At 61.1% G+C, this 56263-nt stretch carries 54 protein-coding genes (1 of these 54 cut by a window edge); 32 read left to right on the top strand and 22 right to left on the bottom strand.

What is annotated here, in order from left to right; genetic code table 11:
• Positions 1-882: the 5' portion of a mannitol dehydrogenase family protein gene (locus tag ACP7B9_RS16670; RefSeq protein WP_425865090.1), read on the bottom strand. The gene continues 615 nt to the left of window position 1, outside the view; only the first 882 of its 1497 coding nucleotides appear in the window; the start codon lies at positions 880-882; its stop codon lies beyond the left edge, outside the window.
• A 189-nt stretch (positions 883-1071) separates the two neighbouring features.
• Between ACP7B9_RS16670 and ACP7B9_RS16665 the strand changes: the two genes are divergently transcribed.
• The 3 genes from ACP7B9_RS16665 to ACP7B9_RS16655 are packed head-to-tail and all read left to right on the top strand — an operon-like array spanning position 1072 to position 3483.
• Positions 1072-2820, top strand: a complete 1749-nt coding sequence (locus ACP7B9_RS16665; protein WP_425865122.1) for a pyruvate dehydrogenase — start codon at positions 1072-1074, stop codon at positions 2818-2820.
• A 32-nt stretch (positions 2821-2852) separates the two neighbouring features.
• A complete protein-coding gene (locus tag ACP7B9_RS16660) occupies positions 2853-3239 on the top strand; it encodes a DUF1304 domain-containing protein (protein WP_425865089.1) in 387 nt (128 codons plus the stop codon).
• A 52-nt stretch (positions 3240-3291) separates the two neighbouring features.
• Positions 3292-3483 carry a hypothetical protein gene (locus ACP7B9_RS16655; RefSeq protein WP_425865088.1) on the top strand — a complete coding sequence of 64 codons (192 nt, stop codon included), beginning with the start codon at positions 3292-3294 and terminating at the stop codon, positions 3481-3483.
• Positions 3484-3515: 32 nt separating this feature from the next.
• Here ACP7B9_RS16655 and ACP7B9_RS16650 read toward each other — a convergent pair whose 3' ends face one another.
• Positions 3516-4526 carry a YdcF family protein gene (locus tag ACP7B9_RS16650; RefSeq protein WP_425865087.1) on the bottom strand — a complete coding sequence of 337 codons (1011 nt, stop codon included), beginning with the start codon at positions 4524-4526 and terminating at the stop codon, positions 3516-3518.
• A 306-nt stretch (positions 4527-4832) separates the two neighbouring features.
• Here ACP7B9_RS16650 and rlmN point away from each other — a divergent pair, with 306 nt between their 5' ends.
• Positions 4833-5999, top strand: coding sequence for a 23S rRNA (adenine(2503)-C(2))-methyltransferase RlmN (rlmN, locus tag ACP7B9_RS16645; protein WP_425865121.1), 1167 nt, complete (start codon positions 4833-4835; stop codon positions 5997-5999).
• A gap of 95 nt (positions 6000-6094) precedes the next feature.
• Here rlmN and ACP7B9_RS16640 read toward each other — a convergent pair whose 3' ends face one another.
• On the bottom strand, positions 6095-6742 hold the full coding sequence (locus ACP7B9_RS16640; protein ID WP_425865086.1) for a peptidyl-tRNA hydrolase: 648 nt from the start codon (positions 6740-6742) through the stop codon (positions 6095-6097).
• An 87-nt stretch (positions 6743-6829) separates the two neighbouring features.
• Between ACP7B9_RS16640 and ACP7B9_RS16635 the strand changes: the two genes are divergently transcribed.
• On the top strand, positions 6830-8047 hold the full coding sequence (locus ACP7B9_RS16635) for an aminotransferase class I/II-fold pyridoxal phosphate-dependent enzyme (RefSeq protein WP_425865085.1): 1218 nt from the start codon (positions 6830-6832) through the stop codon (positions 8045-8047).
• A gap of 4 nt (positions 8048-8051) precedes the next feature.
• Here the strand turns inward: ACP7B9_RS16635 and ACP7B9_RS16630 are convergent, their stop codons facing one another.
• Positions 8052-8477, bottom strand: coding sequence for an acyl-CoA thioesterase (locus ACP7B9_RS16630; protein ID WP_425865084.1), 426 nt, complete (start codon positions 8475-8477; stop codon positions 8052-8054).
• A gap of 204 nt (positions 8478-8681) precedes the next feature.
• Here ACP7B9_RS16630 and ACP7B9_RS16625 point away from each other — a divergent pair, with 204 nt between their 5' ends.
• From ACP7B9_RS16625 to ACP7B9_RS16615, 3 genes are all read left to right on the top strand, one after another.
• A complete protein-coding gene (locus tag ACP7B9_RS16625) occupies positions 8682-9155 on the top strand; it encodes a hypothetical protein (RefSeq protein ID WP_425865083.1) in 474 nt (157 codons plus the stop codon).
• Between the two features lie 106 nt (positions 9156-9261).
• Positions 9262-10107 (top strand): hypothetical protein, encoded by an 846-nt coding sequence (locus ACP7B9_RS16620; RefSeq protein WP_425865082.1) that lies wholly within the window; start codon positions 9262-9264, stop codon positions 10105-10107.
• The gene (locus tag ACP7B9_RS16615; protein WP_425865081.1) at positions 10082-10810 is read left to right on the top strand and encodes an HIRAN domain-containing protein; all 729 of its coding nucleotides are present in this window, start codon (positions 10082-10084) and stop codon (positions 10808-10810) included. Before ACP7B9_RS16620 ends, ACP7B9_RS16615 begins: the two co-directional genes overlap by 26 nt.
• Positions 10811-10974: 164 nt before the next feature.
• On the opposite strand, the gene purB is transcribed toward ACP7B9_RS16615, so the two are convergent.
• A complete protein-coding gene (gene purB / locus ACP7B9_RS16610) occupies positions 10975-12417 on the bottom strand; it encodes an adenylosuccinate lyase (RefSeq protein ID WP_425865080.1) in 1443 nt (480 codons plus the stop codon).
• 138 nt (positions 12418-12555) lie between these two features.
• On the opposite strand from purB, the gene ACP7B9_RS16605 reads away from it, so the two are divergent.
• Entirely contained in the window at positions 12556-12948 is a 393-nt protein-coding gene (locus ACP7B9_RS16605) for a hypothetical protein (RefSeq protein WP_425865079.1), read from the top strand.
• 115 nt (positions 12949-13063) lie between these two features.
• A complete protein-coding gene (locus ACP7B9_RS16600; RefSeq protein ID WP_425865078.1) occupies positions 13064-14647 on the top strand; it encodes a hypothetical protein in 1584 nt (527 codons plus the stop codon).
• Between the two features lie 81 nt (positions 14648-14728).
• On the opposite strand, the gene ACP7B9_RS16595 is transcribed toward ACP7B9_RS16600, so the two are convergent.
• Positions 14729-15157 carry a phage holin family protein gene (locus ACP7B9_RS16595; RefSeq protein ID WP_425865077.1) on the bottom strand — a complete coding sequence of 143 codons (429 nt, stop codon included), beginning with the start codon at positions 15155-15157 and terminating at the stop codon, positions 14729-14731.
• A 65-nt stretch (positions 15158-15222) separates the two neighbouring features.
• On the opposite strand from ACP7B9_RS16595, the gene ACP7B9_RS16590 reads away from it, so the two are divergent.
• The 4 genes from ACP7B9_RS16590 (at position 15223) to ACP7B9_RS16575 (ending at position 20138) form a co-directional block, all read left to right on the top strand.
• Complete coding sequence (locus ACP7B9_RS16590; RefSeq protein WP_425865076.1) at positions 15223-16344, top strand: histidinol-phosphate transaminase; 1122 nt, start codon at positions 15223-15225, stop codon at positions 16342-16344.
• A gap of 164 nt (positions 16345-16508) precedes the next feature.
• On the top strand, positions 16509-17774 hold the full coding sequence (gene pdhA, locus ACP7B9_RS16585; RefSeq protein WP_425865075.1) for a pyruvate dehydrogenase (acetyl-transferring) E1 component subunit alpha: 1266 nt from the start codon (positions 16509-16511) through the stop codon (positions 17772-17774).
• Positions 17771-18745: an alpha-ketoacid dehydrogenase subunit beta gene (locus ACP7B9_RS16580; protein ID WP_425865074.1), complete on the top strand. Its 975-nt coding sequence runs from the start codon at positions 17771-17773 to the stop codon at positions 18743-18745. The genes pdhA and ACP7B9_RS16580 overlap by 4 nt, the downstream gene beginning before the upstream one ends.
• 13 nt (positions 18746-18758) lie before the next feature.
• Entirely contained in the window at positions 18759-20138 is a 1380-nt protein-coding gene (locus tag ACP7B9_RS16575; RefSeq protein ID WP_425865073.1) for a dihydrolipoamide acetyltransferase family protein, read from the top strand.
• Positions 20139-20230: 92 nt separating this feature from the next.
• Here the strand turns inward: ACP7B9_RS16575 and ACP7B9_RS16570 are convergent, their stop codons facing one another.
• The 5 genes from ACP7B9_RS16570 to ACP7B9_RS16550 form a co-directional block, all read right to left on the bottom strand.
• Positions 20231-21544 carry a PLP-dependent aminotransferase family protein gene (locus ACP7B9_RS16570; RefSeq protein WP_425865072.1) on the bottom strand — a complete coding sequence of 438 codons (1314 nt, stop codon included), beginning with the start codon at positions 21542-21544 and terminating at the stop codon, positions 20231-20233.
• 59 nt (positions 21545-21603) lie between these two features.
• Positions 21604-22206, bottom strand: coding sequence for a GerMN domain-containing protein (locus ACP7B9_RS16565; protein ID WP_425865071.1), 603 nt, complete (start codon positions 22204-22206; stop codon positions 21604-21606).
• A gap of 147 nt (positions 22207-22353) precedes the next feature.
• Positions 22354-23145, bottom strand: a complete 792-nt coding sequence (locus ACP7B9_RS16560; protein ID WP_425865070.1) for an alpha/beta fold hydrolase — start codon at positions 23143-23145, stop codon at positions 22354-22356.
• Positions 23146-23245: 100 nt separating this feature from the next.
• Positions 23246-24004, bottom strand: a complete 759-nt coding sequence (locus tag ACP7B9_RS16555; protein WP_425865069.1) for a sulfite exporter TauE/SafE family protein — start codon at positions 24002-24004, stop codon at positions 23246-23248.
• Between the two features lie 33 nt (positions 24005-24037).
• Positions 24038-24424, bottom strand: coding sequence for a helix-turn-helix domain-containing protein (locus tag ACP7B9_RS16550; RefSeq protein WP_425865068.1), 387 nt, complete (start codon positions 24422-24424; stop codon positions 24038-24040).
• A 36-nt stretch (positions 24425-24460) separates the two neighbouring features.
• Here ACP7B9_RS16550 and ACP7B9_RS16545 point away from each other — a divergent pair, with 36 nt between their 5' ends.
• The 3 genes from ACP7B9_RS16545 to ACP7B9_RS16535 all read left to right on the top strand — a co-directional run bounded on the left by ACP7B9_RS16545 (position 24461) and on the right by ACP7B9_RS16535 (position 27655).
• Positions 24461-25486, top strand: coding sequence for a Gfo/Idh/MocA family protein (locus ACP7B9_RS16545; RefSeq protein WP_425865067.1), 1026 nt, complete (start codon positions 24461-24463; stop codon positions 25484-25486).
• Positions 25487-25570: 84 nt separating this feature from the next.
• Positions 25571-26845 (top strand): MFS transporter, encoded by a 1275-nt coding sequence (locus ACP7B9_RS16540; RefSeq protein WP_425865066.1) that lies wholly within the window; start codon positions 25571-25573, stop codon positions 26843-26845.
• Between the two features lie 108 nt (positions 26846-26953).
• The gene (locus ACP7B9_RS16535; protein WP_425865065.1) at positions 26954-27655 is read left to right on the top strand and encodes a heme oxygenase (biliverdin-producing); all 702 of its coding nucleotides are present in this window, start codon (positions 26954-26956) and stop codon (positions 27653-27655) included.
• Positions 27656-27740: 85 nt separating this feature from the next.
• On the opposite strand, the gene ACP7B9_RS16530 is transcribed toward ACP7B9_RS16535, so the two are convergent.
• Positions 27741-29162, bottom strand: a complete 1422-nt coding sequence (locus tag ACP7B9_RS16530) for a DUF2079 domain-containing protein (RefSeq protein WP_425865064.1) — start codon at positions 29160-29162, stop codon at positions 27741-27743.
• 100 nt (positions 29163-29262) lie between these two features.
• Between ACP7B9_RS16530 and ACP7B9_RS16525 the strand changes: the two genes are divergently transcribed.
• Complete coding sequence (locus ACP7B9_RS16525; RefSeq protein ID WP_425865063.1) at positions 29263-29763, top strand: DUF456 domain-containing protein; 501 nt, start codon at positions 29263-29265, stop codon at positions 29761-29763.
• A 10-nt stretch (positions 29764-29773) separates the two neighbouring features.
• Here ACP7B9_RS16525 and ACP7B9_RS16520 read toward each other — a convergent pair whose 3' ends face one another.
• Positions 29774-30244, bottom strand: coding sequence for a hypothetical protein (locus ACP7B9_RS16520; RefSeq protein WP_425865062.1), 471 nt, complete (start codon positions 30242-30244; stop codon positions 29774-29776).
• Between the two features lie 100 nt (positions 30245-30344).
• On the opposite strand from ACP7B9_RS16520, the gene ACP7B9_RS16515 reads away from it, so the two are divergent.
• From ACP7B9_RS16515 to ACP7B9_RS16505, 3 genes are read left to right on the top strand one after another with little or no spacing between them, the layout of a single operon-like run.
• On the top strand, positions 30345-30941 hold the full coding sequence (locus ACP7B9_RS16515; protein ID WP_425865061.1) for a GNAT family N-acetyltransferase: 597 nt from the start codon (positions 30345-30347) through the stop codon (positions 30939-30941).
• Complete coding sequence (locus ACP7B9_RS16510) at positions 30928-31638, top strand: GntR family transcriptional regulator (protein ID WP_425865060.1); 711 nt, start codon at positions 30928-30930, stop codon at positions 31636-31638. Before ACP7B9_RS16515 ends, ACP7B9_RS16510 begins: the two co-directional genes overlap by 14 nt.
• On the top strand, positions 31635-32126 hold the full coding sequence (locus tag ACP7B9_RS16505; RefSeq protein ID WP_425865059.1) for an acyl-CoA thioesterase: 492 nt from the start codon (positions 31635-31637) through the stop codon (positions 32124-32126). Before ACP7B9_RS16510 ends, ACP7B9_RS16505 begins: the two co-directional genes overlap by 4 nt.
• Here the strand turns inward: ACP7B9_RS16505 and rraA are convergent.
• Positions 32116-32589 (bottom strand): ribonuclease E activity regulator RraA, encoded by a 474-nt coding sequence (rraA, locus tag ACP7B9_RS16500; RefSeq protein WP_425865058.1) that lies wholly within the window; start codon positions 32587-32589, stop codon positions 32116-32118. The two genes, ACP7B9_RS16505 and rraA, sit on opposite strands and share 11 nt — an antisense overlap.
• Before the next feature lie 134 nt (positions 32590-32723).
• Between rraA and ACP7B9_RS16495 the strand changes: the two genes are divergently transcribed.
• Positions 32724-35594, top strand: coding sequence for an FAD-binding and (Fe-S)-binding domain-containing protein (locus tag ACP7B9_RS16495; protein ID WP_425865057.1), 2871 nt, complete (start codon positions 32724-32726; stop codon positions 35592-35594).
• 121 nt (positions 35595-35715) lie between these two features.
• Positions 35716-36141, top strand: a complete 426-nt coding sequence (locus ACP7B9_RS16490; RefSeq protein ID WP_425865056.1) for a universal stress protein — start codon at positions 35716-35718, stop codon at positions 36139-36141.
• Positions 36142-36238: 97 nt separating this feature from the next.
• Here ACP7B9_RS16490 and ACP7B9_RS16485 read toward each other — a convergent pair whose 3' ends face one another.
• Both ACP7B9_RS16485 and ACP7B9_RS16480 read right to left on the bottom strand, forming a co-directional pair.
• Positions 36239-38176 (bottom strand): acyl-CoA dehydrogenase family protein, encoded by a 1938-nt coding sequence (locus ACP7B9_RS16485; RefSeq protein WP_425865055.1) that lies wholly within the window; start codon positions 38174-38176, stop codon positions 36239-36241.
• 141 nt (positions 38177-38317) lie between these two features.
• Positions 38318-41458, bottom strand: a complete 3141-nt coding sequence (locus tag ACP7B9_RS16480; RefSeq protein ID WP_425865054.1) for an alpha-mannosidase — start codon at positions 41456-41458, stop codon at positions 38318-38320.
• A gap of 121 nt (positions 41459-41579) precedes the next feature.
• Between ACP7B9_RS16480 and ACP7B9_RS16475 the strand changes: the two genes are divergently transcribed.
• Positions 41580-42716 carry a serine hydrolase domain-containing protein gene (locus ACP7B9_RS16475; protein WP_425865053.1) on the top strand — a complete coding sequence of 379 codons (1137 nt, stop codon included), beginning with the start codon at positions 41580-41582 and terminating at the stop codon, positions 42714-42716.
• A 115-nt stretch (positions 42717-42831) separates the two neighbouring features.
• Here the strand turns inward: ACP7B9_RS16475 and ACP7B9_RS16470 are convergent, their stop codons facing one another.
• Genes ACP7B9_RS16470 through ACP7B9_RS16450 form a run of 5 tightly spaced genes read right to left on the bottom strand, consistent with a single transcriptional unit; the run spans position 42832 to position 47823 of the window.
• Positions 42832-44268 carry a dihydrolipoyl dehydrogenase family protein gene (locus tag ACP7B9_RS16470; RefSeq protein WP_425865052.1) on the bottom strand — a complete coding sequence of 479 codons (1437 nt, stop codon included), beginning with the start codon at positions 44266-44268 and terminating at the stop codon, positions 42832-42834.
• Positions 44269-44278: 10 nt separating this feature from the next.
• Positions 44279-45226 carry a glycine betaine ABC transporter substrate-binding protein gene (locus ACP7B9_RS16465; RefSeq protein WP_425865051.1) on the bottom strand — a complete coding sequence of 316 codons (948 nt, stop codon included), beginning with the start codon at positions 45224-45226 and terminating at the stop codon, positions 44279-44281.
• Positions 45227-45254: 28 nt separating this feature from the next.
• The gene (locus tag ACP7B9_RS16460; protein ID WP_425865050.1) at positions 45255-46031 is read right to left on the bottom strand and encodes an ABC transporter permease; all 777 of its coding nucleotides are present in this window, start codon (positions 46029-46031) and stop codon (positions 45255-45257) included.
• Entirely contained in the window at positions 46028-46705 is a 678-nt protein-coding gene (locus tag ACP7B9_RS16455) for an ABC transporter permease (protein WP_425865049.1), read from the bottom strand. Before ACP7B9_RS16455 ends, ACP7B9_RS16460 begins: the two co-directional genes overlap by 4 nt.
• The gene (locus ACP7B9_RS16450; RefSeq protein WP_425865120.1) at positions 46705-47823 is read right to left on the bottom strand and encodes an ABC transporter ATP-binding protein; all 1119 of its coding nucleotides are present in this window, start codon (positions 47821-47823) and stop codon (positions 46705-46707) included. The genes ACP7B9_RS16455 and ACP7B9_RS16450 overlap by 1 nt, the downstream gene beginning before the upstream one ends.
• A gap of 206 nt (positions 47824-48029) precedes the next feature.
• On the opposite strand from ACP7B9_RS16450, the gene ACP7B9_RS16445 reads away from it, so the two are divergent.
• Complete coding sequence (locus tag ACP7B9_RS16445) at positions 48030-49043, top strand: glutathione S-transferase family protein (RefSeq protein WP_425865048.1); 1014 nt, start codon at positions 48030-48032, stop codon at positions 49041-49043.
• Between the two features lie 57 nt (positions 49044-49100).
• On the opposite strand, the gene ACP7B9_RS16440 is transcribed toward ACP7B9_RS16445, so the two are convergent.
• Positions 49101-49736 carry an NADPH-dependent F420 reductase gene (locus ACP7B9_RS16440; protein WP_425865047.1) on the bottom strand — a complete coding sequence of 212 codons (636 nt, stop codon included), beginning with the start codon at positions 49734-49736 and terminating at the stop codon, positions 49101-49103.
• Between the two features lie 139 nt (positions 49737-49875).
• On the opposite strand from ACP7B9_RS16440, the gene ACP7B9_RS16435 reads away from it, so the two are divergent.
• From ACP7B9_RS16435 to ACP7B9_RS16405, 7 genes are all read left to right on the top strand, one after another.
• Positions 49876-50367: a MarR family winged helix-turn-helix transcriptional regulator gene (locus tag ACP7B9_RS16435; protein WP_425865046.1), complete on the top strand. Its 492-nt coding sequence runs from the start codon at positions 49876-49878 to the stop codon at positions 50365-50367.
• Positions 50368-50517: 150 nt separating this feature from the next.
• Positions 50518-51573: an ABC transporter substrate-binding protein gene (locus ACP7B9_RS16430; RefSeq protein ID WP_425865045.1), complete on the top strand. Its 1056-nt coding sequence runs from the start codon at positions 50518-50520 to the stop codon at positions 51571-51573.
• Between the two features lie 9 nt (positions 51574-51582).
• A complete protein-coding gene (locus ACP7B9_RS16425) occupies positions 51583-52626 on the top strand; it encodes a FecCD family ABC transporter permease (RefSeq protein WP_425865044.1) in 1044 nt (347 codons plus the stop codon).
• Positions 52623-53684 (top strand): FecCD family ABC transporter permease, encoded by a 1062-nt coding sequence (locus ACP7B9_RS16420; RefSeq protein WP_425865043.1) that lies wholly within the window; start codon positions 52623-52625, stop codon positions 53682-53684. The genes ACP7B9_RS16425 and ACP7B9_RS16420 overlap by 4 nt, the downstream gene beginning before the upstream one ends.
• Position 53685: 1 nt before the next feature.
• Positions 53686-54576: an ABC transporter ATP-binding protein gene (locus tag ACP7B9_RS16415; RefSeq protein ID WP_425865042.1), complete on the top strand. Its 891-nt coding sequence runs from the start codon at positions 53686-53688 to the stop codon at positions 54574-54576.
• On the top strand, positions 54573-55562 hold the full coding sequence (locus ACP7B9_RS16410; protein WP_425865041.1) for a siderophore-interacting protein: 990 nt from the start codon (positions 54573-54575) through the stop codon (positions 55560-55562). Before ACP7B9_RS16415 ends, ACP7B9_RS16410 begins: the two co-directional genes overlap by 4 nt.
• A 125-nt stretch (positions 55563-55687) precedes the next feature.
• Positions 55688-56101, top strand: coding sequence for a VOC family protein (locus ACP7B9_RS16405; RefSeq protein WP_425865040.1), 414 nt, complete (start codon positions 55688-55690; stop codon positions 56099-56101).
• Positions 56102-56263 lie beyond the last annotated feature (162 nt).

The raw sequence follows: 56263 nt of genomic DNA, 5'->3' as shown, positions 1-56263 counted from the left end.
GAGTTCGTACGGCTCCACGTCGTCCACCACCTGAACGCCGGCGTCCTCGAACGGCGGACGACCCAGTGTGAAGTGGTCCTCCAGCACCCACTGTTCGAAGGGTTCACACACCACCGGCCACTGGTCCACGACGCCGAATTCCTTGGCGATGGCGCTGCGGTCCTCATCTGCGGTCACTGGGGTGATGCGGTCCACCATGGAATTCGGGAACAGTACATTGGCGCGCATCCAGGCGGCAAGATCCGGGTCCCGGAGCTCGGCGAACGCCGTGAACATCTTCTTTGCCACGTCGCCATTGCCCTGGATGTTGTCGCAGGACATGACCGTGAAGGGTGCAATTCCACGTGAACGACGGCGGGATAGCGCCTCCACGACGAGGCCGAATGTTGTGCGCGGGGCCGCCCCAGGTGCGAGATCGTGGACGACGTCCGGGTTCTCGGCGTCGAAATCGCCTGTCACGTGATGGAAATTGTAGCCGCCCTCGGTCACCGTGAGTGAGACGATGCGGGTATCCGGTGAAGCCATCTTCTCGATGACGGCTTCAGGGTCCGCGGGCGCAAACAGATACTCGGTGATGGAGCCGATCGCCCGGGCCTCGCGCCGTCCGTCCGGGTGCTTGAGGAGCATTGTGTAGAGGCAGTCCTGCTCGGCCATGACCTGGGCCATCTTCGCGTCGTGCTCCAGCACCCCAACGCCGCAGATGCCCCAGTCGAGTGCTTTCCCGGCGTTCATGAGCCGGTCAAGATACATGGCCTGATGGGCGCGGTGGAAGCCACCAACGCCAAAGTGAACGATTCCCGTGGTGACTTTGGTGCGGTCGTACGCCGGAACGGCCACCGACTCCGGCAGGTGGGTGATGCTCTCAGCATTGAGTTGCGGCACGGTTTCGCTCCTTTGGTGACGTGATCTTCGTCCCACTATAACAAATGAGCGTAACGTGTCTACTCAGATGAGCATGGTTCGGATTTCGCGGCGTAGCGGGATCTGGGCGGCTCTGTGCTGCGCCCCGTAGTGCTGGGGGACTATATTGGCCAGTATCCGACGCAGGACTATTTGCAGCAGGAGGGCCACATGGCCAAGGAACTTGCCAGTCAGCTCATCGAACAATTGCAGGCAGCGGGAGTGCGGCGCATTTACGGCATCGTGGGCGACAGCCTGAACCCGCTGGTGGATGCGGTGCGGAAAACCGGTGGTTCCGCCAAAGGCGGGATCGACTGGATCCATGTCCGCCACGAGGAAGCCGCCGCGTTCGCGGCCGGTGCCGAGGCACAGCTGACCGGGGAATTGGCCGTGTGCGCCGGTTCCTGTGGTCCGGGAAATCTGCACTTGATGAACGGGCTGTATGACGCCAACCGCACGGGTGCGCCGGTATTGGCCATCGCGTCCCATCTCCCCAGCGTACAAATCGGCAGCGGATTTTTTCAGGAGACCCATCCCGACCGGCTGTTTGGTGAGTGCTCGGTGTACTCGGAGCTCATCAGTACCTCTGACCAGGCTCCAAGGGTGCTCCACAATGCCATTCAACATGCCGTGGGCTTGCGGGGTGTGGCTGTGGTGACGTTGCCAGGTGACATCGCCAGTTTGCCGGCCACTGCGCCCTCGCCGCTGCAGCGCCCCTTTCATCAGGCGGCCCTGGTGCCGGCAGCCCAAAGCGTGACGGAGCTTGCTGAAGCCATCAACCAAGCGGACAAGGTTGCCATCTTTGCTGGTGCCGGGGTGCAGGGGGCTCATGACGAAGTCATTGCGCTGGCGGAACTGATCAAGGCGCCCATTGGGCACAGCCTGCGTGGCAAGGATTTCATCCAATACGACAACCCCTACGACATCGGGATGACCGGCCTGTTGGGGTATGGAGCGGCGGCGGAGGGCATCGAGGACGCTGACCTGCTGATCCTGCTCGGCACCGACTTTCCCTACGACCAGTTCCTGCCCGGCACCCGCACAGCCCAGGTAGATAGGGCTCCGGAGCATCTAGGCAGGCGCACAGACGTCGATATTGCCGTCCACGGCGACGTGCTGCCAACCCTGCAGGCGCTCATGCCGCAGCTAACGGGGAAGAAGAGCTCCAGATTCCTCGATGCGATGCTGAAGAAGCATGACCGCCTGATGAACAAGGCGGTGGGCGCCTATACCCGCAAGGCCGACAAATTGGTGCCCATCCACCCTGAATACGCGGCGTCCTTACTTGACGAGCTTGCCGCCGACGATGCGATCTTCACCGCTGACACCGGCATGTGCAACGTTTGGACGGCTCGTTACATCAATCCCCTGGGGACGCGCAGGCTGATTGGTTCCTATCTACACGGTTCCATGGCGAATGCGCTGCCCCAAGCCATCGGTGTGCAGGCGGCCTATCCCGACCGACAGGTCATCTCCGTCTCCGGCGACGGCGGACTTTCCATGCTGTTGGGTGAATTGATCACGGCCGCGGCCCACAAGCTGCCCATCAACGTGGTGGTCTTCAATAACTCCACCCTGGGCATGGTGAAGCTTGAAATGTTAGTGGACGGACTGCAGGACTTTGGCGTGGACGTTCCAGATGCCAACTACGCCGCCATTGCCGCAGCGATGGGCTTCCATGCCGTCCGTGTCACCGATCCGGCCGATATCGCAGACGCCTACAGGGCTGCCTTTGCCCATGACGGGCCCTCCCTAGTGGAATTGATCACCGATCCCAATGCACTGTCCATTCCGCCGAAAATCAAGGGCGGGCAGGTGATTGGCTTCGCCACGGCCATGTCCAAGATCGTGCTGAACAAGGGTGCCGGTGAGGCTGTCAGCATGGCCCGTTCCAACCTCCGCAACATTCCCCGCGGTTAACCCGCATCCCCACCCCACTCTTAAGGACTCAAATGCTCATCGTTGCCCTCATCTTTGCCGCACTGGCCGCCCTGTTGCACGTCTACATCTTTGTGCTCGAATCCCTGCGCTGGACGGCGGAGACCACCAGGAAGACGTTCGGCACCTCTGTTGCGGAGGCAAACGCCACCAAGGAAATGGCTTTCAACCAGGGTTTCTACAACCTGTTCCTTGCTGTGGTGACATCTGCCGGCATCGTCGCTGCCGCCGCGGGCCACCATGGGGTGGGTGCCGCGCTGGTCCTGGCCGGGGCTGGCTCCATGCTTGCCGCCGGGCTCGTCTTGCTCATTTCATCGCCCTCGAAAGCAAAAGCGGCCCTGGTGCAGCTCGCGTTCCCGCTGCTCGCCGTCGTTCTTGTCTTGGTGTCGCTGGCCTCTTGAACACGTTCGGCAAGGGGCATAGCGTTGAGGTACATCCGAGGAGGTAGCTAAAGTGGAAATTCATCTATGGTGGCTCGAGCTCGAGCTGCGAGCCAAGCAGTGGCTCCGTGAAAATACTGGTGCGCAAGCAGTGCCCGACAGTGTTGCGGAAGCCGTGGCTGCGGCTGGCGGCAGCCTGACCGCCGGAACGCTGACGCAGCGAGAGTGGGATTTCATCGTGACCCAGTCGGAGTTTGTTGACTAGAGGAGTTGGTGTCGCGATTCGGCTGTCATTGCTTACTGTGAAGCTGCAATGACGGCGGCAGTCAGGAGCGCCGTCAGTGCCACAAACGGGATGCACATGACGGCGTGCAGCTGCTTGTGTTCCTTAAGGATGGCGACGAACTCGCGCAAGAACGCGCTAGGCAGAAAGTAGCGTGCCGTGGGGGAACCCACCACCTGCGCGTCGATCCCCAGCTTGCGAGACAGCAGGGCTGCGCGGAGCACGTGGTAGTTATTGGTGACAATAACCAAGGCGCCGTCGCGGCCTTCTTTGTGGGCCACGGCCGCAGAGAATTTCAGGTTCTGTGCTGTGTTGACGGCTTGCTCCTCCGCCACGACATGCTCCTGAGGTGCTCCCGCGGCCACCAGATATTCGGCCATGGCGACGCCCTCCGGGCGGGATTCATCCGCGCCCTGCCCGCCGGATGGAATCAGCAGGGGCGCGGTTTCCGTGGATGATTCCCGGTATATCTCCAGACCCTTGTCCAGCCGTGAGCGCAGCAGCGGCGGCACTTTTCCATTGATGATTTGCGAGCCGAGAATGACCACGGCAGCCGGAGCCATGGTGTGCTGCATCTTTCCGTAGGCCACCGCATAGGCCAGAAAGACCACGAAGACGACGCCGAAGTAGCTGCACAAGAAAAACAGCAATGCTGCTAGGCCAATGGCTACGGGATTGAGTGTCATCACCAGCAGTAAGGCGAATACTGGAAGTCCCAGCAGGGCCACGCCGGCCAGAAGCGAGAGCAGGTTGCCGAGGCTTCGCCCTTCGTTGCGCATCATGGTGGCACCGTTGCTGATCAGGAATCCGGCTAGCACCACAATCGCAAAGGGGGAGAGTGCCACAATGCCTAGAGCAATCCAATCGGTCCAGGGGAACCACTGCGCCAGAATTTCCGTAATTCCCAGCAGCGCGAACCAGCAGGCGGCCACCAGGACGATCCCGTTTCGGAGCATGCGGGCGTCCTTGCGGCGAAGGTAAACGTAAACGCAGCCCAGAACGATGGCCAAAATCAGGGAAATCATGCTGCAAGCCTACGTGCTGGGCAGGGGTGGCCGCATACTGCTGAGGGAGGAGATTTCCTGCGCTCAGGCGCAACCACGGTGGCAGGCGGGAGGGCAGCGCAACTGCGGGAGCCGCCGTCGTGCATGCCGAAGGAAAAGCAGAAATGTGATCTTAGCGGCGAACACGGGACAGCAGAGGGCAAGTGAGAGACAATGGAAAGGATGACTTCCCCCAAAAACACCCCCAGCCCCGCCGCAACCACTGCCGCAGCCGCAACCGAGGCGACAGCCCCGAAGATTCGGCCTGCCCGCCGCGTTGCACAGGTTATGCCTGCCACCGAGGGCTGGAAGCAGGCGAAGGACCCAGCGGGCAGGCCGCTCCTGCAGTTCAAATCCCCGCGCGTCTCCCAGCCGCCCACGCATCTGGCTGACATGACGCTGCCCGAGCGCGAGGCGAAGTTCAAGGAGATGGGGCTCCCGGCGTTCCGTGCCAAGCAGCTCTCCGTGCACTATTTCCAGCACTACACCACCGATCCCGAGCTCATGAGCGACCTCCCGAAGGACCGCCGCGCCGAGATTGTGGACACCATGTTCCCGAAGCTGCTGACCGAGGTTAAGCGGCTCACGACGGACAATGGCGACACCATCAAGTTCCTGTGGCGCCTGTTCGACGGCTCCCTCGTGGAATCCGTGCTGATGCGTTACACGGGCCGCGTGACCTTGTGCGTTTCCAGCCAGTGTGGTTGCGGCATGAACTGCCCGTTCTGCGCAACGGGCCAGGCAGGCCTGACCCGCAACATGTCCACGGCTGAAATCCTGGATCAGATCGTCCAGGCCAACCGGGTCATCGCCGAGGGTGGACTGGGCCATCTTCGCCGCGACGGTGGGCACGACGCCGAGCGCGTCACTAACATTGTTTTCATGGGCATGGGTGAGCCGCTGGCCAACTACAAGCGCGTTATGAACGCCGTGCACCGCATGGTCGCTGAGGCGCCCGAGGGCCTGGGTATGTCGGCTCGTGGCATTACGGTTTCCACAGTAGGTCTGGTCCCGGGCATCAATAAGCTGGCCGAGGAAGGCGTCGCCGTTACCTTCGCGTTGTCATTGCACGCCCCGGATGACGAGCTGCGCGATGAGCTGATCCCGGTCAACGACAAGTGGAAGGTGGACGACGCACTGGATGCGGCGTACAACTACTACAAGGTCACAGGCCGCCGCGTCTCCATCGAGTACGCGCTCATCAAGGACATGAACGATCACCCGTGGCGTGCCGAGCTACTCGCCAAGAAGCTCAACCAGCGCGGCCGCGGCTGGGTTCACGTGAACCCGATCCCGCTGAACCCGACTCCCGGGTCCATCTGGACCTCCTCGGAGCCCGAGGTGATGCAGGAATTCATTGACACGCTCATCGACAATGGCATTCCCACCACGCTGCGCGACACCCGCGGCAAGGAAATCGACGGAGCCTGCGGTCAGCTCGCCGCTGCCGAGTAGCCTCTGGCGATTGCCGCCCAACTGAAGAACGACGCCGGAACGCAAGTTCCGGCGTCGTTCTTCAGTTAAGCGGTGGTTGGGTTGCGCTATTTGCCCTACTCGGTGACCACGTACGCCGTGGTTGAACCTGGCTCGATCTCCGTGCGGCCGGCATCCTGAATGACCGGCCCGCTGGACTTGCGGGCGCCTTTACGGAACTCCTTGGCCGGCAATTGAGCGATGCCCACGGGGAAGCCCGCTGACGCCCACGCAGAAACGGTGGCCACCTTGGACTCCAAGACCCATGCAAGTAGGGCGTGGGCGGCCTGTGCTGCGGCCTTCCCCGTGGACATTTCAAGGGAAGCATTCAACACAATGGTCAGCGGCTGCGAAGGCAACGGGGCACCGGCTGGCAACTGGGTGCCGGAAACCTGCAACTTGGCCAGCAGCTTGGGCAAATCTGCCGCGGGCATCGGCGGAAGGCCGACGGCGCTCGCCTCACCAACTGTGGACACCACTTGATCAGGGAAGGCAATGAGGACCTTGGCGAACATCTTGGCATCGGCTCGCCTGACCGACTTGGCGAAGGCGCCAGCCGCCCACTGCTGCCAATCGGGATTCGCCGGATCGCGCAGGAATGCCTGGGCGGAGGCCAATGCGGCTGCGGCGATGCCGTGCTGCTCGCTGGCAGGTTCCTCCCGGTCAACAAGCAAAATGATGGGTTGGACGAGTTCCTGTGCGCTGCGTTCGGTGTATTCACTCACCCGTTAAGCGTAGGGGTATCGGCACCGCCGTGTGACAAGCTGGAGTCCGGTCACTTCAGCCGCACACGCTTTTGTTCAGGAGTTCCCATGCGCAAACCTCTTACCGTTGCCGCCCGCGCGGACGTCCAGCCCTTTGCCGTCATGGACATTCTGCAGCGGGTTGCCGATCTTCGCGCCGCTGGACGGGACATCATCTCGCTGTGTGCCGGTGAACCCAGTGGCGGCGCACCGAGTGCTGTTTCTTCCCGTGCCGCAGAGATTCACGCCTCGGGAATGCCGCTGACGTACACGCCGACTCTGGGCATTCTTGACCTTCGCCAGGCCATCGCCGGCCATTACAAACGCTGGTACGGAATCGATGTGCCCGCACGCAATGTTGCCGTCACGACCGGCTCATCCGGCGCCTTCATGCTGCTGTTTCTTGCGGCGTTCAACCCCGGTGACAAGGTGGCCTTGGCCCGCCCCGGCTACCCGGCATATAAGAACATCCTGAAGGCCCTGGGTATTGATGTCATCGAGCTCGACGCCGGATCAGGCTCCCACTTTCAGCCAACCCCCGAGCTGCTTGAGGCCGCCGTGAGGGAGCACGGTCCGCTGGCCGGGCTGGTTCTGGCATCGCCCGCCAATCCCACCGGAACCATGGTTTCGCGTGCCGAATTGACCGGTTTGAGCAACTGGTGCGGGGAGAATGGGGTGCGGCTGGTGAGCGACGAAATTTACCATGGCATCACCTACTCCGCCCAAGGCGACCCCGATCCAAAGGGGGTCTGCGCCTGGGAAATGGACAGGTCCGGCGTCGTCATTTCCAGTTTTTCAAAGTACTGGGGGATGACCGGATGGCGGCTCGGGTGGGCGCTGGTTCCCGACGACCTGGTGCAGGCCGTCGACGCACTGGCCGGAAACGTTGCGCTGTGTCCGCCAGCCCCGGCCCAGATGGCGGCCGTCGAGGCGTTCAGCGAGCAATCCTATGCCGAGGCGGACGCCTTTGTGGCGGAATTTTCCCGCATGCGCGACTACATTCTGGATAAGGTCGCAGACCTTGGCTGGACGGATGCAGCCCCAGCCGACGGCGCTTTTTACTTCTATGCCAACCTGGGCCCGGCACTGGCAAACTTCGCGGATTCGGGCCGGTACTGTGCGGCCCTGTTGGAAAGCGAGGGTGTGGCTCTGGTGCCCGGCGCGGACTTCGATGGCGTGGGTGGTTTCGCCACGGTTCGCTTGAGCTTCGCCGCCGGGTACGACGCCGTTTGCCAAGCCTTGGCGCGAATCGAACGTTTTCAGGCTGCCAACGTGGGCGCGCGCTGAGCAGCTAGTCCTGCGCGTTCACATTCTTTTTGGGGATCCGGTCACGATCGTAGGTGATGGAATCGTAGCCGTGTGGTGCCGGCTTACCATCTTCGCCCAGGTTCACGAACACGATTTTTTCTACCGTAAGGATTGATTCGCGGGTAAAGATATTGCGTACTTCCGCCCGCATCGTCAATGAGGTCCGGCCAAAGTGCGTTGCCGTCAGGCCCATCTCGATGAGGTCGCCGAGGACGGCCGAGGAAACGAAGTTGATCTCCGACATGTACTTGGTCACGGCCTTGCCGTTTCCGAGTTGGACGATGGCGTAAATGGCCGCCTCTTCATCGATCCAACGGAGCAGACTGCCGCCAAAAAGTGTGCCATTGGCGTTGAGGTCTTCGGGCCGGACCCACTTGCGGGTGCGGAAGGTAATGTCACCAGAGTTCATAGCCGTAAATGTACCGTGAATACACGGTGCGTGGGCCGGTTTTGTTGCCCACAACACATCATGTTTTGTACCACTTGCTCCTTGTTTCGGAGCGCTAATTCCTCCACAAGCAGTTGTAGAGCGGGTATGGTTCACAATCGCTGCTGGTGCTCTTCTCATGGCACTTTCCTCTACGGATCATTGGTTCTGTGGAAAGGAAAACCTATGGATCAATGTGGTGGCGTGCCGAGTGAATCGAACGAGGAATTTCAGAGACAGTTCAAGGAACTGACGGACAACTTCATGGTGCCGTATCCAAATGAGTGCATCATCTGCTTTCTTGTGCGGTCCATGGCGCTCTTGGAACCGTCCGGGTTTGCCATGACGGCCAGTTATCGGAAGCACAACGCGCCGCGCGCCACCAATCTGGGCGGGCGGCTTTTTCGCATGGGCATCTATGGGGATTGTCAGCTGATCCAGGAGGGCGTGGTGATCAATCTAGCGATTTGGGATGTGGAGTGTTGCCCGGATTGCGGCATGCCCGGAGAAGTTCCGGACTGTCTTGAAGTGCGCCGCGGATCCACCCAGCCGTGCAAGCTCTGGCGGTGGCGACGTGATGTAGAGCGTGAGAGGTTTGACGCATTGCCAAAACACTTCTCACAAGGATGTGCGGCACTTGGCGATGGGTCAATAGACTGACCAGAAGAACCTGAGAGCTGGAGGAGGTGGCGCAATTTCCAATTTCGATCCAAATGAGTGGAAAGTAATCGAAGTCGCTAGCGGTAACGACTCTGTAGATGAGCCAATGGGGACCAAAGAAAAGTTCTGGACAGAGGGACCCGATGGTGCGTCCTGGCTGTTCAAATATGCGCGAGTCGCTGTCGACGGTTACATAAGCGGAGAAGACTGGGCAGAGTGGTTGGTTTGCGGGCTGGCTAAGATCCTGGGAGTTCCTGCCGCAGAGATCCTTCCGGCCCAATGTCAGGGGAAACGAGGCCTCATCTCGCGCACTATTGTGCTGCCCGGTGAAGAGCTAATTCATGGCAACGAAATTTTGGGGGCAGGGAATAGCGGGTACGATCCCAACTTAACGACCGAAAATCCAAATTATCGAGTGGGTGCAGTCCGAGATGCCCTCGATGCAGCAAGCCCTCAGGTTCCGTGGCAAGATCTGGCAGGTATGACGGCTTTTGAGGTTTGGGCCGGGTATTTGACCATGGATGCATGGGTAAGTGGATGCGATCGTCATGATCAGAACTGGGGGATGACGGATGATGGTTTCACGTTGAGCCTTGCGCCTTCATTTGATCACGGCAACGCGCTGGGATTTCAAGTGAGGCCAGAAAAGCATGAACAACTATTGAACGATGATGACTTCTTTTTGCGGTGGCTAGAGCGAGGTCGATGCCGATACTTTGCTGGAAGACCAAGAGTCACGGAGTTGGCTTGGGAAGCGCTGGCATTGTCTTCTGAATGGTCACGTTTGTATTGGCTAGAGCGGCTTGCGAACGTGAACATGGACGCGGTGGTCACACTGGTCCATAGAGTTCCTGAGACAATAATGTCAGTAGGAACGCGTAGATTTGTTTTACAACTGCTTGTGACCAATAGAAGGAGAATTCTCGATGGCAACTATCATGTTGACCCGTAAAGAATCGCTGGGTCTTAGTGTTGAGCGGAGCCTACTTGTCATTTGGAAGCACCCGGAGACGAGACGTTCGCGACGGGTTGGCAAGCTGGACCATCTTACTGATGGTCGGTTCGCTTTCAGCTACCTTGACGAGTCGCGCGACGCCGCGGATTTTCGACCTCTAGTGGCTTTTCCCGACATGGACTCAACTTATGTATCCGAGAATCTTCCGCCGTTCTTCCGAAATCGGGTAATGAATTCCGGGCGACCAGACTATGAAGAATTTCTCGGTTGGCTGGGTCTCGACTCGAGAAACCCCGATCTTCCGATTGAAATCCTTGCACGCACGGGTGGACCAAGAGCAACGGACACGTTTCATATCGTTGATGCTCCAAACGCCGATGTCGAGGGAGTTGTCACTCGCTTTTTTGTTTCTGGTGTCAACCACTGCGAAGGAGCATTGGATAAGATCCAGTCGATGGCGGAGGGTGCGGAATTGTCCCTGCGACCCGAACCGTCGAATCCATATAATCCCCACGCTGTGCTAATCGACGAAAGCGACGACAGCTCCATTGGATGGGTGCCGGACTGGCTATTGACTGAACTTCAGCCACTCATTCATGAGGGAGCCACAATTCGCGTCTTTGCAGATCGAGTTAATTTGGATGCTCCAGCCCATTTGAGCGTGCTCTGTCGCTTGGAGAGATACTCAGCGGGGCGTTAACCACTGTCGTCCGGCTGAGCGCGAAAGTGTTGGCTACCACTGGCCAGTAAATGAATCAGCGGGGTGGGGCCCAGGTTGCAATTTTTGCTTGCTGACATGGGCCCCACCGTCGGTTTCAGCCGCTCCCGCAATCCGGGTGCCGCCGACGCGGGCCTGCTTGAAAACTACTTGTTCAGGTGATCCACTAGGGACTCGGCGATGCCGATGTACTTGCCCGGGGTCAGGTCCAGCAGGCGCTGCTGCGCACCAGCCGACAGGCCAAGGCCTGAGACGAATTCCTGCATGCGCTCGGCGTCCACGCGGTGGCCGCGGGTCAGGTCCTTCAAGCGCTCGTAAGGATCTTCCATGCCCTCAACGCCAGCAATGGCTTCGGCGCGCATCACCATCTGGATGGCCTCGGCGAGAACTTCCCAGTTGTGGTCGAGGTCGTCGGCCAGGATGGCTTCTGCGGTGTCCAGTCGGCCCAGGCCGCCCAGAACGTTGTTGATGGCCAGCAGGGAGTGGCCAAATGCCACGCCGATGTTGCGCTGGCTGGAGGAGTCCGTGAGGTCGCGCTGCCAGCGGCTGGTCACGAGGGTTGCGCCCAGGGTATCCAGGAGTGCGTTGGAGAGTTCCAGGTTTGCCTCGGCGTTTTCGAAGCGGATCGGGTTGACCTTGTGCGGCATGGTCGAGGAACCCGTGGCGCCCGGAACGGGAATCTGCGCGAAGTAGCCGATGGAGATGTAGCTCCACACATCGGTGCACAGGTTGTGCAGGATGCGGTTGAAGCGGGCCATGTCGGCGTAGAGCTCTGCCTGCCAGTCGTGCGATTCAATCTGCGTGGTCAGCGGGTTCCAGGTCAGGCCCAAGGCTTCAACGAAGTTCTTGGCGACATCCTGCCAGTCGGCTTCGGGAACGGATGCGTAATGTGCCGCGTAGGTTCCGGTGGCGCCGTTGATCTTGCCCAGGAATTCTGTCTTGGCAATGCGATCAAGCTGGCGAGTCAGGCGGTGCGCCGTGACGGCCAATTCCTTGCCCAAGGTGGTGGGTGTGGCCGGCTGGCCGTGTGTGCGGGACAGCATGGGCACGGCGCGGTTTTCCTCGGCCATGGCGGCAATCTTGGCAACAAGGCCACGGGCTGCCGGCAGCCAGACGTCCTCCACGGCACCCTTGACGCCCACGGCGTAGGAAAGGTTGTTGATGTCTTCGCTGGTGCAGCCAAAGTGGACCAGCGGCTTCAGGCGCTCTAGGCCCAAGGCGGCAAGACGGTTGCCGATGAAGTATTCCACAGCCTTGACGTCGTGGACGGTGACTTTCTCGATATCTGCCAGTTCCGTTACGGACGTGGCGTCAAATTCGGTGACGATTGACCGCAGTCCGGCCTGCTGCTCAGCAGTCAGTGGTTCGGTTCCCGGGAGCACGTTGTTGCTCGTCAGGTGGATGAACCACTCAACTTCAACGCCAACGCGGTCGCGATTCAAGGCCGCTTCAGACAGGTAGTCCACCAGAGGGGCAACGGCTCCGGAGTAGCGGCCGTCGAGGGGGCCCAGCGCGATGCGCTCGGAAGAAGCGGCCAGTGACAGGCGGCCGGAAGGGATGCGGGCTGTGGCGTTTGCTGAATCAGACATGCCTCAATTCTTCCATGAACCGCCCATTCCTCCACAGCGGGGTCCAGCATGGCTACATTCCACAATCGACTAGGCGGCTCTGGTGCCGTCATATAGGTCTTTCTAAGCTGGCCTAAAGCGATATGGAAGGAGACGGCAATGGGATATCCAGGAGGGACGATCTTGGGCCCACCCGGAGTTGCTGCGGCCGGTCCATCGGCCGAGGCAGTGGTGGTTGTTGCTCAGCGGCTGGCTGGGGTGGCACAGGAAATTCAGGCTTTACGGTTCCGAATGGCCCAGCTTGATGGAGTGGATTGGAATTCAGTCGCGGCCGCTGCTTTCCGGACGTCCTTGGCCGACGTCGACGCCACGTTCAACAGGACCGGCAAGCAAATTGGGACTGCTGTTGATCTGCTCGGGAGCTACGCCTCATACCTTCGTGCTGCGGCCGACCCCGTCACTGGCGGTGATGTGCGGTGGGGTGCGTACCCCGGTATTGGCCCCAGTTGGGGCGGAAATTTGGGTATGAGCCGGGTGTGGACTCATTTTTAGGCCAATGACGAAAGACCAAAGACAGTAACGGCGCGGCGGGCAGGGCGACGAAACCACATGACCGGGCTGGCCATTGAGACCTGCTGGCCTCGGAGACACAAGGAAAGGTGTCAACGTGCAGTGCGAACGTGACGGGACCACATTCACATATTTGGGCGGCGTCGGTTCTATCAGTGGCACCTTTGCCGACATCAGCGCTGCTGCCGCTGAGCTGCGCCAGATCGCGCAGCTTTTGGATCCATTGGAAACCCGCTTGTGCTCGGAATGGACGTGGCTTGGGGATGCGGCTGTGGGGGCGGACGTCTACCCGCTCACGAGCCTTGAAGCCATGAGGGATGCCTGGTGGCTGTCGATGAGCCTGCATGGAAGCATCCTGAAGTTGGCCGAAAAAGCTGGGCAGGCGGGAACGAACTATGCCGAGGCAGAAGCGCGCAATGCCAACGCGGTGGCTCAGGCAGGGCGCATGACGGCCCTCGGCAGTGGGCTGAATACGTGGGCTTTGGGACCCCTCGGGGCGCTTAAACTCGGCAGCGAGCTGCTTGGCTTGCTTACAACTGACAAACCCAAAAATGACAAAGAGTCCGGGCTTCGCGACTCTATGGAAAAAGCTCTCAACGAAGGAGCCGCCTATACCGCCGGGGCCCTGGGCCCCGGAGTGGCCTTCGCGTACCTGCTCTCCCGCATCGGGAAAGGTGCTGATGGTTCAGCCGGCTCGCGGCCAGCCTTCGGTCTACGGAAAGCCGCGGACGGAATGGGACTGGCCCGTCCCGGACATCTTGTGGTGCGGCAGGTATCGGAACAGGAATGGAATCCGGCCAAGGCAAAATTCTATCCACCCGGGCATGCGATCACTTCGGCCGGGGAACCATGGAGTGAAGTTGCAAGTATCCAAGCCATGCTGGGCGGCAGCCAGGACGCGTACAGATACCCGCCGGGTTCAATCGGAGTGGTGCGGGTAGACAGGCCCGATGGAAGCCATGCGTGGGTTGTTCACCTGCCGGGCACCGAGGACTGGTCAACGTTTGATAGTCCCAACCCCTTTGATATGGAGGGCAATATGGAGGGGATGACGGCGGCCCATCAGGAAGCATTCAAGCAGCAAGAGGTGCTCGTCCAGCAGCTAATCAAGGAATCCCTCGCGACCTCGGGAGCCATGCCAGGAGAGGATGTCTTGCTCACCGGACACAGCGGCGGAGGCATTCACGCCGCGGCAGCCGCAGCTGATCCGGCATTCCTGGCAGACGTTAACGTAAAGATGATCGTGATCGCAGGATCGCCAGCCAAAAATACCGGTGTGGGGGAGGGGATCTCAGTACTAGATCTGCAGAATGAAAACGACATTGTCACAGCCGTTGATTTTGGTCCGCCAGAGCCATCCAACAACTGGGTGACAGTTACCTCCCACCGTCCGCCCAATGCTGACGATTCCGGCTTGGGCGGAGTGCTGGCCCAGGCGCATTCCTTGGAGAACTATATTGACGATGCCGCGGCCCTAGACCAGAGCGACGATCCAGCCATGGTGGTCTCCGGCGAAAAGCTAAGGACATTTTTAGGTGTCGGGGTAGCCGGGGCGACTGTTGCTGGCACCAAATGGGTTTACCAGGGGCGCGACGTTGACGATCAACCGAAGCGGAAACTCGGTCCTATCTGGGCAAAGAAACCGGGAGAGGCCGAACGCTACCGCCTCGGTATTCGGTGACAGAACGGGGCAGGACCGAAGGTGCCGGGGACGGGCATGTCAGGAAACGTCGGTCACCGAAGTCTCTAGCGGTGTGAATTCTTAGCGGTGTGAATCCGATTTGCTGACGCCGCCAGCAACCATGGAAACCACGCTAATGATCAGCGCGGCAAGGATCGCCGTCCAGAAGAAACTATCGATAGTCAGCGCCACCGGCGTAAACGTAGTGATCCAGGCTGTTAGCCACAGCATGGCGGCATTGATGACAATCGTGAACAGGCCAAGGGTCAGGAGTGTCACCGGCAGGGACAGTAGTTTCACCACGGGCTTGACCAGGGCATTGACAATGCCAAAGACCAGGCCAATGAACAGGTAGGCCAAGATCGTGTTGATGACGTGGGCGCTACCGCTGGCACCGCCCACATCTTTGCCAACAACGGATGTCGAGGCAATGTTCATCCCCGGTAGAATCCAGCCAGCAACCCACAAGGCAAGGGCGTTGATGGCAATTCGAATAATAATTCTTCCCATAACCCAATAGTTCCACATTCTCGGCCCTGGGAGGCTGTGAAGTGACGCTGTCATAAGCTTGAGGCATGACCGAGACGAACAGCACTGGAAAAACCGGCGTGCAGCCTCGACCCGTTGTGGGTCGGCTGCCGAAATACGCGGCAGGGAAACCGCCGGTGGACGTGCCGGGTCTTGAAAGCTTCAAGCTATCCTCCAATGAGAACCCTCTGGGTCCGGTACCTGCCGTATTGGAGGTCCTGCGAGGCGCGGTTGACCTTCACCGCTACCCCGACACCAGCTGCACACTCCTGCGCAATGCGTTGTCCCAGTTTCTGGATCTCCCTGCCGATGACATTGTCACTGGAGCTGGCAGCCTCGGTGCCCTGAACCAGATTCTTGCCGCGTTTTCCGGCCAGAATAACGATGGCGTGCCCGACGAGGTCATTTACGCTTGGCGGTCCTTCGAGGCTTACCCGATCTGCGTAGGGCTTGCCGGTGCCACGAGCGTCCAAGTTCCCGTCCGCGCCGACGGCGGCCACGATCTTGATGCGATGGCTGCCGCTGTCACTGACCGGACCAAGGTTATTTTGTTGTGCACACCAAACAACCCCACCGGCCCGGCGCTGCGCTCGCAGGAAACCGAAGATTTCATCCGCCGCATTCCTGCAAACGTTGTCATCGTCATTGATGAGGCATACCAGGAATTTGTGCGCGCCGAAGACGCCGTGGCCGGCGTGGAGCTGTACCGCAAGTACCCCAATGTCATGGTGCTGCGCACATTCTCAAAGGCGCATGGACTAGCCGGGCTTCGTGTGGGTTACTCCATCTCCCAGCCCGAGATCACTCAATATCTGCGTGCCGCGGCAACGCCCTTCGCCGTATCTGGAATCGCTGAACAGGCGGCCATCGCGTCTCTGGAGAACTACAGTCAGGTTGTAGAAAGAGTACAAAGTTTGGTGAATGAACGCACCCGGGTTGTGGCTGGTTTGAAGGCCCTGGGCTGGGCAATTCCCGACGCCCAGGGAAACTTCATCTGGTTGGACCTCGGCCCCAACACGCAAGACTTTGCGGCGGTGGCGCTGGACCACGCGCTTTCGGTGCGGCCGTTTGGGGACGAGGGAGTGCGGGTGACCATCGGGGAAGTCGAGGCCAATACTCGTTTTCTTGAAATCTGTGCGGCCTATACAAAAGAGCCACGGCGTTCCTAGCGATTAACAAAGGCATGATTTGCCTATCTGTACGGATACAGTTGTAAATCGAAAACGTATATATATGCGCCACGGGGAATGCATTCCCGAAGGGGCATATATCGGTACCAACGAGTCGGGACAGGGAGCCAATGCCCCTGGGATTCGGCAGACGAGGAGACAGCATGGGCGCCGCCCAACAAGCTGCCAGTGATTCACGCGAAGCAGCTTCAGCAGGCACGGGTTCAGTCAACACGGGTCTGGATGCGCCAACGCGCCCTCAGGCTGGTGAATCCGCCGGTGTATTGCGCGCCAATGCGGTGGGCCCTGAAGAAGCCGTCCAGCTTCTGAACGAGCATGGAAAATCCCTCCATGATGCGACCTTCAGTCCGTACATCGAGGCCCTGAGCCCTGAGACCATCCGTGGTTTCTACCGCGATATGGCAATTGTGCGCCGCTTTGACGTGGAAGCTACCGCACTCCAGCGTCAGGGCGAACTGGCCCTGTGGGTTCCGGTCGTGGGCCAGGAAGCCGCCCAAATCGGTTCCGGCCGCGCCATGAACCCCGCCGATTACGCGTTCCCCACCTACCGTGAACACGGTGTTGCCTTGACGCGCGGGCTAGATCTTGCTGACTTACTGAAGTTGTTCCGCGGTGTTTCCAACGGTGGTTGGGATCCCCGCGAGACCAACTTCCACCTGTACACGCTGGTTCTGGCCGCCCAAACGCTCCACGCGGTGGGCTACGCCATGGGCGTCCAGCGCGATCTGGCAGCCGACCCCACAACCGAGCCAGCCGCCGTCGTGGCTTACTTCGGTGACGGGTCAAGCAGCGAAGGCGACGTTCACGAGTCGATGGTTTTCGCCTCGTCCTACAACGCTCCCGTCGTGTTCTTCTGCCAAAACAACAACTGGGCCATTTCGGTCCCGTTTGAGGTTCAGTCCAAGATTCCGTTAGTCAACCGTGCAGCTGGCTACGGCATCCCCGGAATTCGGGTTGACGGCAACGATGTCCTTGCGGTCTATGCGGTGTCTAAGTGGGCCCTTGATCATGCCCGCGACGGCCATGGCCCCGTGCTGATCGAGGCCTCCACGTACCGCGTCGGCGCGCACACCACGGCCGATGACCCCACGAAGTACCGTGAGAACGCCGAGGAAGAGCTCTGGAAGACCAAGGATCCGCTCCAGCGTCTGGAAACGTACCTGCGCGCGGAGAACCTGGCCGATGATGACTTCTTTGCCCAGGTAAAGGGCGACGGCGACGAGCTGGCTGCCCATGTCCGTAAGGCGACGCTGGCGCTGGGTGGGGCCGACATCCGTCAAAAGTTCGCGACCGTGTATGCCGAGGCGCACCCATTGGTAGCCGAAGAGCTGGCATGGTTTGAAAAGTACGAGGCGTCCTTTGCTGATGCCAACACGCAGAACGCACAAACCCAGGGCGGTGCAGCATGAGCACGATGACCATTGCAAAGGCCATCACAGAAGGCCTGCGCGCCACGCTGACCAATGATCCCAAAAGCTTCCTTATGGGTGAGGACATCGGATCCCTGGGTGGCGTATATCGCGTCACCGAGGGTCTGAAAAAGGAATTCGGCGCGCACCGCGTCATGGATACCCCGCTGGCAGAATCCGGCATCATCGGAACCGCCATCGGCATGGCATTGCGTGGACACCGGCCCATTTGCGAGATCCAGTTCGACGGCTTTGTGTTCCCGGCCTTCAACCAGATCACGACACAGCTGGCCAAGATCCACACCCGCACCGACGGCCAGCTCAGCGCACCCGTGGTTATCCGCATTCCTTACGGCGGTGGAATTGGTTCGATCGAGCACCACTCCGAATCGCCCGAGGCGCTTTTTGCCCACACGCCTGGTCTGCGCATCATCACTCCGTCCAATGCCAACGATGCTTACTGGATGATCCAGCAGGCCGTTGAATGCAAGGATCCGGTCATTTTCTTTGAGCCCAAGCGCCGTTACTGGCTCAAGGGTGAGGTTGACACCGAAAACTCGCCCGGCGATCCTTTCAAGGCCCATGTGGTGCGCGAAGGAACCGACGCGACTCTTGTTGCCTACGGCCCGCTGGTTCCCGTGGCACTTGCCGCCGCCAACGCCGCAGCAGAGGACGGTCACAGTGTTGAGGTGATCGATCTGCGTTCCATTTCGCCGATCGACTTCGACACGGTGGAAGCATCCGTGAACAAAACGGGACGCCTGGTAGTGGCTCACGAGGCCCCCACTTTTGGTGGCATTGGCGGGGAAATAGCCTCCCGCATTAGCGAACGCTGCTTCTACTCGTTGGAGGCCCCGGCCATCCGCGTGGGCGGCTTCCACATGCCCTACCCGGTGGCCCGCGTTGAAGAACATTACCTCCCGGACATTGACCGCATGCTGGAGGCGTTGGACCGCGCCTTCGCATACTAGGAAGGCCAGCACCATGTCGAAGCTTTCGTATTTCAACCTGCCCGACGTTGGCGAAGGCCTGACCGAGGCCGAAATCGTCTCCTGGAAGGTCAAGCTTGGCGACACAGTTGCCATCAATGACGTCCTTGTGGAGATTGAAACGGCCAAGTCCATTGTTGAGCTGCCGTCGCCTTATGCGGGCATGGTGGCCCAATTGATGGTGGCCGAAGGTGACACGGTCGACGTGGGCACCCCCATCATTGCCATTGGTTCGGAGGTTTCCGCGCCTGCTGCCGCGCCAGCAGCTGTCTCGGCCGCCCCTGCTGCACCTGAAGATGACGTTATGAAGCCGCTGGTTGGCTCCGGTCCCAAGGCCGACGCCGTCAAGCGCCGTCCGCGCGTAGGCTCGCCAACCGCCGTGGTTTCCCCTGTCACTGACGTAGCACCGGCGGCTCCCGCGGCCAAGGCACCCGCCCAGGTTCCGGCGTCGAGCATTCCGACACAGGTGAAGCCCGCACCCAAATCCAACCGTGTACTAGCCAAGCCGCCCGTACGTAAAGCGGCCAAGGATCTGGGCATTGACCTCAATGAGGTCTCTGCAACCGGTTTGCGTGGCGAAGTGACCAAGAAGGACCTGCTCAGCTACCAGGACCAGCGCACGGCCGAACAGGATGGTGCTGGCACGTTCTGGGCCCCCGCTACGGGCAGTGGCCTGGCCGACGATCCGCGCATTGAACGTATCAAGGTCAAGGGAGTGCGCAAGGCAACGGCGAAGGCCATGGTTGAGAGCGCCTTCTCGGCACCGCACGTGAGTATCTTCGTTGACGTGGATGCTTCGCGCACCATGGAATTTGTGAAGCGGCTCAAGGTTTCCCGCGACTTTGAGGGCATCAAGGTTTCGCCGCTGTTGATCCTCGCCAAGGCTGTCATTTGGGCGGCCGCGCGCAACCCATCGGTCAATGCCACCTGGACCGGCGATGAGATCATCATCAAGCACTTCATGAACCTCGGCATTGCCGCGGCCACGCCGCGCGGGCTCATGGTTCCGAACATCAAGGATGCCCAAAACCTGTCCCTGAAGGAACTGGCCATTGCGCTGAACTTGCTCGCGACAACCGCACGGGCGGGAAAGACACAGCCGGCCGATATGCAGGGTGGCTCGCTGACGGTGACCAATATCGGCGCACTCGGCATCGACACAGGAACGCCCATCATCAACCCGGGCGAAGTGGCGATCGTGGCCTTTGGAACCATCAAGCTAAAGCCCTGGGTGCTGGATGGCGAAGTCATTCCGCGCTGGATCACCACACTCGGCGGATCCTTCGATCACCGCGTAGTGGATGGGGACCTCTCCGCTCGATTCATGGCCGATGTTGCTGCCATCTTGGAGGAACCGGCGCTCCTGCTGGACTAGCCAAATCTGGACTAGCCAAAAGCAAAAATGCCGCCGTTACTGACTATTGCCCCCGTTACATGAGCGGCAAAAGTCAGGAACGGCGGCATTTTTTATTGTGCTGCGATGGCTTCCGCCAAGACCGGGGCCAGGCGCTTGACGCCTTCCCGCAGGGTCTCCGGGGGAACAGCACTGAATGCCAAGCGCAGCTTGTTGCTGGGCCCGCCGGCCGCGGAGAATGCGGCACCCGGAACGAAGACCACGCCGGCGTCTATGCCCTTATGTAGCAGCGGATATGTATCGATGCCCTCGGGAAGAGTCAGCCAGACAAAGAAGCCGCCTTCCGGGCGGGTCCAGCTGACACCGGCCGGCATGAACTCCTCAAGGGCTGCCAGAAGGGCAGCGCAACGCTCGGCGTAGATGGCCCGGTACGTGCTGATCTGCCCCTGCCAGTCATAATTGCGCAGGTATTCGCTGACTAAGAGTTGATTGAACGTGGGCGGGCACAGTGTCACGGCTTCGCTGGCCAGGTAGTATCGCTGTTTTAGATGAGCCGGTACCAAAGCCCAGCCGATGCGCAGTCCCGGGGCGAAGATCTTGGAGAACGAGCCTAAATACAGCACGTCCTCGGGGTTGGCAGCGCGCAGCGGCTCCGGCAGGATGCCGTCGAACTTCAATAGCCCGTAGGGGTTGTCCTCCAGGACTAAAATATTCGCGTCACGGCATATATCGACAATTTCCTGACGACGCTCCGGAGCCAACATCGCCCCCGAAGGGTTGTTGAAGTTGGGGATCGTGTACAGCAGCTTGATGCGCTTACCCTCAGCCTGGAGTGCCGCGATGCGCTCCCGCAGCTGCGCAGGAACGATCCCGTGCTCGTCGACCGCCACCGGCTGGACGTCCACTTGATAGGCCTCGAAGGTGTTGAGAGCGCCAACATACGTTGGATCCTCAAGCAGGATGACATCCCCTGGATCACAAAAGACCTTGGCGGCTACGTCTTGGGCGGATTGCGAACCGGCTGTGATGACAACATTGTCGGGATCGGCGTCGAGGATACCCTCGGCGGCCATGACCTCGCAGATCTGGGTTCGCAGTTCCAAGGTGCCCTGCCCGCCGCCGTACTGCAGGGCTTCCAGGCCATGCTCGGCAATGATGGACGCGGCCGTGGCGGCGAGGCGTTCCAGGGGCAACGACTGCAAGTATGGATTTCCGCCGGCCAGGGAGACGAGACCAGGTTGCATGGAAATTTCGAAAACATCGCGTACTGCGGACTGCTTGATGTTCGCGGCGCGGGCGGACAGCAGCGCTTCGTGTCTATGCGTGCCGGCGGTTGCGGCGGTGGACTTGGCCCGGGAAAGGGCATCGACGGCTTCTTCGGACAGGGTTTCGGCGGCGGCGTTGGCGTCGGAGGCTGGAGTGTTCACGTGCTCAGGATATAACCATTGTTGCTAAATAGGCATCAAATGTTTTTCGAGGGCGTGCGCTATTTCAGGCTAAGGGCCTCACTCAGCGGTTTTCCGTTGATGGTGATCGCCACCGGTCCGCCGGCCGCCTCTTGAGCCGTGAGAAGGAGCTGCTGCTCAATGCGTGGAATATCGCACTCTCCGGCCACGGCTAGGGAGCCGTCAAGATGCGCCGTAATGGCGCTGCCGCTGCGGTCAATGCTGGTCACAGCCAAGGTGGATTGCCACAGGGCGTTCCGCAAGCCCGATTGCCCAAGCTGCTCGGTGTGGCTGGCCAACAGTGTCCGCAATGCCGCCTCAACAGGATCGGTAAAACTCACCGACGGGCTCGTCACGGCGACGGCGCTGTCACCGCAGCCGACCAGGGGACCGGCCGTCCCGCCGTCGCCCACTGCAATGAAGTAGGTGATGACCGAGGCGTTGGTTGGCAGGACTGTCGGCTCGGGGAGGTTCGACGTCGGAACTGGACTCGGAGCGGCAGTCTCGCCACCCGCCGGGGCACTGGGAGTCACAGTGGCCGCACTGGACGAAGCTGGGGGAGCGCCGTAGGGGGTTCCTCCCGTGCAGCCGCCCAGAATCAGTGCGGCTCCCATCGCGAGTGTCAAGACTGCAAACCTTTGCATGACAACCTCCCGGTGCGCCTTCGGGGACTATAAAGTCCGCTACTAACAAGCTACGACCGCCCGCCTCGCGGAGGTAGTGTCACCGACGAAAGGGCATGTAAATGCAACCTCATCGCGGTGTGGTCACGGGGCCGGAGGTGTCGTCTTTCATGCCGATTCGTTCAGGAATCGAGCTATCCGATCGGCGAGGACGGCAGGTTCCCAGCTGTGGTTTGCGGCCGGAATTCGCTCAAAAATGGCATCGGGGACGGTGCTTGCGATGGACTCGGCCGCCGGTGTCATGATCGGCAGCGTCTGCTCACCCACCAGGACCAACGTGCGCGCGGTGATAGCTGAAAAGAGTTCTCCGCGCGGGGCGCTCTGTGTCCAGGCCAGTGATTCGGAATCTGGCTCCAGCGATGGGCCCATGGCCGTCATGGTTGGCCACCCTGGGCTGTTGCGTGCGCCCTCGAGCCACTCGGGCGGCATGTCCTTCATGAAGAACTCGATGGTCTCATCCGGGGTTCCGTTGGCAATCTTCTCGCGCAGGCCGGCAAGAAATTCGGCCCCTTCACTGCCCAGCTCCTCACTCAGTGGCACCTCAAAGAGCACCATGTCGGAGATCTCAAGGCCCGCCGCGGCAGCCGCCAAGCTGATGGAACCGCCGGAAGAGTTCCCGACAAGTGCAACGGGGCCGCCCGCCGCATCGATGAGGGCACCTATGTCCTCGATGGTGTTGGCGAGCGTGAACGACGGAGCCTGAGCACTTTCGCCGCGGCCGCGCCGATCAAAATTAATGACAGTAAATCCGTGTCCTGCCAGCAAGGTGGCCATGGCGGAGGTGGTGGCATCGAAGGCCCTGAATTGCATGGCGCCGCCCACAAGAATCACAGCCTTACCCGACCCCTGAGAATCGTAGGCGATACGGGTTCCGTCTGCCGAGGTGACGAAAAGGCTCATGGTTGCTCCTTGGCGATGTTTGGGAAAGTGGCGGGCTGCTCACGGGTTACACGAAGGAACGCTACTGCCGTGCGCCCCCCGTGTCCATGAAATCCCTGCTTCAGGCGAAGAACACCATTTTTACCAGCGCTGCCGTGCCAACCACGATGATCGTCGCTCGCAACGCCACGGGTGGAAGCATCCGTCCGAACTTGGCGCCAACCAATCCACCCAACAGGGAACCGCACGCTATCAATGCGGTCACCCGCCAATCGATGTACTGCCAGGCCATAACCATGAACGTGAGAGCCGCGATGCCATTAACAGCAGTCGTCAACACGTTCTTGACGGCATTGATTTGCTGCAACGCAACCTGGGTCATGATGCCCATCAGCCCGACGATCAAGATGCCTTGGGCTGCTCCGAAGTAGCCACCGTATATTCCCAGCACAAAGATGCCGGCAATCAGGCCCGCTGTTCCGTGGGCATGGGCGGTTTTACGGCGCAGGGCAAGCCGGCCCTGCAATGCGGGGCCAAACGCGACCATCAAGATGCCGATGATGATCAGCGCCGGCACAATAGTCCCGAAGGCCGACGGCGGCAGGACGAGCAGGAGGACGGCTCCGGTCAGCCCGCCAACAAGAGACGCGGGCAAGAGCCGTCTGAGCATGCCCTTGTTTGGTGCCAATTCCTTGCGGTAGCCCCAGGTCCCTGACAATCCACCAGCTACCAGACCGATGTTGTTGGAGATGTTAGCGGTCAGGGGCGGATACCCAAAGAGCAACAGCACGGGAAATGTGACAAGGGTTCCGGAACCAACCACAACGTTGATCGTTCCGGCCCAGAAGCCGGCGAAAAATATCGCCGCGAGTTCGAGCATAGGAAGTCCTAGAAGATGAATCGAGACTCGCGTTTATGCCTCTGTGGCAGGCGTGGCCAGTTTTTGGGTGGCCAGCCACGCCATGATGTCCTGGCTGCGGATGCGCCGGTGGGAGCCGCGATACTGGACGGCAATCGCACCCCTGTCGGTGAGGTTGCGCAGGAAAGTGTGTGAGATGCCAGCCAACTCTGCAGCTTGTGAGGTGGTGAGCAGCTCGGCGACGCTGGCCACGCTCACCGCGTCACCACGGGAGAGGCGCTGCAGGAGATCGAGCACGGCCTCCCGTGCGCCGTCGTCCAAGCGGTGGGCCGTCCCATCAACAAACACCGTCACATCGTTGCTGTCGGCGAGGGTGCGGGCAAGCTTTGCCTGCGCGGCGGAAGTCAGCGGAGAACTGACTTTGGGGGCAACTAATGTCATGGGAATCATAGTAGCGCGGACGGTAGGCTGGAAGACATGACGCACAAGATTCGTACGGCACTCCTAGGCTATGGCCTCGCTGGGAGTGTCTTCCATGCTCCTTCGCTGGGTCTGCTTGAGCAGTTCTCCCTTGATGTGATTGTGGCCTCTGATCCGGGCCGCCAGGCGGAGGCTCGGGCGGCCCACCCGCACACCAAGGTGATCAGCCGCGCGGAGTGGACCGGCAGCCAGAGCGACATCGACCTGGTGGTTGTGGCAACACCACCGGCAAGCCATGGATCGCTTGCGGCTGCGGCGATCGAGGGCGGCTGTGCCGTGGTCGTGGATAAGCCATTTACGCTGACCAGCACCGAAGGTGAGGCGCTGGTTGCGCTGGCCAAGAAGCACGGTCAGATTCTCACCACCTACCAAAACCGGCGCTGGGACGGGGAGTACCTGACACTGCAGAAGCTGCTGGCGCAGGGGGCGCTCGGAGAAATCCGCCGCTTCGAATCACGGCTTGAACGTTGGCAGCCGGAGATTACCAAGGAATGGAAGCTCCAGGCCACCGCAGCCACAGGCGGCGGACTGCTTTTTGACCTGGGTACCCACCTGATCGATCAGGCCCTGCAATTATTTGGGCCTGTGGATCACGTCTACGGTGAGCTTGCTGCCCGCCGTCCTGCCGAACGGGCCGAGGATGATGTCTTCGTGGCGTTGCAGCATTCTGGCGGCGTCACATCGCACCTTTGGCTTAACGCTTGCTCCGCGCAGAACGGTCCACGGTTTCGTGTTCTGGGTTCGGAAGCTGCCTACGTTAAGTACGGTGCCGATGTTCAGGAGAGCCAGATCCGGGCAGGAATCATGCCCGGTACGGTGGGTTATGGAATTGAACACCAGGGTAGCTGGGGCTTACTTGGACGAGGCGAAAACACCGCAGCCGTGCCTACCGAGCAGGGCAATTTTTCCCGCTTCTACGAGTTGCTCGCGGCCGCCATCCTCGATGGTGCGCCAGTGCCCGTTGACCCGGAGGATTCCATTGCCGGATTGCGGATCATTGAACGAATCCGCGCGTTGCAGTAACTTTGCCTGCCGGGGTGGGGGTGACGCGTAAGCTGGGGCGACGGTAGGAAAAGTAAACGCGATGACTGGGGGGCGAAAGCCACTGTGACGAGTAATCAAACCGGCGGCACTGCCCCGCAGCAGGCGGACACCTTGGCGCTGCAAGAGCCAACCGTCAATGTGCGGCATCGATGGACAGCCTCCATCATTCTCGTAAATGTCGGCATCAATGCCGCATTCTTCGGCCCCCTTCAGGTGTTGCTGGGACAGCAGGCAGCAGATTTCAGTGAAGCAGACAAAGAGGGAATTCTGGCCCTTGTCACGGGCGCTGGCGCCGCAGTCTCGCTCGTTGCGAACCCACTCTTTGGGACCTTCAGTGATAGAACCATTTCCAAGTTCGGCCGCAGGGTTCCGTGGGTTTTCATTGGCGCATTGCTTGGAACCATAGGGTTGATCGGCCTAGCTGGCGCGCCAACGGTAGCTGCCATGACGCTCCTGTGGTGCGTGGTGCAGTTAGGTTGCAACGGCGCGCTCGCAGCCACCACAGCCGCCATTCCGGACCAGGTGCCTGTGCGTCAACGCGGGATTATTGGTGGGCTTTCCTCCATGGGAACTGTGGTGGGCATCCTGATGGGTGCAGCCATAGCGGCTGTGGTGGCGGGAAACTTCTCCCTTGGCTTCATTATTTGTGCTGTGGGACTTTTGCTCGGCATGGTGCCGTACTTGTTCTTCTCCAATGATCAGGTGCTGTCTGCCAACGACAGGCCACCCTTTACCTGGCTCAACTTTGCCAAGGGCTTTTGGATCTCACCTAAGCGCTACCCGGATTTTGCTTGGGCATGGATAACCCGATTCTTGGTCAACGTTGGCAATCACCTCGTGACTCTTTATCTGCTGTTTTTCCTCACCGACGCCGTCGGATATGAAAACCCAGAATTTGGCGTCCTGGTCCTCACGGGCGTCTATGCGGTTTTGACGTTGATCACGGCCGTTATTGGCGGACGGTGGACGGACAAGGTTGGCAAGCGCAAGCCATTTGTCATCGCTTCATCGGCCATCATCGCCTTGGCCGCGCTGATTTTGGCATTCTTCCCCACCTGGATTGGCGCCCTCACCGGTGCCGCCGTTCTTGGCATTGGTTACGGCGTATATCTCGCGGTTGACTTTGCCCTACTCACCCAGGTGCTTCCTTCAGCGGCAAGCCGCGGCAAGGACATGGGTGTTATCAACGTAGCGAATTCGCTTCCCCAGGTCATCGCTCCGATCATTGCCTGGCCGCTGGTCACCGTTATGGGCGGCTACGTGACGCTATACGTTGTGGCTGCGATTATTGGGCTGCTTGGGGCGGTCTTCGTCGTGAAGATCAAGGGCGTGGCATAACAAACTGGCACTATGACAAATTTCGGTGACACTGTGTCATAAGCTATTGACACAGTGTCACCAACTTTGATTAGCTAAGGTAATCATTACCTAATTATGGAGCTGATCATGTCCGCAGTTGCCGTTGAATTCGTTGTACGAGAGACTTCCTTGGCCCTATCGGAAGAGCTTCGGTCCCATACCGCAGCAGCCCACACGGCCGCCGAGGACTCCTCCTTTGTTGCCGAATTGATGGGTGGGTCCTTGGACGCCGCGGCCTTGGTGAGCCTGCTGGATCAAAGTTTGGTCATTTATCGTGCCTTGGAAACTGCGCTTGCCCTTCATGTGAATCACCCGCAGCTGGGTGCGTTCATCGACCCGAAGTTGGCACGGGTTAGGGCTCTGGAAGCTGACATGGCCTACCATCACGGTGAGAACTGGGAGGCGAAGTTGGCTGACGGGAGCATCGCGATCATGCCCGCCACGGTGGCCTACGCCGAGGCTCTGGCAACGTTGGGTGTTGAATCGATCGAGTTCCTGCTGGCCCATCATTACGTGCGCTACATGGGGGATCTTTCCGGTGGATTGATCATCTCCCGCATGGTGCAGCGTCACTACGGCATCGCCGATGAGGGACTGAATTTCTACACTTTCGACGCCATTGCCAAGCCCAAGCCGTACAAGGACGCCTACCGAGAGCTTCTGGATACGAGCGATTTCAGCCGCTCGCAAAAGGACGCCATCTTGAACTTCGCGGCCGAATCGTTTGAGCTCAACCGGGCAGTCTTCGTAGATCTGGCGGCGGCCCGCGCAGAAAATTCGGCTGCCTAACCAGCTACAAAAACGGAATGGGCGACGGCGGCACGCGGGTGCCGCCGTCGTCCTTTCCTTACGGGGTGCTCAAGTGAGGTGAGGCCTACTGCTTTTGGGCTACTTGGTAGCGGGCATCCGCGAAGACGGTGATGTACTGGGCGCCGGGGAAGCGTTGGGCGGCCTCCGTGGCGACGGCGGTTGGTGCGGTGCCGGGGCGGCCGGAGATGTCGATGAGAACGTACTCCGGTGCGGGATTGTTGCTATTGCCGATCCAGTAAACCTCGGTGCGGTCCACAAGGTAACTCATGAGCGAGATATCGGTCTCGACAGTTGCGCCGTCGGGCACCGCCGCCAAGGCCTTCTGTGAGGATTCAGCTGTTGTGAGTGCGAAGTTCTTGTCTGTGTCGGCCAACTTACCGAAAGCGTATTGGCTGGTCAGGACCACTGAAATCAACAAGATGGTGGTTCCAAGAAGAAGCCTGAGGCGTGCTGAGTTGAGTACCTTTCGGCGGGACAGGGCGTCGATGGAGGCACAAAAGACGACAGGCATGAGTACTGCGCTGTACTGCCATTCCTGCCCCCAGTACACGGGCAGTTCCGAGAGGAAACGCCAAGCAAGGGTGGGTAGGACGATCAATGTCAGCGGTGAGAAGAGGCACAGTCCGGCCGTGATGGTTGCCAAGAGGATCACCGTAATGACTTTGTCGGCTTGGAAAAGTGAGGCCGGATTGCTGAGCAGTCCGCTGATGTTGAGTTGGCTTTCGTAGGCCCATTGATCGCCCGGGTTCATGGCCGGCAGGATGATCTTGGTGGTCAGAATGAACCAGCCGACTCCCCAAGCCGAGAGCCATAGGCCCGCAGCCGTGCGTGCGCGCCAAGCCATGACGAGACCGATGACAAAGACCGTCAGCCCCAAATCTTCTTTAACGAAGACCAAAAGCGAAGCCCAAATCCAGGCCGAACGCCACCGCTCCTCCAGCAAAGCAACGAGTGAAAGGGCCAGGAGCGGAACCGCGAAGGCAACCTCGTGGAATTGGGAATCGATGGCTGATTGGAGTCCCCAGCTCAGTGCGTAACCAGCACCTAGGCAGGCTCCTGTGATGGGCCCCAGCCGTTTGATGGCGAAGTGGCAAATGACCACTACCGAAACGGCAAGGAGTAGGTTCTGCACAACGAGCAGCGTATAGGCGTTGGGAAACAGCCGGTAGAACGGGGCCAGAAGCACTAGCAGTGGGTGGAAGTGATCTCCGAGCAGGTTGTATCCATCGCCTTTGATGCTCACAATGGGCGCCTGGAAGTGGGCGTAGTCCTTGGCCAGCTGGGTGAAGATCCCTAGATCCCACGAGCGGATGGCGAAACTCCGCCACTGCAGCCAAGAGAACAAGGAGTACACGATGAAGGCAAGTGCACCCACGAAGCCCGCCAGTGCCAATGGCGTAGCGGAGGCAAGCTGGAAATCGGCCAGTCGTGCGGAACTGGTCGGCGCCGGAGTGGCCAGGGGGTTGGGTTTCTGCTCAGTGGTCACAATGAAAGTCTAGGCCGCGGCGGACCCGGCCAGCGGCGACCTGCCCTGCAACCGAACGCACCTTCCGGCGTCGAGCATGAATTTCTGGCACGATTACAGCATGGATGCACAGATCATTTGGACGATAGTTTGCGGCTTGGCCATTGTGGTGGGAGTGACCGGCGTAATTATTCCTGTCTTGCCGGGCAGTATCTTGATTGGCATCAGCCTGCTGGTTTGGGCGCTGGTGCTGGGATCGCCGCTTGGGTGGATCATCTTTGGCATCGGGGCGGTGTTCGTTGCCGCCGGTATGGTTTCGAGCGCAGTACTGACTGGCCGGGCCATGAAGGAGCGTTCCATTCCAGGGCGTTCGGTGGTGATTGGGCTGGTGCTGGGCGTGGTGGGGTTCTTTGTGATCCCCGTGGTGGGGCTGTTGGTGGGGTTCGCCGTCGGACTGTTTCTTTCGGAGCTGGCGCGGCAGAAAGAAGTTCGTCCCGCGATATCGTCTTCCGTGGCAGCGCTAAAGGCTATGGGGCTGGGTATTCTGGCCGAATTTGGCTTTGCCTCACTGGCTGCCGGAACCTGGGCCGCAGGGGTCCTGATCCATTTCCTCAACCGCTAGCCACGCCGATTTAGGGAACATTAAGCATCGCGCTGATGTCCGCCATGCGTCCGCCGCATCGTTCATCGCCTGACACCCGAGTCCAATTCACGGCCGTTGACTGGGCTGCCAAAACCTTCCCACTTTCGTCGAACATCCTGAAGTTAATGGACGATGGCGGCTGCGCACCAAGGGTCAAGAGCCAGGTCCCGTCCTGTTGATGTACCAAAATGTTTGTGTCACCCGAGGAACTCTTTGCGAATGTCGGCGACGCGGGAGTGCAGCTCGTGCCAGCGCAGGCTGTGATCGCCGAGACGTTGGAGGTGCTGGCCAGGCTGCCCGCCAAGGAAACCGAAAGATGGTTGTCCCAATTGGGCACCGAGCAGGGCCGGCTATCGCGGTCAAGCACAAGGGCGCCAATGATGAAGGCCATGCAAAAGGCCGCAACAAGGGGAACCAGGATGAATTCCACGCGGCGGCGGGAAAGTGGGACTGCGCGCATGGAGCTATGCTATCGAACGACTCTGACTGTTTGCCGCGAACTTTCCTCAAGGTCGTGCCGCGAATCCGGCCGTACCGAGATTGCGCACTAGGATCTGAACATGCCTTCCGACGTTGTAAAGATCCCGCTCCCGGCGCAGCCGGACTACCCTTTTATGGCCGACGGCGTGAGGCTGCGCCCAGTTGCCTTGGCGGACGTACCCGCCGTGAACGCATACAGATCGTTGGCTGATGTTGCGCGCTATCTGCCGCACCCGCCGCACACCGTGGCCGATACCGAACTGACGCTGTCCTCCATGGCAGCCCAGCGGGAACTTTCGGCTCCGGGGCAGTGGTTGGATCTGGCTGTTGAGTATGGGCAGTCCCACCAGGCAGTAGGCGAGGTCCTCTTGAAATGGGACGCGGCCAATTGGCGGCGTGGGGAGATTGGATTCGTTTTCAGCCCCGACGTTCAGGGAAAGGGGATCGCCTTTGCCGCGTGCAAGGCCGCCCTCGACATTGCCTTTAACCATTTCGGGTGGCACCGGGTCGAAGGCATCTGCGACGCCCGGAACGAAAAATCAGCGGCCTTGATGGCCCGACTTGGCATGCGCCTGGAGGCAACCTTCGTTGAAGCCGACTGGTGCAAGGGCGAATGGATTACCCTGCATCACTACGCCATCCTGAACCGTGAATGGCCGGCCCATGGGGCCTCTTGACGCCAAGCACGCCCACACTGGAAGCGCTGTGGCGGAAAAATTGCGGATGGCCATTCTTGGCGGGGAGCTGCCTCCCGGGGCCAAGCTTTCCGAGGCGTCGTTGGGTGCCGAGCTGGGTGTTTCGCGGAACACGCTGCGAGAGGCATTTACGCTGTTGAACGCGGAACGCATCATCACCCGCATTCCCAACCGTGGTGTTTTCGTAGCGAGGCCATCGAGCGCCGATGTGCGGGAAATGTACCGGATTCGGCGGGTGCTGGAGCCTGCCGCCCTGCTTCAGCCACGGTATCAAATTCAGTCACTGCCCCAAGTTCAGTCACTGCCTCAAGGTGGCGAAATTCAGGAGAAAGCGCTCGCTGCGGCAGTGCAGCTAGGGCTTGCCTCCGAGGAGAATCATGACGTTGCGGGAATGGCCGCCGCCAACCAGCAGTTCCACGCACTCGTCGTCGGGCTGGCTCAGAGCGTTCGCCTTGATACCGTGATGGCGCACGTCCAAGCGGAGATGCGGCTGGTGTTCCATGCCCTGGCTGGCGAGCCGGCGTTCCACGCGCCGTTCGCCACCGCCAATGCGCACATATTTACCCTGTGGCGTGACGGGCAGGCTGTCGAGGCGGCGGCAGAGCTCACGGAATACCTCGATTCAGCACAGGCTCAAGTGTTGTCAGCGATGCCATCAGAAAGCGACGATTTGTCATGAACCTTCAGCAATCAATGAACGACGACGGCACGCCACTTGCGCTGCACGTCCCCATGCGCTGGGGCGACATGGACGCCTACGGGCATATCAACAATGTGGAGGTGCTGCGGATTCTTGAGGAGGCCAGGGTTCACGCTTTTGGGCCCCCCGCAGGGACTGGTCTGCCTGGCGTGGATGTTGCGCGACCCATCTTTTCCGAGCTGGATGCTGATGTGCAGGCCCTGGTGGTTGAGCACCGGGTGCGATACCTTTCCCCGCTGAACTACCGCAACATTCCGGCTGTTATTCAGGTGTGGATCAGTGCCGTGAAGGGCGCCAGCTTCACGGTGGCCTATGCCATCTTTGATCCGGTGACGGAGACCAAGTGTGTCATCGCCGAAACCGTCCTTGCGTTCTTCCATGAACCCAGCGGAACTCTGGTGCGCTTGACGGCAGAGAAGAAAGTGCAGCTGGCAAAGTTGCAGGGCCCCGCCAACTTCAAAGCGTAGCGGCCACCAGAATTCCGTCAGGATCGGCATAAACCACGTCGCCAGGATTAATGGTGACCTCGCCAAGCTGGACCGGCACATCGACGCTTCCGGCGCCTTCCTTGGCGCTCTTGGCCGGGTTGGTGCCAAGCGCCTTGACCCCGAGGTGGAGCGTTCCGAGGGCCACGCTGTCGCGGACTGCACCGTTGATGATCACCCCGGCCCAGCCGTTCTGCACAGCGGATGCGCCAATCATGTCGCCCATGAGTGCGGTCTGTAATGAGCCGCCGCCGTCGATAATCAGGACGGCACCTTCCCCTGGCGTGGCCAACAAGGCCTTCGCCAGCGCGTTGTCATGGCGGCACTGGACGGTTCGCACGGGCCCGCTAAAAGAAGAAGCGCCGCCAAAGTCCCGAAATTGCAAGGACACGGAGGCCAGCTCGGGCCCGCGTTCGTCGTAAAGGTCTGCGGTGGAGATGGACATGAAACTCCTAGCGTAGGTGCATTGTGTGGCCAGCATAACGGGCCAATTCACTTCAGGGATAGCATGAAGGGCGAACACCCAGCCGCCAGGCGGCACGGTGAACGCAAGCTAGTGGACCATCATGAGGGGCAAAGATGTCAGCGCGTACAGGGGACAATATTCGCAATGCGACGCTGGCAGGGGCCCTGCTGCGCGACGTCACCGCCGCCATGGGCGAGCCGGAACAAACAAAAACCGGAGCCCTTGACCGCCACGCCAACGCCCATGACGCCTCCCATTTCCTCCTGATCCCGCGGGCCGTGGCTGTCCCCGAAAGTGCCGCGGAAGTAGCGAATTTGATGCAGGTCAGCGCCGCGCGCGGTCTACCGCTGACCCTGCGCTCCGGTGGCACCAGCCTGAGCGGGCAAGCGGTCAGCGGGGGACTGCTGGTGGATGTGCGCAAAAACTTCAAGAACATTGAAGTGCTCGACGGCGGCGCCCGGGTTCGCGTGCAGCCCGGCGTGACGGTGCGGGACCTGAATGCGCGGCTGGTGCGGTACGGGCGCAAATTTGGCCCCGACCCGGCCAGTGAGGCCGCCTGCACCATTGGCGGTGTGGTGGCCAACAACTCCTCCGGCATGGCATGCGGCACCACCGACAACGCCTACCGGACCTTGGAATCACTCACTCTTGTCTTGGCCAGCGGCACCGTCATCGACACAGGAGCCGCGGACGCCTCGGCCCGTCTGCGATCCCTGGAACCCGAGCTTTTCCGCGGCCTGGGGGAACTGGCCGAGAGGGTACGCAGCAATCCACAGTCCCGCACCATCATTGAGCACCAGTTCGCCATGAAAAACACCATGGGCTACGGGTTGAATTCGCTGCTGGACTTTGCCGACCCCGTGGATATCCTCGCGCACCTGGTGGTGGGCAGCGAAGGCACCCTTGGCTTCGTGGCCGAGGCAGTTTTCAGGACCGTATCGCGGTTGGCACACGCAACCTCCGGACTTCTGGTCTTTCGGGATCTGGAGGCCGCCAACGCCGCACTTCCGGCGCTCGTGGACAGCGGCGCCGCCACAGTCGAGCTCATGGATTCACTCTCGCTCAAGGTGGGACAAGGCCTGAGCCAGGTACCCGGCGTCGTGCGTGATCTTAATGTCGATGCGCACGCAGCACTGTTGGTGGAGTATCAGGGCGGAACCACCGACGAACTCGCCGTGCTCAACGCCAAGGCCGTGGCGCTGGCCCGGACGCTGGGGCTCGAGGGCGACGCCGATTTTAGTTCCGACCCCACCATTCGCGCCGAGTTGTGGCATCTGCGCAAGGGACTGTACACCTCGGTGGCCGGTGCCCGTCCGCAGGGAACCACCGCGCTGTTGGAGGACGTGGTGGTTCCGGTGCCCGTGCTGGGCAGGACCTGCGTAGCGCTGGGGGAACTATTTAATAAGTACAGTTATGCTAATTCAGTCATTTTTGGGCACGCCAAGGACGGCAATATCCACTTCATGCTGACGGACAAATTCGCCAGCAAGGATGAGCTGGACCGCTACGAGGCGTTCACGGAAGACATGGTGGATGTGGTGCTGGGTGAGGGCGGTTCCCTCAAGGCTGAGCACGGCACGGGCCGCGTCATGGCGCCGTTTGTACGCCGCCAGTACGGCAATGAACTCTACGACGTCATGCGCAGCATCAAGGCGTTGTTTGATCCCGCCGGCATGTTGAACCCCGGCGTTCTTCTCGATGATGATCCTGTAGCACATCTGCGCCATATTAAGGCTGCGCCGCCGCCCGTGGACCCGGAGGTGGATCGGTGTGTCTCCTGCGGCTACTGCGAACCGGTGTGCCCCAGCAAGAACCTGACGCTGACCCCGCGCCAACGCATTGTCACGCTGCGCGACATGGCCGCGGCTCGCCGCGAGGGAGACACGGAACTCGCCGATGCCTTGGCCGCGGACTACGACTATTCAGCCGTAGATACCTGCGCGGTTGACGGCATGTGCCAGACCGCGTGCCCCGTGGACATCAACACCGGCACCATGGTCAAGCGGCTGCGCGCCGAAGCTGCCGGGCCCATCGAAAACGGCGTGTGGGGCACGGCTGCCAAACACTGGGGTGCCGTCACCCAAGGGGCCGGGCTGGCACTCGGCGTGGCCGCGAAGGTACCAGCCGCCGTCGTACTTCCCGTCAATAGGCTGGGGCGGAAGCTCCTGGGTGAGGACACGCTGCCGCTGTATTCGCCCGAATTGCCAGCCGGAGGTGCGGCACGACGCCGGCCAGCCCCCGCCGGGGCAGCGACAGCCGTGTATTTTCCGGCCTGTGTGAATGTGATGTTCGGGCCTGCCGAAGCGGGTTCGGCCGGTGTGCAGGCTAGTTTTGAGCAGTTGTGTGCCACGGCCGGGGTGCAGTTGGTGGTTCCGGAGGGCATCGACAGCACGTGTTGTGGAACGCCGTGGTCGTCCAAGGGGATGAGCGTCGGGCTGGCGCAGATGCATGCGCGAACGCTTTCGGTGTTGCGGGAAGCCACCAGGGATGGCGAGCTGGAGGTCATTTGCGATGCCTCCAGTTGCACGGAGGGACTGCTGCACACCATTGAAAGTGAGGTGCCGGCGCCAGGCCAGAGGCCGTTGCGGGTCGTGGACGCTGTGGAGTTCACAGCTGAACGCCTGCTGCCATTGTTGGGTGGGGGATGGAAGAAGTTGGATTCACTGGCCCTGCACCCCACGTGTTCCTCTGTGCGAATGGGGCTGAACTCTTCGTTGACGAAGGTGGCTGCTGCGGTGGCGGAATCGGTTCAGGTGCCGGACAACTGGGGCTGCTGCGGCTTTGCCGGTGACCGTGGGATGTTGCATCCGGAGCTGACGGAATCGGCCACGTCGGCACAGGCTGCCGATGTTGTGGCGATGGGCGCCACGGCACACGCATCCTGCAACAGGACCTGCGAACTGGGCATGAGCCGGGCAACGGGCGAGAAATACCGGCATGTGCTGGAGATCCTTGCCGACGCCATGAAAACCGCCTCGGCGTAACAGCAGCGTAAGTTCGCGCACGTTTAGGCCTAAATGGGACCATTTGTGGCTAAAGTAGGGGACAAGCGTGGCATTGATGCTCAGAGCATTGATGTTTTGGATCGAATATAAGGATGAACAAATGGCTGAAATCATCATTGTCGGCGTCGACGGCAACTCAACGTCCATGAAGGCTGCCCGCGTTGCCGCGGAGCTGGCGAAGGCAACGGGCAGCACGCTGCGCGTAGTCACCGCATTTGGCGAGGACAAGACCGAGAAGGTTGCCATTGGCAATGACGAGTGGTTCCTGTCCACCGCCGACGAAGCTGAGCGTGTCGCTCAGCGCGTTGCCGAAGAGTTGAAGATCAGCGGCGTCAAGACCGAATACTCCTCAGCACTGGGCAAGCCTGCCGACGTCCTGCTTGAAGAGGCCACCAAGCTTGATGCCAAGCTGATCGTTGTTGGAAACGTCCGCATGCAGGGCCTGGCCCGCGTACTGGGATCCGTTGCTAACGCTGTCTCACACAACGCTCCGTGCGACGTCTACATCGTCAAGACCGACGGCTAATATTTTTTCGCTTTCACAAAACCCCCGCAGCGCTTCATGCTGTGGGGGTTTTGTGTATCCGGAATCCTGTCGGCAGGGGCCCACAGGGTCCGCCCGCTCAGCGGTACGTACGATGCTGGTTTTCGTGTGTCGAGGCGCCGGGCGTGGCATCGGCAATCCACGGGCCCGTACCTTCTGACGGGTCAAGGACCCCTTCCTCGAGCCACGTGAAATTCCCTGCCAGTAGTTCCTCGGTCAGGGACTTATCGGAATCATCGGTGTTGTGCCAGAGCTCACCGAACAATGTCTCAACGCGAAGCCTTGACTGCGAGGCAAAGGCGTCTGCCAGCTTCAGGGCGGACCGGCCCTGGTTGGGATCCTTGAGCCGCAGCATTTCGGCTCTGGAGCAACAGGCGGAAATGGCGAAAAGCTCGGCGCCAATATCAACGATTCGGCCCAAGAACGCTTGCTTGTATTCAAGGTTTCCTTGCCACCTGCCCATGGCATAAAACGTCTGCCGGGCCAGTTTCCGTGACTCACGTTCCACGAAGCGCAGGTGCTTGCCCAGTGGCCCAAATTCGTTATAGGAGCGTGGGTCCATGCCCTTGCCCACTACAAGCTGCGGCAGCCATTTGACATAGAAACTGCTCGCGTCCATGGCGGCCTTGCCCTTTTCTGCAAGTGTTGCCGTGGTGGAGGCCAGATCGCCGGCCGCGGCCAGATGCGCATCGACGGCCTCGCGGGCAATGAGCAGGTGCATGATCTCGGTGGAGCCTTCAAAAATCCGGTTGATGCGCAAGTCCCTCAAGAGCTGTTCGGCCGGAACTGCCCGTTCGCCACGGGCGGCAAGTGATGCGGCAGTCTCGTAGCCACGGCCGCCGCGGATCTGAACCAGTTCGTCGGCGCACTTGTAAGAGAACTCGGAGGACCACAATTTGGCCAGCGCCGCCTCAATGCGCACGTCCTTCATGCCGGCATCGGCCAAGGCTGCCGAAAGTTCAAACACGGCTTCCAGTGCGAAGGTTGTGGCAGCCATGAATGCCAACTTCTTACCAACGGCCTCATGCTCGCCCACGGGCCGGCCCCACTGACTTCTGGTAGCCGACCATTCGCGGGCAATCTTCAAAGACCACTTGGCCGCACCGGCCGCCATGGCCGGGATGGACAGGCGCCCCGTGTTCAATGTTGTCAATGCGATCTTTAGCCCTTGACCCTCGCGGCCCAGGCGGTTCTCGGCCGGGACGCGCACCTGGTGGAAGCGGGTTACACCGTTCTCAATGCCACGCAAGCCCATGAAGTGATTGCGGTTTTCCACGGTGATCCCTGCCGAATCGGCCTCCACCACGAAGGCCGTGATGCCACCCGTTTTACGGCCAGCCGCATCCAGCCCACGAGAAGGAACCATGGCCATGACAACCACCAGCTCCGCGATCACGCCGTTGGTTGTCCACAGCTTTACACCGTCCAAAACGTACTCGGAGCCGTCTTCGGAGGGGACGGCCTGGCAACCCATCCGGGCGGGGTCCGAGCCCACGTCGGCTTCCGTTAATAGGAATGCGGTGACAGCCCCGGCGGCACACCGGGGAAGGTACTTTTGTTTTTGCTCGGCCGTGCCAAATACTTTTACCGGCTCCGGCACACCGATGGACTGATGTGCCGAAACAAGGGCACCAAAGGCCGGGTGGACGCTGCCAAGGATGGCCAAGGCCCTGCCGTAGTAGCTCAGATTCAAACCCAGACCGCCGTAGTCAATAGGGATCTTCATGCCAAACACGCCGAGTTGCGCCAACCCGGCCAAATACTCATCGGGAATTCTCGCGTCCCGTTCCACCCGTGAGCCATCCAGGGTCCTGGCGTAAGCCTCAACCTTTTCCAGGAAGGCTTCGCCCCGGGTGACGTCCTCGGGCGAGGACTGCGGGTGGGGATGGATGAGACCTAAGTCAAAGTCGCCCAGATATAAACCTTTAGCGAAGCTGGGACGCTCCCACGTAGATTCCCGGGCCGCCTCCGCCACGTTCCTCGCGTCTTCGGCGGTGACTTGTTTGCCGTCAGGCATGCCGTCCTCATCTCCGCCGGCGGCGCAGACACCGCCGGCTTGCAGATCCGGTGATTAGCTCGATAGCTGCGAGCCTACTACTCGGTACAGACGGCGGCTAGGGGGTGGGTGCGTTGCTTTCTCCTGAACGAGGATCACATTTCATTGGTGATCAGAGCCTGGATTCGCCTTCCGCTGCAGTCGGAGTGTCAGAATCTGGAACGGGCGCAGCGCAAGTCGGATCGCGCGGTTGCCCGATGCCTCGGCGGCACCCACGGTGAGGGACCCGGCGTCGTACGGCTGCTCCAAAAGGTTGTTTTCCGCGATGGAGGCCACCGGGAAGGAAGCATTCAGGGTGAGCTGCGCCCTGGCGCCGAGGGGCTCATACAGGCGGACAATGACGTCGCCGCTGCCGTCGTCGGCTAACTTGACGGCCTCAATCAGGGCAGCCTGCGAGTCCGTGCTGACAAGGGGATCGATGGCGGCGCCATTGGCCGGGACACCTCGCCACGGCAGGTTCAGCGCATAGCCGGCGGCCACGGCATCCTGCACATCGGCACCCACCACCAAACCGTACGTGAAGGAATGGTGGCCCTGATCTGTCTCGGGGTCCGGGAAGCGTGGCCCACGCAGCAATGAGAGTCGAATCGTGGTGAAACTTGAACCATTGGCGCCCGGGTGCCGGGAAACATCGTGCCCGTAGGTGGAGTCATTGACCACCGCCGCACCAAACCCGGGTTCGCCCACATGGACCCAGCGGTGTGCGCACACCTCAAAGCGGGCGTTGTCCCAGGACGTGTTTTCATGCGTGGCCCGTTGGATGTGCCCGTACTGCGTCTCGAAGCGGGCATGATCGGCGTGCACATCGAGCGGGAACGCAGCCTTGAGCAGCGTCTCCTGCTCATGCCAATCCACGTCGTTGTAGACGGTGATGACCTTCGAGTCCGGGGAAATCCGCACCCGCTGGGTGATGTGCGACTTCCGGAAATTCCGCTTGATGGTGATCTCAGGCTGGTCTCCCAGCATCGTGACCTCCATCGAGTCCAGCTCGCGTAGGTCGGTCACCGTGTTTTTGTAAAACTCGTCAATGTCCCACGCGTCCCACATATTGGGGAAATCCGCGTGCAGCTGCAGCAGGTTGGCGCCCTGCCCTTCAGGGACGAGCTCGCGGTGCGCGGCCACGTCCAGGATGGAGCTGATGACGCCGTCCGCGCCGAAGCGGACGGTGATGAGCCCGTTATGGACGACGACGTCAGCGCCGTCGTGCTCCACCGTCACCTTCGTGCTGTGTGGCGCCGCGACACCTGCACTGAGCGGGGCGATGCCGAGGCGCGGGTAGGGGGAGGCGTTGAACAGAGTAGTGTTCGCGAAATCCTGCTCCGAGCCAGGGTCGAGCGGCTCGACATAGGGCGCCAGCGCGAGCAGCGCCGGGCTGATGATCTCCTCGAGATCTGCGGCAATCCGAGCGTAGCTGTCGGCCGCCTCGCGGTGAACCCAGGCGATAGAGGAGCCGGGCAGGATGTCGTGGAATTGGTTCAGGAGAACGAGTTTCCAGATCCTGTCGAGCTCCTCATACGGGTAGTCCAGCAGTCCGCGCACGGCGGCCGTGGCACTCCAAAGCTCCGCCTCGCGGAGAAGGTGCTCGCTGCGACGGTTGCCCTGCTTGGTCAGGGCCTGCGATGTATAGGTACCGCGGTGCAGTTCAAGGTACAGCTCGCCCTTCCATACCGGGGCGTTGGGATATTCGGCCTGTGCGGCGGTGAAGAACTCCGCCGGGCTCTGGATCGTGACCTGTGCAGAACCTTCCAGATTCTTGGTGCGCTTGGCACGGGCCAGCATCTCGCGCGTTGGCCCGCCGCCGCCGTCACCCCAGCCAAAGGGGACGAGCGAGTTCTTGGCGGCACCCTTGTCCCGAAAGTTGCTGACGGCGTGGGCCAATTCCTGCCCGGACAGCTGTGAGTTGTACGTGTCCGCGGGCGGGAAGTGGGTGAACACTCGGGTGCCGTCAATGCCCTCCCAGTTGAAGGTGTGGTGCGGGAACTTGTTCACGGTGTTCCACGAGATCTTCTGGGTCAGGAACCACTTGGCGCCCGCCTGCTTCACGATCTGCGGCAGCGCAGCCGAGTAGCCAAAGGAGTCCGGCAGCCACACCTCTTGGCATTCCAAACCAAAGTTTTCACGGAAGAACCGTTGGCCGTACGCGAACTGTCGGGCCATGGCCTCCGAGCCCACCATGTTGGTATCCGACTCCACCCACATGCCCCCCACGGGGATGAACCGGCCCTCCGCCACGGCGGCCTTAACCTTGGCGAAAACCTCCGGGCGGTGCTCCTTCAACCATTCATACTGCTGGGCGGAGGACATGGCGAACTGGAATTCGGGGTTCTCGGCCAACAGATTGATCACATTGGAGGCGGTACGGGCCACCTTACGAACCGTCTCGCGCACGGGCCACAGCCACGCCGAATCAATATGGGCGTGGCCAATGGCCGTAATTTGGTGCGCGCTGGCGTTGGCCGGTTGCGCCAGAACTTCGGTGAGGTGGGCGCGTGCCGCGGCAGCCGTGCCGCAGATGTCGGTGAGTGAAACGGCGTCGAGCGCGCGTTCCAGCGCATACAGAATGTCCCAGCGACGCGGGTTGCCAAGATCCAGCTCATTCTGGAGCTGGTCGAGGACCTCAAGATCTTGAACGAGCTCCCAGACCTCGGTGTTGAAAATACTGATGTCGGCGCGGGCCATGGTGTAGCGCGGTGCACTTCCGGCGGTGAATTTTTCGCCCAGCTGCGTTGGAATGAATGGGTTGTCAGTGAAGACAAACGGGTTCGCGGCGGCCTCAACATAGAGGTCGATGGTTTCCCCGCCCTGGGCGATACCGTCGGGGGCAAGACTGTCCACGGGAACCCAGGTATTGAGCGGATTCAGCGCCTTGATAGTGGTTCCATCGGGACGGTAGATGAGGCCCTCTGCCTGAAATCCCGGCCAGGACTGGCTAAAACCCAGATCCACCACGAGTTCCACCTTGCGGCCACGCGCCTCCTTGGGAACCGTGCCCGTTACGTGAATCCAGCTAGTGCCCCACGCCGGACCCCACGGATCGCCCACTGAAAAGGGCACATAGCGAGCATCGTCGGAAGGTTTGGAGGTGGGCAAGGCCACGGCAGGTGAGACGGGCTCGCCCTGTCCGCCGTCCACATGCCACGCCGTCAGCTCCAAGGGAGCCACAGGCGTGTGGATCGCCGGGATGATCCGTTCCACCAAGACTCGTTTGAGCCGGTTTTGGATCAGGCCGTGTTTGTCATGCATGTGCAAAAACCTTCCAGAACGGGGGCGGAGGGGCGCAATTGTCAGTCTAGTGTGAGCTGCGTGCCAGAGCCGGGAGGTCCGGCAATTCCTGCGTTCGGCAGGAATTCCCTAGAGTGGGTTCATGACGACCTCACAGCAGCCGGCCGCCGGCGCATCTAAGGGCAGTGCCACCGAAGAGTTCGCCGCCGTCCGGGAACTCTTCGATTCAATGCTCGACGCCGACCCCCGCTACAGCGCGCAACTGGCCGTTTACCGTGATGGGACCAAGGTAGTGGACCTGGTGGGCGGGCCGGACTCAGCCGCAGATTCGCTGACAGGCGTGTTTTCCTGTTCCAAGGGTGTCGCCGCGCTCGCCTTCAGCTTGCTGGTGCAGGACGGACTGATAGATCTCGATGCCGCGGTGGCCGCGTACTGGCCCGAGTTTGCGCAAAACGGCAAGGCTGCCGTGAGCGTTCGCCAGTTGCTCTCGCACCAAGCCGGGTTGGTGGGTGTGCAGGGCGGCTTTGCCATGGAGGATTACAACGATCTGCCAGCAGTGGCTGCCCGGCTGGCTGCACTGGCACCGATGTGGCGCCCGGGAAGCGGAACATTTGGCTACCACGCGCTCACCATGGGCGTTTTTCTCGAGGAACTTTGCCGGCGTGTGACGGGTCTACGTTTGCAGGATGTTTATGAAAGCCGCATTCGTGCGCCGTACTCGGCCGACATGTTTTTGGGCCTGCCCGAATCCCAGGAGTCGCGCTTCCGTCCCGTGCTCTTTGATGATGCGCCAGCACCCTCCTTCTTGGATCCCTGGTCGATCGCTGGGGTGTCAGGCAATGTGCAGGCTGGTAATTTGCTGGAGCTGCCAAACATTCGCAGCGTCCGCGAAGCCGGTAGTTGCAGCGGTGCCGGGGTTGGCTCGGCCGATGGGCTTGCCCGCGTGTATGCCGGCGCCATCACGGGCATCGATGGCCGGCCGCCGTACCTGACGCCGGAAACTATTGGGCTCATGAGCCAGGAGCAGGTCTGGGGCCTGGATCGGGTCTTCTGCGAGATGAGTTCCTTTGCGGTGACATTCATGAAGGCGAACCCGCGTATGGACTTTGGCAGCGCGCAGGCTTTCGGGCACGACGGCGCCAATGCGGCATTGGGTTTCGCGGATCCGCTGTACGGGGTTGGCTTTGGCTACGTTCCAGCCTGGAACGAAGAAGGTGGCACTGCCAGCCGCAGCATGCAGCTCAGCGCAGCAGTTCGCCGGGCCATTCTGGCTTTCTAGAGCCGCCACCGTGGATCCGGGAGTGGCTACGATGGGAGAGCCCTCGGATCGACAGGGGCGGCTGGCGCAGGCTGCTGCTGGGAAGCTGACAGCCGCTACCTTTATAAGGCGGGTGCTATTTCAGCTTGGCAAGAGCCTCGGGAATGGAGCGGTGGAACGTGGGGTACGCGTAGATCATCGTCGTCAACGTTGACACAGGAATGCGTGCGTGGACTGCCAAAGCCAGGGCGGACAGGACTTCTCCGCCAGCCGGGCCTGCCGATGTAGCTCCTACCAAAACGCCGGTTTTAGTGTCCTCAATGATCTTGATGAAGCCTTGGTTATCGGATTTATGGATCCAGCCCCGCGTGGATGCATCCACTTCCGTGTATCCGACCCTGATGCTCAGCCCTGCGTCCCGGGCCTGCTTTTCCGTAAGCCCGACGGCGCCGATCTCCGGATCGGTGAAGGTCACGTTGGGTACGGCGTGGGATTCGGTGGCGCCCCTGTCAGGCTGCTTCATATGCCGGGCGAGAATGTGGCCAGCCACAATGTTGCCTTGATACATGGACATGTGGGTGAACGCGCCGGCGCCTGCGGCGTCGCCAATTAGGTACACGCCGTCGGAAAGCTGCATTTGCGAGTCAACGGCCGGGGCAACCTTGCCGTCCCACTTAATGCCTGCCGCCACCAAATTCAAGGGAGCCAGCGCCGGTGTGCGGCCAGTGGCCACGAGGAACTTTTCGGCTGAAAGCTGGGAAACGGCGACGCCACCGGTTCTGGTCCCAGTCCCAGCGGCGGGCCCGGACAGCTTCACGCGGAACCTGTCCCGCGAATGCATGACACCCGTGACGTCTCTGGTGCGCATAATCTTGATGCCCTCGCTACGGAAAACCCGAGCCAGCAGCTCGCCGGCTTCGGGTTCCTCACGCGTTAACAGCGAGGATCCACGCAACACCATGGTCACCTTGGTGCCGAATCGGGTGAACGCCTGGGCCAGCTCAACGGCAATGGGGCCGCCGCCCAAAACGGCCAGCGATTTCGGTGCCGACTCGGCCTTGACCGCTTCCCTGTTGGTCCAAAATGGCGTCCCGGCCAGCCCCGGGATATCTGGAACAGTCGGGTTGGTGCCAGGGTTGAGCACCACCGCCAGGCGGGCACGGAAGGTGAGCTCACCGCCGTCGGACGTTGAAACGGTGACCTCGCGCGGGCCGGTGAGCCGTCCTGTGCCCCGCACCAGGTGCCCTCCCTTGTCGGTGAAGCGCTTGGCGGCGACGGAATCGTCCCAGTTATCCGTAGCCTCGGAACGGATACGCCCTGCCACGATGGAGAAGTCAGGCGTGAGCTGCACGGCGCCGGCGAGTCCTGGAACCCGCAGCGCCTCGGCCACCACATTGCCGGCACGGATCATCATTTTGGACGGGACGCAGCCGTAGTAGGGGCATTCGCCACCCACCAGCCGGGACTCCACCCCCACAACGCTCAGGCCGGCGGCGGCCAGTTCCCCGGCCACCGCCTCGCCGCCGGGACCCATTCCGAGTACTACAACATCGACTGCTTCCGCGGCGGCCATGGAAAACTCCCTATTTGGTGATGCCCTTGTCCTTGAGCCACGCGGTTGCGGCAGCCTTGGGATCCATCTTTTGCTCGCCTTCAACCTGGGTGCGCAAGGCGATCAGGTCCTCCGTCGTGAGCTGCTTGGAGACGTTGTTGAGTGCAGTTGTCCCGGCAGCGCTGAGCTTGTCTGTCTTGATGACCGGCACCACCTGCTGCGCGCCGATCAGGCCCTTGGGATCCTCCAGAACCACCAACTTGTTCGCGGTGATTTCCGGAGACGTGGTGAAGATGTCGGCGATCTGGACCTCGCCGTTGAGCAGGGCCTTGAGGTTTAGGGCCTCACTGCTGGCGCTGAAGGGCACAAAGCTCTTGGGTACGCAGTTGTAGAGGCTTTTCAGCCCGGGCAGGCCGTACGGGCGGGTCGAAAATTCCGACGGCGCAGCTAGCGTCAGCTCGCCACAGACAGGGGCCAGGTCCGCAATGGACTTCAAGTTGTACTTGGCCGCCGTCTCCGGGGTGACCACAATGGCGTCCTTGTCTTCGGCGGATGCGGCATCCAGGGCACTCAGCCCAGTCGGCATTTTGGCCGGGAGGGCGGCCAAGATGCCAGGCCCGTCAACCACCGTGTTGCTGGCGTCAAGGTAGCCCAACAGATTGCCGGTGTATTCGGGCACCACATCGATGGAACTATCCTCGAGTGCTTTCATATACACCTCACGGGCGCCAATGTTCAGCTTCGTGCTGGCGTTCAGGCCTGCCGCATTCAGGGCGCCGGCGTAAATTTCGGCCAGGATGGCATTCTCAGGGAAGTTGGCCGAGCCGACCACTACGGCGTCACCGCTTGCGGCTGCACCATCGGAGTTGGCCGCACCCAGCGGGTTGCCGCCGCCGCACGCAGTGACGGCAAGGGCCACCGAAAGCCCGGCAGCCGCACCGAGGAAGGCTCGGCGGGAAGACCAAAAAATCTTGCTCATGGTTAATCTCCTGTAGTTCGGGGAATCGCTATGAAATCGATGGGAGAGCTGGGGTGCCCTGCTCTGGGGCTTTTCTGAGTGTCTGCAGCCCCGGCGAGACCACAACGCGCTGCAGCAAGGCCAGCAACCCGTCAATCGCGATGGCCAGGACGGCAATGACCACGGCGCCGCCTAGTACCTGACCGTAATCCTGCACCGCCAGACCGTCAATGATGTACCGCCCCAGCCCGCCAAGGCTAATAAAGGCTACAACGGCCACAGTTGAGAGTACTTGCAGCACGGCCGATCGCAATCCGCCCAGCATGACGGCCAGCCCGTTGGGGACCTCCACGCCAAAAAGGATTTGCCGCTCGGTCATGCCCATGCTGCGCGCCGCGTCCACAATCTCGCGGTCCACCGCCGCGACTCCGGCGTACGTACCCGTCAAAATGGGCGGCACTGCCAGTAATACCAAAGACCAGATGGCCGGCATCAGTGAAAGCGATGAGGAAGCAAGCAGCGCAAACAAGGTCATGATGCCCAATGTTGGCAGGGCCCGCAACATGCCTGCCAGGGAAACTACGACGGCGCGTCCCCGGCCCGTGTGCCCCACGTACAGCCCGATCGGGACGGCGATAGCGACGGAGATCAGCAGGGTCAGTCCGGCGTAACCGAGATGTTCCACGATCCGTACGGGCATTCCCAAGGGACCTTGCCAGTTCAGTGGGTCGGTCAACCATTGCCAGCCTTGACTAAAGGGGGCCGTGGTTGTGTAGGTGGTGGCTGGCCGAGCGGCTAGCGGCAGGGCTGCGGCGAGGAAGCTCATGCGGACACCGCCGCAGTGCGCGGCACTGCCGGTGCCGGTTTGTTAGTACGCAGCCATGGCGTTAGCAACCTCTGCAACACCACCAGCACCACATCCATGAGTAGCGCCAGCACCAGGGTGCCCACAATACCAACAACAATCTCGGTGGGGAAGTTGCGCTGCAGACCGTCCGTGAAGAGGAAGCCAAGGCTGGGAATGCCCAGCAAGGAACCGACCGTCACAAGGGAGATATTGCTGACCGAGATGACGCGCAACCCGGCAAAGAGTACCGGGATGGACAGCGGAAGATCCACGCCCAGGAATCGCTGCAGGGGACGGTATCCCATGGCCGTGGCGGATTGCCGGAGGGTGTCATCCACCGAGTTCAGCGCGTCAAGGGTGGACCTGACCAGCAGTGCCACGGCGTAGATCGTCAAGGCCACGATGATGTTGGTGAAATCCAGAATCTTGGTTCCGAGAATGGACGGCAAAATCACGAACAAGGCCAGCGAGGGGACCGTGTACAGCAGAGAACCCGCAGAAAGAATGAAGCCACTGGCCACCTTGTTGATGCGCGCCAGTTGCGCCAAGGGTACGGCGATGATGACACCCAACACCAGTGGCACCACGGCCTGAATCAAGTGATAGCCGGTCAGCTCGAGTACCTGGGGCAGGTTGGCCAGAAACCACTGCATCAGTTGCGGCCTTCCCGCGTGGACTCGATGGCCGCAAGTACCTCGGAAGCCTTGACCACACCTATGACCTGGCCGTCGGCATCCACGGCGACGCCCAGCCCCGACGGGGAGGACAACGCGGCATCCAATGCGTTGCGCAGCGGATCGCCGGTTCGGAACAGGGAGCCGCCGGGGATCAACGTGCCCGTTTTTGTCTCTGATTGAGCGTCAGGGACAAACCAACCCAGCGGTCGATTATTGACGTCTACCGCCAGCGTCCAGCGCGGGGTGCCGGAATCGTGGGAGGTGGGGGCAGCAACGTCGTCGTCCGTCAGGGGAAGGCCATCCCACAGGACGGCCTGGGCGGGGTGAATCGGCACGGACTCGCCGGAACTGAAGGACAGCCGCCGGAAGCCACGGTCGCGGCCCACGAAATTGGCCACAAAGTCATCAACAGGGGCGCGGAGAATTTCCTCCGGCGGAGCGTACTGAGCCACGCGCCCGCCTACGGCAAAAACGGCAACCCGGTCACCGAGGATGGTGGCTTCGTCGATGTCGTGCGTGACGAAAATGATGGTTTTGGCCAGCTCACGCTGAAGGCGAATCAACTCTTGTTGGAGCTCGGCCCGGACCACGGGATCCACAGCGGAGAAAGGTTCGTCCATGAGCAGGACCGGCGGATCCGCCGCCAGAGCGCGGGCAACACCCACACGCTGCTGCTGCCCGCCGGAAAGCTGGTTTGGATAGCGATTGGCCATGGATTCTGGCAAGCCCACGGTCTTCAACAACTCCATGGACCGCTTGCGGGCCTGCGCCCGCGGCACCTTGTTCAGCCGCAGCACAGTTGAAATGTTCTCGATCACGGTCCGGTGCGGCAGCAGCCCGGCCTGTTGCATGACGTAGCCCATGGAGCGGCGCAGCTCATGGGCGGGGATGGTGCTGACGTCGCGGCCATCAATGGTGATGGTGCCGGAAGTGGGTTCCACCATGCGGTTAATCATGCGCAGTGACGTGGTTTTTCCGCAGCCCGATGGGCCTACGAACACGGTGATCTTGCCACTTTCAATGCTGAGATTGAGGTTGTCAACAGCCGGATGCCCCGTTTGGTAGACCTTGCTGACGCCCCGGAATTCAACCATGGCGCCGCCGTCCCGCTCGGCGGAATCCTGAGCGAACGTACTGCCGGGCTGGGCTGTGACGGCGGAGTCTTGGGCCGACATGGGTTGGTCCTCACTGTGGCTGGCGTTCTTGTGGATCGTTCAGCTGCTGCCTTCTGATCATAGACAGGCTGAATTTGCTGCGTACAGCGCAATACAGGGTGAGTCGGGTGTCCTAGGCTGACTTCATGCACAAAAACGCCGCAGGAGAGACCGACTTTAGCACCAAGGGCAGCTACGTGACAGGTGACGAATATACACGGGACACTAACTACATCGAAACCCGGATCACCCGTGATGCTGCCGATGGTTACCCCGTGGAAGCTGGCCGGTACCGCCTCGTCGTAGCCCGGGCCTGCCCCTGGGCGCACCGCTCCACGATTGTCCGGCGCCTTTTGGGACTCGAAGAGGCCATCTCCATTGGCGTGTGCGGCCCCACGCATGACGCGCGCTCCTGGACCTTCGACCTCGATGAAGGCGGGGTTGATCCCGTATTGGGAATTGAACGCTTGCAGGACGCGTACTTCAAGCGAACGCCCAATTACCCACGCGGCATCACCGTTCCGGCCATGGTGAATGTGGCCAGTGGCGCCGTGGTGACGAACAATTTCCCGCAAATCACCCTTGACTTCTCCACCGAGTGGACCGAATTTCATCGCGAGGGAGCGCCGGACCTCTACCCCGAGGCGCTGCGCGAGGAAATGGCGATCGTGAACAAGCGTGTATTCACAGAGGTAAACAACGGCGTTTATCGATGCGGTTTTGCTGGCAGCCAGGAATCCTATGAAGCGGCCTATGACAGGTTGTTCATTGCTCTCGACTGGTTGGAGGAGCGGCTGGCCACGCAGCGCTTCCTCATGGGGGACACCATCACCGAGGCCGATGTTCGGCTCTTCACCACGCTGGTCCGCTTCGACGCCGTTTACCACGGTCACTTCAAGTGCAACCGCAACAAGCTCATCGAGATGCCCGTCTTGTGGGCCTATGCGCGCGACCTCTTCCAGACCCCCGGCTTTGGCGACACCGTGAACTTTGGGCAGATCAAGAAGCATTATTACGTGGTGCATGAGGACCTGAACCCCACCCAAATCATCCCGAAGGGCCCGGACACGGCCGGATGGACGACGGCGCACGGCCGGGAGTCGCTCGGGGGCCGCCCCTTTGGAAACGGAACAGCCCCCACACGTCCAGTGGACGCATAGGGGCTGTAACGGAGGTGCACGCTGGGCCCGCTTCTCCACCCAGCACCATGCGGTGTGCTAGCCGACGATCTTCAGGCCCGTGTTCCAGTTGAAGGTCTCGAATGAGGGGTTGGCCTGCAGGGTCATGACCAGGAACTGGAAGCCCTCAAGTTCGCGTGAACGCTTCAGTGCGCCAACTACGATGGGGCGCATTCCGCCGTCGGCCACAAGGGAGACCACGGCGGCCGTTGCCTCTGCGTTGTCGCCAGCGATGAAGCCGTCCAGGATCTGGCCTTCCGTTTCGCCAGCCACCAAGGCCCCGGCGAACGTGGTGTTGAAGGCCTTGACGACATTTGCGGGGGTCAGTGCAGCAATTTCTTCGGCTGCGGAGGTGCCCGGAGCAACAACCAAGGAATCGAAGGTCTCGAAGTTCACGGGGTTCGTGATGTCTACGACCGTCTTGCCGGCGAGGGCGTCACCATAGGAGGAAACAATTTCCTTGGCTGCATCGAAGGGGACCGCCAGAACAACAATGTTGCCAGCAGGAGCCTGGCCCACGGTGCCGGAGGTAACGTTGGTGCCCAGCTCGGCGGCAACGGCGGTGGCCTTGTCTGCATCGCGGTTAAGAAGTTCAACGTTACGACCAGCGGCAAGGGCTCGTGTTGCAATGCCGCGTGCCATGTTTCCCGTACCGATGATGGTGATGGTGTTCATGATGGTCCTGCTTTCATTCGAGATGGCTGGAAGTCTTTTACTTGAAGCTACAACTAAAGCGTAAGGCCATTTAGTTGAAGTGTCAAGTAAAAGTTTTGGTGACCCTGCCAGTTGCCGGGAATCGTGAAAAGATGGCGCCATGACTGAGTTGGAACCGCGCTGGTTGAGCGCCGAGGAACGAGCCGCATGGTTGGCACTCTTATCAACCACCACCTTGCTGCCGGGGGCGCTGGAGTCCCCGCTCCAGCAGGCTGCCAAGTTGTCCCTGTTTGAGTACAACGTTCTGGCCATGCTTTCGGAGGAAACCGGGGCGACCTTGCCCATGAGTGAACTTGCTGCACGGACCAGTGCATCTCTCTCGAGGCTTTCGCATGTGGTGAAGAAGCTGCAGGGGCGCGGTTATGTGGAGCGATCCGTACATGTGGATGACGCCCGGGTCACGGTGGTGACCATTACCGGCGTCGGCCTTGACCTTATTCGCGAGCTCGCTCCTGCGCATGTGGAATCCGTCCGAACTATGGTCTTTGACCAGTTAGATGCCAAGGATGTGGCCGATCTGGCCCGCATTGGCACCAAGCTCATTCGCGGCCTGGATGAATCGCACTGGACGTTGCGCACGCCGGCGCCGTAATGGCGCCGTAGTCAAGTGTGAGATTGCCCATAGTCCCAGCAGCGCCTAATAGGGCAGCAAAATGTTTCCTAATGGATCTTAATGCCGTAGTGTAGCTAAGGCTTGCCTAAGCATGGCAAGCCTTAGTCTTGGTCACCGTTAGGAAATGCATTGGAATTTTCACGTCGTCAGTCTCTGAAGCTTGGCCTATTTGCCTCGGTCGCAGCATTGGGAATCGGCCTGGCAGGCTGCTCAACGGGTGCCGCGGGCGATTCCGACTCACAGGGCACGCAGGCATCGGCCGATACCTTCCCCGTCACCGTCAAGCACATTTACGGTGAAACCGTCGTCAAGGCTGCCCCGCAGCGCGTGGCCACGGTGTCTTGGGTCAATGACGACGTTGCCATTGCTCTGGGGGTCATCCCGGTCGGCATGCCCAAGAACGAATGGGGCGGCAACGAGCAGGGCTCCACGCCGTGGAAGGATGCTGCCCTGGAAAAGGCTGGCGCAGCCATCGGCAGTGACAAGGCTCCGGCCATGTACTCGGAGGCCGACGGCATCAATTTCACTGAGATCGCCAAGGCCACACCGGACATCATCCTTGCCGCCTACTCGGGCCTGACGCAGGAAGATTACGACAAGCTCAGCAAGATTGCCCCCGTCATCGCCTTCCCGAAGACCGCCTACGGCACGTCCTGGCAGGACTCCACCACCATGATCGGTGCGGCACTGGGCAAGTCCGCAGCGGCCAAGGAGCTCATCACGGCCACGGAGAAGACCATCGCGGAGCAGGCGGCAAAATACCCGCAGCTCGCCGGTAAGTCCTTCATCTACGGCAACTTGGAGCCCGGAGCCGCCGAAGCCGTCAGCGTCTTCACCTCCGGCGACAATCGGCCCAAATTCCTGAGCAGCATCGGCATGGTGCTGGCACCGGTTGTTGTCGAGGCGGAAAAGGGCGTCGATGCCTTCTACCTTCCTTGGTCTGCCGAGAAGGCGAATGAGCTGGATTCGCAGGTATTTGTCAGCTGGGTGGCCGACGAGAAGGCCAAGGAAGCGATTGTGAAGGATCCGCTGCTGGGCCAGATCCCCGCCGTCAAAAAGGGTGCCTTCGTGACAGATTCCGACAATACGCTCACGCTGTCCATCTCCGCATCCTCGCCGCTGAGCCTGCCGTGGACGCTGGACAAGTTCCTGCCGCTGCTCGGCGCCGCCGCGGACAAGGCCTAAGTAACAACAGTGACAAGCACACTAGCCGTCGCGAGGGAGAGCACGACGCCGAAAACGGCGTCGCGTTCTCCGCTCGCGTGGCTTGTGGTGCTGTTGGTAGCTCTGGTCCTGGTCATGTTGCTCTCCCTGGCTGTGGGTGCGCGCAGCATTCCGCTGCCGACTGTGCTGGACGCGCTCCTGAACTTTGACGCCACCAACGGCGATCACGCCGTGGTGGCCTCGCGCATGGTGCGCACCGTGGCGGGCCTGATTGTGGGTCTCTCACTTGGGTTGGCTGGAACCTCCATGCAGGGCGTGGCCCGGAATCCGCTGGCTGATCCGGGCATTCTTGGCATTAACGCAGGAGCCTCGCTGGCCGTGGTGGCCGGGATCTTCTTCTTTGGTGCGGCCAGCGTCTCCAACTACCTGTGGTTTGCCTTCGTCGGCAGTGCCGTGGCCACCATCGTCGTTTATTCCGTGGCGAGCCTAGGTCGCAGCGGGGCAACTCCCGTGAAGCTGGCCCTGGCCGGGGCCGCGATGGCCGCCGGCATGGGTTCGCTCATGAGCGCCATGCTCGTCACGAGCCAGGACTCGTTGGAGCTGTTCCGCCACTGGCAGGTGGGTGCGCTGGCCGGAAAATCGTGGGATTCGGTGCTGTCGGTGCTGCCCTTTGTGGTGGTTGGCGCCCTGATTTTGCTGTGCACAGGGCGGCTCCTGAACACCTTGGCGCTGGGCGATGACATGGCCCGTGGGCTGGGCCAGCGCCCCGGAGTGGGCCGTGCCATCTCAGCCCTCGGCATCGTGTTGCTGTGCGGCTCCGCCACCGCACTGGCCGGACCCATTGGCTTTATTGGCCTAGTGGTCCCGCACCTATTGCGCGGTTTGGTGGGCTCCGATTACCGCTGGCTGCTGCCGTTGTCGCTTATCGCCGCCCCGGCGGTTCTACTGTTGGCCGATGTGGTTGGGCGCGTGATTCTGCTCCCCGGCGAGGTTCCCGCCGGCATCTTGGCAGCCATGATGGGTGCCCCGGTCTTCATCGCCGTGGTGCGCCGAGGAAAGCGAGCCGAACTATGAGTGTTCTGGACAATGCCCTTCTGGATAAAGCCCTGCCGGTCACTGGTGCGTGGGTGCGCGAACAGCGGAAGGCTCCTCGCCGCCGTCGAACATTATTGACGGCGGGCTTGGGCCTGCTCGTATTTGCCCTGCTCGCCAGCAATATCCTGCTGGGCAGCTATACAGTCACGATCCCCGACTTCTTCGCCATCCTGGGCGGCAAAACCATCCCGGGCGCGAGCTTTGTCGTCATGGAAAACAAGCTGCCGCAGGCCCTCCTTGGCTTGCTGGCCGGCGCATCCTTCGGCATGGCCGGCACCATTTTTCAGTCCATGCTGCGCAATCCACTGGCCAGCCCGGACATCATCGGCATCAGCTACGGCGCGAGTGCCTCGGCCGTCGCCGCCATGGTGATTTTCGGGGTGCGCGGCGCGGGGGTCTCCGTGGCGGCAATTATTGGCGCACTCGTCGTGGCCCTGCTCATCACGATGCTGGCGCGCGGGCGCGGCGGCACCGGGTTGATCTTGATTGGCATCGGTGCGGCGGCGTTCATGCAGGCCGCCGTCACGTTCCTGCTGTCGCGGGCGAACATCAACAACGCCCAGGAAATCATGGTGTGGTTGACGGGATCGCTGAACTCGGCCAATTGGGAACGTGTCACCATCTTGGCCGTGGCACTGGTGGTTCTCCTGCCGTTTATTGCCGGGGGTTCGCGGGATCTGCGCGGGCTAGCCCTGGGCGATGACACGGCCGCCGGTCTCGGGTTCAACGTCCCGCGCGCCCGCCTCATACTGACCATTGTGGGCGTGCTGCTGGCCGCACTACCCACCGCTGCGGCCGGTCCCATCTCCTTCGTGGCGTTCCTGTCCGGCCCCATTGCCAAACGCCTCAACGGGGGAGTAGCCAGCCTGCCGCTGTCGGCCCTGGTCGGTGCCGCCATAGTTTTGGCGGGTAATTTCGCCGCCGTCAATGCCATCCCGGGAACCTCTCTTCCCGTCGGAGTCGTCACGGGAGCGCTGGGCGCACCTTTCCTGCTGTGGCTTCTCATCTCTTCTAACCGCGCCAATCAAGGAGGCTGAGATGTACCAACGAGCATCAAATCTCGCCGCAACACTGTCCGCCAGCGAGTTGTCCCTTGGCTACGGCGACCGCTCCATTATTGAGGGCCTTGACGTTGAACTTCCCGCGGGAAAGGTGACCATCATTGTGGGAGCCAACGCCTGCGGCAAGTCCACCTTGCTGCGCGGTCTGGCCAGGCTGCTCAAGCCGAGTTCCGGCGTCGTGCATCTAAATGGAACGGACATTCACAAGCTGCCCACCAGGGAATTGGCCCGCGAATTGGGCATCCTGCCGCAGACGCCCATGGCGCCCGATGGCATCAGTGTGGCGGATCTGGTGGGCCGCGGACGTAGCCCGCACCAAGGCTGGTTCCGGCAATGGACCCCGGCCGACGACGACGCCGTGGCCGCCGCGCTGAATGTCACCGGAACGTCCGAGCTGGCTGGGCGCAGCATCGACGAACTCTCTGGCGGGCAGCGTCAGCGCGTCTGGATCGCCATGGCGCTGGCGCAGGAAACCGATGTGCTGCTGTTGGATGAGCCCACCACCTACCTAGATCTGGCGCATCAGGTGGAGGTGCTGGATGTGGTGTCCGAGCTGAATGCCCGCCGCGGCATCACGGTGGCGATTGTTTTGCACGATCTCAATTTGGCTGCACGCTATGCCGATCACCTGATCGCCATGAAGTCCGGGTCAATTGTGGCCCAGGGTGCGCCCGGCGAGGTGCTGACGGCCGAGCTCGTGCAGCACGTGTTCGGGTTGGAATCGGTGGTGGTGCCGGATCCGGTGGTTGGCACGCCCATGGTGGTGCCCATTGGTCGGCGGGTGGCCTTGTTGGCCGATGCGGCCGCAAGCAAATTCTCAGATGGTGCGCCGGGGCTGGTCCCTGCGGCAGAAGGAGTTCAAGCATGAGTTCAGCAATCCTGGAAAGCGAAGTCGCTGCGGATGCCATGGCGGCCGACCCTATTAAGCCCATGCGGGCCTTTGATCTGCGGGTCAGTGCCGTGCAGCAACTGAGTGAGCACTTCCGCCGCATCACCTTTACCGGCTCCGACCTTGAGCTTTTCGGCTCGGGCGCCGACGGGCAGACCTTGGATCTGCGCGTCAAGGTGATGATTCCCGCGCCGGGCCATGCGCTGCCGGAATTGAGCAACATCCGCGGTTCCTTGCAGGACGATTGGTACCAAAGCTGGCTGGCCGTGGACGAATCGGTGCGCGGCGTGATGCGCACCTACACGGTCCGCGCCCTGCGCCCGGCCGTTCCTGCCGTAGGCGAGCGGGCGGCAGTTCTGGCTGAGTTGGACATTGATTTTGTGCTGCACCTGCACGGCGGGTCCGGTCCGGCGGCGGAGTGGGCGGCCTCGGCGGCGCCCGGGGACACTCTGCTGCTCGTTGGTCCGTGCGCGCGCTGGGGAGATTGCCTCGGCATTGAATTTGCCCCGGGGGAGTCAGAACGCGTGCTGCTGGTAGGGGATGAGACGGCAGTTCCTGCCATTGCCGCCATTCTGGAAACACTGCCGGCCCATGTCAGCGGCCACGCTGTCCTTGAGGTCCCAACGGAGGGCGACTTCCTGGAGATTTCCACGCCGGCAAACGTGGAGGTTCGCTGGTTGGCACGCGGGGCGAAGGAGCACGGTGTTGAGCTGTCCCGACAGGTCCGCGCACTGGTGGCGCCCGCTGCGTGTGCGGTCGGTGAGGAGCCTGAGGATGTGGACGTTGATGCCACGATTCTGTGGGAGACCCCGGTGGCTTCCACCGGTCATGGCCTCTATGCCTGGATCGCTGGAGAGGCCGCAACCATTCGCGATCTGCGCCGCTATCTGGTGCGGGACGTCGGCATGGACAGGAACGCGGTGGCCTTCATGGGTTACTGGCGCAAAGGTCAGGCGCTTTCCTAGAAATGCCTGCCAGATCCGTCTGAAAGAATCGGCTGCCGGGAACTGCTGACAGGAGCTGCCGATCGGGGCATAATTTCAGTCATCACCTTTGTGAACCCCGCCGAATACCATTCAGGAGCAGCGCCATGGCCGTACGTCTCAACCCCTATTTGAACTTCCAGAACTCCGCCCGCGACGCCATGGAGTTTTACCAGGGCGTCTTCGGCGGAACGCTCGAGCTGAGCACCTTTGGGGACTTCCAGGCCACCGAGGACCCGGCCGAGAAGGACCAGATCATGCACGGCATGCTGACGGGCGAGAATGACATTGTGCTCATGGGTGCCGACGTCCCCTCGCACGTCGAGTTCTCACCGAATTCCAGTGTTTCGCTGTCCGGTGATGATGAAGCCGTGCTGCGCGGTTGGTGGGACAAGCTGGCCGACGGCGCAACGGTCGCCGAGCAGCTGACCAAGGCTCCGTGGGGTGACACCTTTGGCATGTTGACCGACAAATTCGGTGTGCCGTGGCTCGTCAACATCGCAGGAGCGCCCCAGGCGTAGTTTTCTGACCCGTGCCGAGAGTACATTAGGTGCCGATGTTCGAGCGGCAAAGTCAAGTGGTCGTAGCAACGCGGGGGTTATGCTGCTGTTTGCAGCAGCTGGTTGAGTCGGTTGGCAGGCGTCTCAAGGTTGAGGGTCGGGCGGGGCCGGCGGTTGAGTTTC

This window comes from Arthrobacter sp. TWP1-1 (genome assembly GCF_049897845.1).
In the GTDB taxonomy this organism is placed as follows: Bacteria; Actinomycetota; Actinomycetes; order Actinomycetales; family Micrococcaceae; genus Specibacter.
This window is presented reverse-complemented; position numbering and strand designations above follow the sequence as displayed.

Coding starts and splice junctions, on each gene's coding strand:
- ACP7B9_RS16665 (WP_425865122.1), top strand. CDS start 1,072: ATGGCCAAGGAACTTGCCAGTCAGCTCATCGAACAATTGCAGGCAGCG.
- ACP7B9_RS16660 (WP_425865089.1), top strand. CDS start 2,853: ATGCTCATCGTTGCCCTCATCTTTGCCGCACTGGCCGCCCTGTTGCAC.
- ACP7B9_RS16650 (WP_425865087.1), bottom strand. CDS start 4,526: ATGATTTCCCTGATTTTGGCCATCGTTCTGGGCTGCGTTTACGTTTAC.
- rlmN (WP_425865121.1), top strand. CDS start 4,833: ATGCCTGCCACCGAGGGCTGGAAGCAGGCGAAGGACCCAGCGGGCAGG.
- ACP7B9_RS16635 (WP_425865085.1), top strand. CDS start 6,830: ATGCGCAAACCTCTTACCGTTGCCGCCCGCGCGGACGTCCAGCCCTTT.
- ACP7B9_RS16630 (WP_425865084.1), bottom strand. CDS start 8,477: ATGAACTCTGGTGACATTACCTTCCGCACCCGCAAGTGGGTCCGGCCC.
- ACP7B9_RS16625 (WP_425865083.1), top strand. CDS start 8,682: ATGGATCAATGTGGTGGCGTGCCGAGTGAATCGAACGAGGAATTTCAG.
- ACP7B9_RS16620 (WP_425865082.1), top strand. CDS start 9,262: ATGGGGACCAAAGAAAAGTTCTGGACAGAGGGACCCGATGGTGCGTCC.
- ACP7B9_RS16615 (WP_425865081.1), top strand. CDS start 10,082: ATGGCAACTATCATGTTGACCCGTAAAGAATCGCTGGGTCTTAGTGTT.
- purB (WP_425865080.1), bottom strand. CDS start 12,417: ATGTCTGATTCAGCAAACGCCACAGCCCGCATCCCTTCCGGCCGCCTG.
- ACP7B9_RS16605 (WP_425865079.1), top strand. CDS start 12,556: ATGGGATATCCAGGAGGGACGATCTTGGGCCCACCCGGAGTTGCTGCG.
- ACP7B9_RS16595 (WP_425865077.1), bottom strand. CDS start 15,157: ATGGGAAGAATTATTATTCGAATTGCCATCAACGCCCTTGCCTTGTGG.
- ACP7B9_RS16590 (WP_425865076.1), top strand. CDS start 15,223: ATGACCGAGACGAACAGCACTGGAAAAACCGGCGTGCAGCCTCGACCC.
- pdhA (WP_425865075.1), top strand. CDS start 16,509: ATGGGCGCCGCCCAACAAGCTGCCAGTGATTCACGCGAAGCAGCTTCA.
- ACP7B9_RS16580 (WP_425865074.1), top strand. CDS start 17,771: ATGAGCACGATGACCATTGCAAAGGCCATCACAGAAGGCCTGCGCGCC.
- ACP7B9_RS16575 (WP_425865073.1), top strand. CDS start 18,759: ATGTCGAAGCTTTCGTATTTCAACCTGCCCGACGTTGGCGAAGGCCTG.
- ACP7B9_RS16565 (WP_425865071.1), bottom strand. CDS start 22,206: ATGCAAAGGTTTGCAGTCTTGACACTCGCGATGGGAGCCGCACTGATT.
- ACP7B9_RS16560 (WP_425865070.1), bottom strand. CDS start 23,145: ATGAGCCTTTTCGTCACCTCGGCAGACGGAACCCGTATCGCCTACGAT.
- ACP7B9_RS16555 (WP_425865069.1), bottom strand. CDS start 24,004: ATGCTCGAACTCGCGGCGATATTTTTCGCCGGCTTCTGGGCCGGAACG.
- ACP7B9_RS16550 (WP_425865068.1), bottom strand. CDS start 24,424: ATGACATTAGTTGCCCCCAAAGTCAGTTCTCCGCTGACTTCCGCCGCG.
- ACP7B9_RS16545 (WP_425865067.1), top strand. CDS start 24,461: ATGACGCACAAGATTCGTACGGCACTCCTAGGCTATGGCCTCGCTGGG.
- ACP7B9_RS16535 (WP_425865065.1), top strand. CDS start 26,954: ATGTCCGCAGTTGCCGTTGAATTCGTTGTACGAGAGACTTCCTTGGCC.
- ACP7B9_RS16525 (WP_425865063.1), top strand. CDS start 29,263: ATGGATGCACAGATCATTTGGACGATAGTTTGCGGCTTGGCCATTGTG.
- ACP7B9_RS16520 (WP_425865062.1), bottom strand. CDS start 30,244: ATGCGCGCAGTCCCACTTTCCCGCCGCCGCGTGGAATTCATCCTGGTT.
- ACP7B9_RS16515 (WP_425865061.1), top strand. CDS start 30,345: ATGCCTTCCGACGTTGTAAAGATCCCGCTCCCGGCGCAGCCGGACTAC.
- ACP7B9_RS16510 (WP_425865060.1), top strand. CDS start 30,928: ATGGGGCCTCTTGACGCCAAGCACGCCCACACTGGAAGCGCTGTGGCG.
- ACP7B9_RS16505 (WP_425865059.1), top strand. CDS start 31,635: ATGAACCTTCAGCAATCAATGAACGACGACGGCACGCCACTTGCGCTG.
- rraA (WP_425865058.1), bottom strand. CDS start 32,589: ATGTCCATCTCCACCGCAGACCTTTACGACGAACGCGGGCCCGAGCTG.
- ACP7B9_RS16495 (WP_425865057.1), top strand. CDS start 32,724: ATGTCAGCGCGTACAGGGGACAATATTCGCAATGCGACGCTGGCAGGG.
- ACP7B9_RS16490 (WP_425865056.1), top strand. CDS start 35,716: ATGGCTGAAATCATCATTGTCGGCGTCGACGGCAACTCAACGTCCATG.
- ACP7B9_RS16485 (WP_425865055.1), bottom strand. CDS start 38,176: ATGCCTGACGGCAAACAAGTCACCGCCGAAGACGCGAGGAACGTGGCG.
- ACP7B9_RS16480 (WP_425865054.1), bottom strand. CDS start 41,458: ATGCATGACAAACACGGCCTGATCCAAAACCGGCTCAAACGAGTCTTG.
- ACP7B9_RS16475 (WP_425865053.1), top strand. CDS start 41,580: ATGACGACCTCACAGCAGCCGGCCGCCGGCGCATCTAAGGGCAGTGCC.
- ACP7B9_RS16470 (WP_425865052.1), bottom strand. CDS start 44,268: ATGGCCGCCGCGGAAGCAGTCGATGTTGTAGTACTCGGAATGGGTCCC.
- ACP7B9_RS16465 (WP_425865051.1), bottom strand. CDS start 45,226: ATGAGCAAGATTTTTTGGTCTTCCCGCCGAGCCTTCCTCGGTGCGGCT.
- ACP7B9_RS16460 (WP_425865050.1), bottom strand. CDS start 46,031: ATGAGCTTCCTCGCCGCAGCCCTGCCGCTAGCCGCTCGGCCAGCCACC.
- ACP7B9_RS16455 (WP_425865049.1), bottom strand. CDS start 46,705: ATGCAGTGGTTTCTGGCCAACCTGCCCCAGGTACTCGAGCTGACCGGC.
- ACP7B9_RS16450 (WP_425865120.1), bottom strand. CDS start 47,823: ATGGTTGAATTCCGGGGCGTCAGCAAGGTCTACCAAACGGGGCATCCG.
- ACP7B9_RS16445 (WP_425865048.1), top strand. CDS start 48,030: ATGCACAAAAACGCCGCAGGAGAGACCGACTTTAGCACCAAGGGCAGC.
- ACP7B9_RS16440 (WP_425865047.1), bottom strand. CDS start 49,736: ATGAACACCATCACCATCATCGGTACGGGAAACATGGCACGCGGCATT.
- ACP7B9_RS16435 (WP_425865046.1), top strand. CDS start 49,876: ATGACTGAGTTGGAACCGCGCTGGTTGAGCGCCGAGGAACGAGCCGCA.
- ACP7B9_RS16420 (WP_425865043.1), top strand. CDS start 52,623: ATGAGTGTTCTGGACAATGCCCTTCTGGATAAAGCCCTGCCGGTCACT.
- ACP7B9_RS16415 (WP_425865042.1), top strand. CDS start 53,686: ATGTACCAACGAGCATCAAATCTCGCCGCAACACTGTCCGCCAGCGAG.
- ACP7B9_RS16410 (WP_425865041.1), top strand. CDS start 54,573: ATGAGTTCAGCAATCCTGGAAAGCGAAGTCGCTGCGGATGCCATGGCG.
- ACP7B9_RS16405 (WP_425865040.1), top strand. CDS start 55,688: ATGGCCGTACGTCTCAACCCCTATTTGAACTTCCAGAACTCCGCCCGC.